This is a genomic window from Streptomyces sp. GESEQ-35 (assembly GCF_017948485.1).
Lineage (GTDB): Bacteria > Actinomycetota > Actinomycetes > Streptomycetales > Streptomycetaceae > Streptomyces.
This window is the reverse complement of the sequence record NZ_JAFFSX010000004.1, coordinates 341,923-397,165: the sequence shown is the minus strand read 5'-3', so window position 1 is coordinate 397,165 and position 55,243 is coordinate 341,923. Positions and strand designations below refer to the sequence as shown.

Genomic DNA, 55,243 nt, shown 5'->3' with positions numbered 1-55,243 from the left:
GTTCGTGGCGCACTCGCTCACCGCGCCGCTGGACGAGATGAACGCGGTGGCCCGGTCGATCGCGCAGGGCGACTACACGCGCCGGGTGCGCGACAACCGGCGTGACGAGCTGGGCGACCTGGCCGAGACGATCAATGTCATGGCCGACGAGCTGGAGGAGCAGGAACGCCAGCGCAAGGAGCTGGTGGCGAACGTCTCGCACGAGCTGCGCACACCCATCGCGGGCCTGCGCGCGGTCCTGGAGAACATCGTCGACGGCGTCACCAAGGCCGACCCCGAGACGATGCGAACGGCCCTGAAGCAGACGGAGCGGCTCGGCCGGCTGGTCGAGACCCTGCTCGACCTCTCCCGCCTCGACAACGGCGTCGTACCGCTGAAGAAGCGGCGCTTCGAGGTGTGGCCGTACCTGTCGGGCGTGCTGAAGGAAGCCAACATGGTCTCCTCGGCCCGCGCGGGCATCGCTTCCGGATCCGGCAGCCACACCCGTACGGACGTCCATCTGCACCTCGACGTGTCCCCGCCGGAGCTGACCGCGCACGCGGACCCCGAGCGGATCCACCAGGTCGTCGCCAACCTGATCGACAACGCGGTCAAGCACAGCCCGCCGCACGGCCGGGTGACCGTGAAGGCCCGGCGCGGGAACTACCCCGAGTCGCTGGAGCTGGAGGTTCTCGACGAGGGGCCCGGTATCCCCAGGTCGGAGTGGCACCGCGTGTTCGAGCGGTTCAACCGGGGAGCCGTCAACCGCCCGCACGGCCCCGGCAGCGACGGCGGCACGGGGCTGGGCCTGGCGATCGCCCGCTGGGCGGTGGATCTGCACGGCGGCAGGATCGGGGTGGCCGAATCCGAGCGCGGGTGCCGGATCCTGATCACCCTTCCGGGCGAGCCATCCATGCCAAGTTGACGTAAAGTTCGAAGCGGAGCGCCAAGATCCACGTCGGTCCGGCTGATGGACACGTGTGATCAGGCACAGGCCCGCGCTTTGATCGCGCCGGGTCTGGATCGAGCCATCCCTTCCACGCCGGAACCACGCTTGTTTCCCGCCATTTCCACCCCCGAAACACGCGGTTCAATGTGACTTACACGACGATGAGCAGGCCCGGACTGACCTTCCCGCCCACGGGGGCGTAGCCTTAATTCCCGCTGTCCATCACCTTGTGAAGCGGAAGAGGGCGGTTGCCGCCGTGTCGCCACAGTCCCCCAGTAACTCGAGCATCTCGACCGACGCAGACCAAGCGGGGAAGAACCCCGCGGCCGCGTTCGGGCCGAACGAGTGGCTCGTCGACGAGATCTATCAGCAGTACCTCCAGGACCCGAATTCTGTAGACCGCGCCTGGTGGGACTTCTTCGCCGACTACAAGCCCGGGGCCGCTGCCCCGTCGGCTCCGGCGGGTACCGCGGCCGCGGGGGCCGCGGGAACCACCACCACGGCTCAGCCGGCAGCCGCCGCGCCGGCCGCACAGGCTCCGGCCGCACCCGCCGCCCCGGCTGTCCCGGCTCCGGCGCCCGCGACCCCGAAGCCCGCCGCGGCGGCCCCCGCCCCGGCGAAGGCGCCCGCCAAGCCCGCGGCCGCCGCGCCGCAGGCCAAGGCCGAGCCCGCCGCCCAGGCCCCCGACGGCCCGGAGTTCGTGACGCTGCGCGGCCCGTCCGCCGCGGTCGCCAAGAACATGAACGCCTCGCTGGAGCTGCCCACGGCCACGTCCGTGCGCGCGGTCCCGGTGAAGCTGCTGTTCGACAACCGCATCGTCATCAACAACCACCTGAAGCGCGCCCGGGGCGGGAAGATCTCCTTCACCCACCTCATCGGCTACGCGATGGTGCAGGCCATCAAGGCCATGCCGTCGATGAACTACTCCTTCGCGGAGAAGGACGGCAAGCCGACCCTGGTCAAGCCGGCGCACATCAACTTCGGCCTCGCCATCGACCTGGTGAAGCCCAACGGCGACCGTCAGCTGGTCGTCGCGGGCATCAAGAAGGCCGAGACGCTGAACTTCTTCGAGTTCTGGCAGGCCTACGAGGACATCGTCCGCCGCGCCCGTGACGGCAAGCTGACGATGGACGACTTCTCCGGTGTCACGGTCTCCCTGACCAACCCCGGCGGCCTCGGCACCGTCCACTCCGTCCCGCGCCTGATGCCCGGCCAGTCGGTCATCATGGGCGTCGGCTCCATGGACTACCCGGCGGAGTTCCAGGGCACGTCCCAGGACACCCTGAACAAGCTCGGCATCTCGAAGGTCATGACGCTCACGTCGACCTACGACCACCGGGTCATCCAGGGCGCCGCCTCCGGCGAGTTCCTCCGCATCGTCGCGAACTTCCTCCTCGGCGAGGGCAGCTTCTACGACGAGATCTTCGAGTCGCTGCGTATCCCCTACGAGCCGGTCCGCTGGCTCAAGGACATCGACGCCAGCCACGACGACGACGTCACCAAGGCCGCCCGCGTCTTCGAGCTGATCCACTCCTACCGGGTCCGCGGCCACGTCATGGCCGACACCGACCCGCTGGAGTACCGCCAGCGCAAGCACCCCGACCTGGACATCACCGAGCACGGGCTCACCCTGTGGGACCTGGAGCGCGAGTTCGCGGTCGGCGGCTTCGCCGGCAAGTCCCTCATGAAGCTGCGCGACATCCTCGGCGTGCTGCGCGACTCGTACTGCCGCACCACCGGCATCGAGTTCATGCACATCCAGGACCCCAAGCAGCGCAAGTGGATCCAGGACCGCATCGAGCGCGCGCACACCAAGCCCGAGCGCGAGGAGCAGCTGCGCATCCTGCGCCGGCTGAACGCCGCCGAGGCCTTCGAGACCTTCCTCCAGACGAAGTACGTCGGCCAGAAGCGCTTCTCCCTCGAAGGCGGCGAGTCGGTCATCCCGCTGCTCGACGCGGTGCTGGACTCGGCCGCCGAGTCCCGCCTGGACGAGGTCGTCATCGGCATGGCCCACCGCGGCCGGCTGAACGTTCTCGCGAACATCGTCGGCAAGTCGTACGCCCAGATCTTCCGCGAGTTCGAGGGCAACCTCGACCCGAAGTCGATGCACGGCTCCGGCGACGTGAAGTACCACCTGGGCGCCGAGGGCACCTTCACCGGCCTGGACGGCGAGCAGATCAAGGTCTCGCTGGCCGCCAACCCGTCCCACCTGGAGACGGTCGACCCGATCATCGAGGGCATCGCCCGCGCCAAGCAGGACGTCATCAACAAGGGCGGCACGGACTTCACCGTCCTGCCGGTCGCCCTGCACGGCGACGCCGCCTTCGCGGGCCAGGGCGTGGTGGCCGAGACCCTGAACATGTCGCAGCTGCGGGGCTACCGCACCGGCGGCACGGTCCACATCGTCATCAACAACCAGGTCGGCTTCACGGCGGCTCCCGAGTCGTCGCGCTCCTCGATGTACGCCACGGACGTGGCCCGCATGATCGAGGCCCCGATCTTCCACGTGAACGGCGACGACCCCGAGGCCGTCGTCCGCGTCGCCCGTCTGGCCTTCGAGTTCCGCCAGGCGTTCAACAAGGACGTGGTGATCGACCTCATCTGCTACCGCCGCCGCGGTCACAACGAGTCGGACAACCCGGCCTTCACCCAGCCCCTGATGTACGACCTGATCGACAAGAAGCGCTCGGTGCGCAAGCTCTACACCGAGTCCCTCATCGGTCGCGGCGACATCACCCTGGAAGAGGCCGAGCAGGCCCTCCAGGACTACCAGGGCCAGCTGGAGAAGGTCTTCACGGAGGTCCGCGAGGCCGTCACCGCCCAGCCGAGCGCGGGCCCGGTCTCGGACCCGCAGGCGGAGTTCCCGGTCGCCGTGAACACCGCGATCTCCACGGAGGTCGTGAAGCGGATCGCCGAGTCCCAGGTCAACATCCCCGACTCCTTCCACGTACACCCGCGTCTGCTGCCGCAGTTGCAGCGCCGGGCGGCCATGGTCGAGGACGGCACCATCGACTGGGGCATGGGCGAGACCCTGGCGGTCGGCTCCCTCCTCCTGGAGGGCACCCCGGTCCGGCTGTCCGGCCAGGACTCCCAGCGGGGCACCTTCGGCCAGCGCCACGCGGTCCTCATCGGCCGCGACACGGGCGAGGAGTACACCCCGCTCCAGTACCTCGCCGACGAGCAGGCCCGCTACAACGTCTACAACTCCCTGCTGTCCGAGTACGCGGTCATGGGCTTCGAGTACGGCTACTCGCTGGCCCGCCCCGACGCGCTCGTGATGTGGGAGGCGCAGTTCGGCGACTTCGTCAACGGCGCGCAGACGGTGGTCGACGAGTACATCTCGGCGTCCGAGCAGAAGTGGGGCCAGACGAGCGGCGTCACGCTCCTGCTCCCCCACGGCTACGAGGGCCAGGGCCCGGACCACTCCTCGGCCCGCGTCGAGCGCTTCCTCCAGCTCTGCGCCCAGAACAACATGACGGTCGCCATGCCGACCCTCCCGTCGAACTACTTCCACCTCCTGCGGTGGCAGGTGCACAACCCGCACCACAAGCCGCTGGTGGTCTTCACCCCGAAGTCGATGCTGCGCTTGAAGGCCGCCGCGTCGAAGGCGGAGGAGTTCACGTCGGGTCAGTTCCGCCCGGTCATCGGCGACTCGACGGTCGACGCGGCCGCCGTCCGCAAGGTCGTCTTCGTGGCGGGCAAGCTGTACTACGACCTGGAGGCCGAGCGCACCAAGCGCGGCGCCACGGACATCGCGATCATCCGCGTCGAGCGCCTGTACCCCCTCCCGGGTGCGGAGCTCCAGGCGGAGATCGCCAAGTACCCGAACGCCGAGAAGTACCTGTGGGCCCAGGAGGAGCCGGCGAACCAGGGTGCCTGGCCGTTCATCGCCCTCAACCTGATCGACCACCTGGATCTGGCGGTCGGCGCCGACGTCCCGCACGGCGAGCGGCTGCGGCGCATCTCCCGCCCGCACGGCTCGTCCCCGGCAGTCGGCTCCGCCAAGCGGCACCAGGCCGAGCAGGAGCAGCTGGTGCGTGAGGTGTTCGACGCCTGAGCCTCACCTCGCAACAGGGCCCGGTACCGGACTGCTCCGGTACCGGGCCCTGCTCCGTCAGATGGGTTGCGGCTCGAAGTCCCAGTACGGCCGCTCCCGTTGGAGGATGTGCCGGGTGTGCAGGTGATCGGGGCCGAGCAGCATGGTGAGCCGTTCGACCGCCTCCCGGTGCAGTTCGTCCGCCTCCGCGCGCTGCCCCAGCTCCGCGAGGTCGAGGGCGAGACCGGCCCGGAGGCTGATCGTGAGGATGTGGCCGTCGCCCAGTGTGCGGGCGGCCCGGTCGGCGGCGTCCCGGCCCCGCGCGGCCGCCGCGTCGGTCTCCCCGACGGCGTCGAGCGCGGCGACCTCGTTCTTCGCGCAGCCGATGGCCCACGGGTGTTCCCTTCCGACCCGCTCCTCCATCTCCCGCGTGGTGCGCTGCGACAGCTCCAGCGCGCCGCGGATCTCGCCCATGTCCCGCATGACGGTGGCGACGTTGTCCCGGGCCCCGATGGCGTACGGATGGGTGTCGCCGAGCTGGTTGGCGTACTGCCCGGCGGTGAGCTCGGCGAGTTCCCTGGCCTGCGGGATCTGGTCCAGCTGACGCAGCAGCATCGCGAAGTCGCAGGACACCATCAGCGTGTCCGGGTGCAGCGGGCCGCGCCGGCGGATCAGCTTCTCGCGGACCCCGCGCATCATGATGTGCGCGAACTGTAGGTCGCCGACGCGGCGGGAGCACAGCGCGAGATTGTGCTCGGCCAGGATGGTCTGGCCATGGCTGCGGTCGAGGACCTGGCTGTGCACCCGGGAGTTGTGGCCCTGGATGGCCAGCGCCTCCCGGTACTGGCCGAGCAGCCGCAGCATCCAGGCGGTGCGCAGCGCCGAGTTGAGCGTGGCCGCGTTCTTGCCGTCGAGCAGGTCGACGCGGGCCTCGAAGATCTTGCGGTGCAGTGTGAGCGACTCGGTGTAGTGGCCCTGGAGGCCGAGGGCGACGGCGAGGTTGCTGCGGATGCTGAGAGTGCGCGGCACGTTCTCCCCGCCGAGCTGCGCGGCGGCGCTCGCCGCGGCCTCCTCGAAGAGCGTGCGTGCCTCGGTGTACCGGCCGAGGGCCATCAGGGTGCCGCCGAGCCCGTCCTTGGCGCGGATCATCTCGATGTGCCTGGCTTCCTCGGCGCCGTCCAGGCGCTGGAGGATCTCCCGGCCCACGTCCTCCGCCTCGCTGTAGCGGCCGAGCCTGCGCAGCATGTTGGCGAGCTGGTGGACGGCGACGAGCACCCGCCGGTCGTTGTCGCCGAAGGCCTCCCGCCAGTGCCTCACGACCTGGCGGCTCAGCCACCAGCCGTCCTGGTACTCGCCGCGCATCCGCAGGTACTCGATGCAGTTGAGGACCAGCTCGCGCACGTCGTCGTCGGCCGAGGTGAGGGCGCCGGACGGCTCCAGGTGCGGGATGAGTTCGGCGTAGCGCGCCCAGTTGCCCGCGGAGGAGGAGTCGCGCGGGTCGGCGGAGACCAGGACCTTGCGGGCGGCCGCCGAGTGGCGTTCGGCGTCGGCGGGGGCCTGCACGGAGCGGACGTAGCGGTGGAAGAGGCGGTGCATGCGGAGCGTGCCGACGGTCTGGGTGTCCAGGCGCGGGCTCTGCTCGTACTCGATGCGCATGGAGGTGATTTCGGACAGCTTGCGCAGGGCGGTGTTCCAGCTGCTGGGCTCGGCGACCAGCTCGGCCAGTTCGTGCGGCAGGTCGGCGTGCCGGGCGGTCTGGAGCAGCCGTACCGGCACCATGTCGTGCGAGAAGCAGACCAGCAGGTTGAGCAGCTGCCAGGCCGGTTCGGCGCCCTCGCGCAGGGTGTTGATGAGCTTGGCCCAGGCGACCTCGAAGCTCTCCGGGTACTCGCCGGAGGCCATCACGCCGAACCGGTCCGGCTTGCCGACCTGGATGTCGCGTATGTACTCGTCGACCGACGCGGTGGGGTTCAGATCCAGCCAGGCGGCCATCTGGTCGAGCAGCAGGGGCATGTCCTCGACGGCCTCGGCGAGGCGACCGGCCTGGTCCTCGGTGAGCCGGGAAGCACGGCGCCGGACGAACGCGACGCTCTCCCGCCGTTCGAAGGCCGGTACGGCGATGGTGTCGGCGTGGGCTCCCCACTCGCTTCGGTGAGTGGTCACCAGGACATGACCGCGCCCGTCGGGGACCAGGTCACGGACCTGATCCGGATCGCGGGCCCCGTCCAGGACGAGCAGCCAGGGTCGCTGGGTCCGGCCGAGTTCCTGCCGTACGGCCTTGATGGTCGCCGACAGGTCCCCGGCGTCCCGCAGGTCCAGTTCGGGGGCGAGGTCGGCGAACTGCTGGCGTGCGGTGACGCGTTGGGCGGCGTTGATCCACCAGACGATGTCGTACTCGCCGGCGAACCGGTGGACGTACTCCAGCGCCAGCTGCGACTTGCCGAAGCCGCCCGGGCCCAGCAGCGCCACGGCGGCGCCGTCGCGGCCGGCCGTGGAGAAGGCGCTGTAGACCTTCCCCAGAAGTTCGGTGCGTCCGATGAACCGGCGGTTGCGCCGGGGGGCCAGCCATACCTCCGGCGGGTCGTCCGGGAAGCGGGGGCCGCGCCGGAGGTCGATCAGGGTGCCGGGCGCCGGGATTCCCGCAACCTCCAGCACACGGCTGCGGGCCACCTCGGGCCTGAGGCCCCGCAGTTCGACGGGGGCCAGCGCGATGACGGCCTCGGGCAGTGGCCGGGCGGTGATGCTGACGGCGGCGATGCGCTCCCGGTAGGGCGGCAGCACGCGGCGCAGGACATGCGCCCAGGCGTCGAACCGGACCTGACCCATCCGCTCGTACCAGTCGTCGATCACCAGCAGAAGCCGTCCCGGCGGGCTCAGCAGGTCGATCAGCGACTCGTCGGCTGGCGGGCGGCGCAGCGGGTTCCAGCGCACCAGGGTGGTGGGCCGGCCGGCGGCCCTGACCTGGTGGTCGATCCACTTGGCCCAGGATTCACTCTGTCCCGCGAAGACGACAGTGACGTGTTCGAGTTCCGCCGTCATCTTGCAGTCCCCTCAACTGAACCTGGCCACGACTGTGCACAGGTTATTCAATTGTGCGTCAAAACGGTTCCACAGCAGCGTGGTTGAGCCATCCGGCCGTGTTTCGCCGTTACCCGTGAGCCGTCCGTGCCAGCCGGTCGGCGATATGCCGTATGAGCTGTTCCAGGTCCGCGCAGTACACGCTGGGGTGGCGGAAGCCGCTGCCGGCCGCGTACCGGTGCACATAGTTGCCGCCCCCGCACACCTTCCCCACCGGGCAGCTCAGACACGCCGCAGCCAGCGCCCGCTCGCCCACCTGCCGCGCCACCACGCCCGGATGGCGCAGCGCCCGGTCGAACGGGTGCCGGAACACGTCGAGCCCCGTCTCCGCGGCGCCCGCGTACGCCGACCTCAGCGAGTCGACCTGCTCGATCGAACCGTCCGTCTCCACCACGACGGCAGCCATCGGCGACAGCCCCACCGCCTCGGCCGCGCTCGGTGCGCCGAGCAGCAGCGCCGCGATCTCCTGGAACAGCCGTACCCGCGTGCGCAGCCGTCCCTCGTCCCACCAGGCGTCGAAGACGGTGGCCAGCCAGTCCCCGTACGGGGCGGGGCTCGGCCGGTGCCGACCGGGCCGCCGGTGGGCGAGGCCGGGCGGTGGATGCCGCCAATTGGCATGCGGGAGAAGGAAGTCGACGCCGGGCGGATGCAGGTCGAGCAGCGAACGGTAGACGTCGAGCGGGTCCGCTTGCAGGTCGATCGTGCAGAGGACGCCCGCGTACGACTCCGGGCGCGCCGCGAGCCGTCGCGCGGCCGCCCGGGCGGCGGGCCAGGCGGGGCGGCCGGCGTGGTCGACCCGGCGTGCGTTGTGGCCGGCCCGTCCGCCGTCGAGGCTCAGGCCGACCCTGATGCCGGCGTCGGAGAGGCGGTCCAGGGCGGCGGCGGTGAGACGGGTGCCGTTGGTCTGGACGGTGGCGGTGACCTGGCAGGGGACGGCATCGCGCACGGCGCGCGCATAGGCGAGGACGGGGGCCGGGCCGGTGAGGAGGGGTTCGCCGCCGTGGAGTTCGATGCGGATGCGGTCCAGGTGGTGTGCGCGTACGTGTTCGGCGATACGGATCGCGGTCTGGCGCATCGTGGCTTCGCCGGTACGGGCCGGGCGATCGCGCCAGCCGGCGTCCTGGCCGCTGTAGATGTAGCAGTAGGAGCAGTTGAGGTTGCAGCGGCTGTGCACCTTGAGCACGAACTGGCGGAAGGGGGTGGGTTCGTGGGTGGTGACGTCCAGGGTGGCGTGCGGCCACTGTGGGTGGGGCGTCATGGGGCGTCTTCGTAGTGGGCGACGACTGGGTGCTGCTCCCCTTCCCGGGTGCGGAGATCGGCGAGGATCGCGGCGAATACCGGGTGGTCGGTGCGGTCCGGGTGAGGGATTGGGGGGAGGGGTATGTGGGTGTCGTCCGGGCGGGCCGTCACTCGGGGGCCGTCTCGGGGTCCAGGCGGGTGGCCGCACGGGGGTCGAGGCGCCGGGCCTCTTCGTAGTCGGCGCGGGCGGCGGTGACCCTGCCGAGGTCCTCCCGGGTCCGGGCCCGGCCGATGAGCGCCTCGGCCGCCATGGCGTCGTCTCCCAGGTCGCGTGCGAGGCCGATGACGTGTGTGAAGCACTCGACCGCGCGGTGCAGGTGCGCCGGTGTGCCCGTGCGGTGGCCGAGATGCCGGAACACTTCTCCCCTCGTGTTCCAGCAGGACGCCAGTACCTCGGGGTCCTCGGAGTCCCGGATGGCCTCGCCCAGTATCCAGTCCGCCTCGTGGAGGTCGGCCAGCACGCCCTCGAATGCGAAGCGCTGGACGTGGGCCCGTCCGAGCGTCATGCGCTGCACCGGCAGGTAGGCCTCGTCCCGGCTCTCCTCCACCGCGGTGCGCAGGACCCGGATGGCGTGGTGGGTGTCCGCGACGGAGCCCTCGGTCTCGGCGCGCTTCAGCAGGGTCAGGCCGAAGTTGGTCAGGACCGACGCGCGGAGCGGATGGTCCTCTCCCAGCAGCAGCTCTGCGCCGGCCCATGCGTCGATGGCACGGTCCCGCTCGGCGGGGACGCGTGTCTCGCCGTACGCGCGCAGATGGAGTCGTGCGCTGCGCAGCATGCACTCCAGGCGCAGCAGCGCGTTGTCACCGGCGGCGGCGAGGGCCTGCTCCAATGCCTCACGCGTCGTGGGGTGTCCGTCCGCGTCGCGCCCCTGGTACTCGACCGCGTCCGCCAGAGCCAGCCAGGCCTTGCAACGCTCCTCGGCGGGGAGGGTGTCCTCGTCGGACACCGCCGCGCGGAACGCCTCGGCGGCGCGCGCGGCGGCGAGGGCGGCAAGCTCAGCACGGCGTACGGCCGGTCTCACGAAGCCGCTGCCCGCGTGCTGCCGCGCCAGATCGAGCCACAGGTGGCCCAGGGCGACGAGGGGCAGCGCGGGTCCGGACGGCCGGACGAGTCGGCTCCCTGCCTCGGCGGCCCGCTCCATGTGGGCGACGTACCACTTCTCGGGATCGACGGCGGCGCGGAACGGGCCGTCCGGACCGGCGGCGCGTACGCCGGACTCGGCGATCGAGCGGCGTACGCGCATCAGCATCTGCCCGACGGCCGGCAGCCCCGTGCCGGGCCGCTCGTCGAGCTCCTCCGCCCGCACCGCCTCCAGTTCCCGGTCGGCCACGTCCAGTGCCACAGCCAGCGCGTAGTCCTCGACGGGGTGGCGCGGGTGCGCCGCACCGCGCGCCCACTCCCGAAGACTCCCCGGCACTCCCTCGAACTCGATGCCCCGCGCGCTCACCTGACCCGCGATCTCCCCACAGATCAACCCGCGTAGCAACCGCCCCCGCGCACTTCCGCTCTCCGACTCCGCGATCGCCTCCCAGGCGTCCCGCAGGTCCTCCCCCACGCCCCGCACCCGCCACCTCGCCAGCAGCGCGTTCGCCAGCTCCTCCCCCGCCGCCGCCCGCTCCTCACCGCTCCCCGCGATCCCGGCAGCCAGCCTCAAGTACCCCACGGCGGCGTCGAGTTCCCGGGTGAGCCCCTCTCGCCCGTACCGCTCGATCGCCTCGCGTCCGTTGCCGAGCAGGTCGCCCGCGGTCAGCTCGGGCGGTGTCGTCGTCACCACCGGGATCCGCGTACCGAGGTCGCGCAGCACGTCCGCCGACACCTCTGCGAAGGCGCGCAGCCCGGCCGGCTCCTGCTCCTCGCCCAGCCCGACCGCGGGCGACGCGGCGGCAGTGGGGTCGACCGCTCCCCGCAGAAACGCCCGGGCCAGCGCGGGAAAGTTCCGCGCGCTGCGTCCGAACTTCCGCTCCACGTACGCGGAACAGTGCTTCAGCAGCAGTTCGACGTCCTCGACGGCCAGCCGCGTCCGCAGCTCGGTCGCCACCCCGGACAGGAAGTCGTACCGTACGGCCCGCGGCTCGTCCGCGTCCTGACGGCGCTTGAGCAGTCCGCTCAGCAACACCTCGGACAGCACGTCGGGACCGCTCCCGGCGAGCATCGCGTGCTGGACGAGCTGCATGACCGGCAGATACAGCGGTACGGCGGACAGGTACACGGCGAGCCGGCGGGCCTCCGGGGACGCGGTGCGCCAGAAGACGCCGACGCGTTCCGCACCGCTGATGTCCTCCGTGGCCCGCACCGGCGCGCCGGACGCGGGCTGGTCGGCGCGTACCCAGCCGGCGGCGGCGGCGAGGGCCTGTCCGGTGGCGCCGGAGACCAGCCGGGCCCAGCCCTCCACGGACGGCCGGCGCAGCGCGAGGACGGGCACGGGCAGCGCACCCTGCTGGGCACGCCCGCGCTCCGGGAGGAACTCCAGCGCGCCGGCGGGCCCTTCGCGCCGGTGCAACAGTCCACGCCGGGCGGGCAGATGGGTGCGCAGCCACATGCGCTGCGGCAGCGGCTGCACCACGGCGACCGGCGCCGTGGCCGCCCAGCCGTGCAGCAGCCGGTGCATACGACCGCTGCGCCACATCGGCCCGGCGCAGTCACTGAGGACGAGGGTCAGCCGGCGTCCGGTGGGGTCGCTGAGCTGTTCCGGCGCATGCAGCGGGCCGGGGTGCTCGGCAGCGGAGGCGTAGCCGGGCAGGCCGCCGGGCGCCTCGTGCAGGTACTGCACCTGTACCTCGCGGAAGGCTCCGGCGCGTTCGCAGACCTGGCGCAGTTCGTCGAGCGCCTGCTGCCACACGACAGTGGAGGTGGAGACGTCCATCAGGAGCAGCAGGCGTGCCTCGCGGCGCCGTTCGGTGCGCATGACGGGCAGGACGAGTCCGGACTCGGCGGCCCGTTCGGCGGTGGCCTGTTCGTCGAGGACGCGGGGGACGGGCCGTACGGGCGCACGGTACCGCTGGAGGGGGCGTAACCCTCGTTGCAGGGAGAGCGGTTCGGGCAGGACGGGTGCGGCGGGGACGTGGACGGGCGCCATGCGGCCGCCGGGGGTGTCACTGCCCTCGCCGGGCGCGAACAGGCGGGCGCCGTCGGGTTGTTCGGCCGGTGCGTCTTCCGCGGCGGGGACGGAGTGCGGCCGGGCCGGCCGGGAGCCGGGGGCGTCGGCCGGGCCGGACGTGGGGCCGCCGGCGGTGGAGTCGGGTGAGGCCGGTCGGTCGGGTGTCCCGGGCAGCCAGCGGGCCAGCCACAGCGCGTCCGCGAGCTCCTCGACGCCCGGCGGGATCCCGGCGTCGCGCAGCCGCGCGACCAGCGCCGCGAGCGCGCCGCTCGCGTCGCCTGTGGGGGTGCCGGGCGCGGACATCGGCTACCGGGGCCCGCGGTCCAGGGGCTGCATGAGCAGCTCGGAGATCTCCTCCCGGCGGGCCGCGTCGCGGGCGGCGTGCTGGGCGAGGAAGATCGCGTTGAGGAGCTGGTCGGTCGGGCGCAGGGCGCCGTCCGCCTCGGCGTCGGTGAACTGACCGACGATGTCGCGGTTGGCCTCGTACGCGTCCGCGCCGAAGTGCGCCTGGACGAGCGCGGCGAGCCGCTCGTCGCGCGGCGCCTTCAGGTCCAGCGGGATGCAGCGGCGCAGCAGCGGGGCCGGGAACTCCCGCTCGCGGTTGCTGGTCATGACGACGAACGGGAAGGCCAGACAGCGGATCCGGCCGCCCGTCACCTCCACCCGCCGGCCGTCGTCGGTGAGCACCCGGACCGTTGGCGTACGGTCGGCGATCCGCTCCAGCTCGGGGATGGGGAACTGCCCTTCCTCAAGGACGTTCAGCAGGTCGTTCGGCAGGTCGATGTCGCTCTTGTCCAGCTCGTCGATGAGCAGCACCCGGGGCCGGTCGGCGGCGAGCAGCGCGGTGCCGAGCGGGCCGAGTTTGAGGTAGCGGCCGATGTCCTCGGAGAGTGGCTCGCCCTCCTCGTTCGTACGTTCCAGCTGTGCGTCCTGGAGCCGGGCGATGGCGTCGTACGTGTAGAGGCCGTCCTTGAGTTCGCTGCGGCTGACGATCGGCCAGTCCAGGACCCGGCCCAGCGCGAGTTCGTGGGCGACGGAGTGGGCGAGCGTCGATTTGCCGACGCCCGGCTCGCCGGTGACGAGGAGGGGGCGCCTCAAGTACAGGGCCGCGTTGATGAGTTCGAGGGTGTCGGGGTCCTGGATGGGCAGCGGGACGGTGCGCGCGCCGAGCCTGCGGTGGGTCGAGGCGTCGAGGTCCGGGACGTCGTACCGTACGGCCCGGGCGTCGAAGGCCCGCCAGGGCGGCGGGGCCGGCAGCTGCCCGATCCTGTCCGGATCCGGACCCCCGGTGCCCCGGTAGATGAACCACTCGCTCATGCTGCGCTCCTCGTCGACGGTCGGTGGTCATCCACGTCCTGGCCGACGGGGGCGGTGAGCGCCCGCAACGGGCCCCTGGAAATGTACCCAGGCAGGGCATTCCACACCGTATTTTTCGGCCGACTGTCGTGGATGTTCCTCCGGATGTTCACAACGGCGCGTCCAGAGGTTCGGTCTCCTCGCCGGGCAACGGGCGCCGCGGGTCGTCGTACAGGATGGCCAGCGGCTCCGCCCAGCGGCCCTCGGCGCGCTGCTCGCTGATGTCCTGCCGCAAGTGCCGGAGCCGGTCCGGGAGTTCGGCGAGGCAGCCGAGACCGCCGAGCAGTTCCTCGGCCTTGGCGTGGAGGGTTTCGCAGGCCTCGGTGCAGGCCGGGCCGGTGTGTCCGTCGATGAGCCAGAGGGCGACGCCGTGGCCGGTCTCCAGGGCGAGTTTCATCGCCGTACGCCCGGAGCCCCGACCTGCCGGGCGGCACATGACGGGGATGCGGTCGCAGGCGGCCTTGCGGTAGCGCACCGCGGTCGGCACGACGCCCCGCTCCGGGGTGCGCCAGCCGAAGAAGCGCCGCTGGGCGGCCGTCGTCTGCCAGCGCTCCGACCAGAGGTTGTCCGGTTCTCCGCGGCGCGCGAGGGAGCGCAGGACGACCCGGCGGCGTACGCCGAGGTGTCCGGTGTCGTTCAGCGCGGCGATGTCGTCGAACCGCCAGCGGTGCACCTCGGTGTCGAAGTACTCGGCGGGCAGGGCGACTTCGAGCGGTACGGGCCGGTCCGCCCGGTCCTTCGCGCGCAGCAGCCGGCTCAGCGGTTCCCGCAGCGCCTGGACGAGCCCGCCGGGCAGATGCCCGTGGACCGACCTGTCCTCCTCGTACAGTTCGGGCGCGCCGGCGCCGTCGTCGCACCAGATCTGCCAGAAGAACCGGGCGGGCGCAGGGCCGATGACCGGGTCGAGGAGGACGGCCACCGTGGTGCCCTCGCCGGGGCCCGGGTAGCGGATCACGACACGTTCAGGACCGTCGGCGGGGGCGGGTCGCAGGGCCTCTGGGAGGCGGACGTCCTCGACGAGGGCGTGCCAGGCGCGGCGCCGGTCCTTGCGCAGTCGCTTCCGCGTCCATTCACCGAGCACGGCGCAATTGCCGCCCCGGGAGCTTATGTAGGCCTCGATGTGCTTGAGGTAGCGCAGGAAGGTGAGCGAGTCGCGCGGATACGGCCCTTCGTAGAGCAGCCCGTGGCCGTCGCGCCAGGTCAGCAGCTCGGGGGTCTCGCCCGGCCATTTGCTGCCGCTGAGGGCGTGGTTCGCCAGGACCTCCACGGTGAACGCGTCGGGCGGGGCGGGCAGCGCGGCGAGCAGGTCCAGCGCCTCGCGCCGGTCGGCGGGTGACCAGCGCTCGGCGTCGTCGGCGGGCGGGCGGTCCTGGAGCTCGATCCAGTTGTCCCCGCTCTCGGACTCCGGCTCGGTGCCGTGCCACCGGTCGTGAGCCGCCATCACCGTGCGGTACGTCTCCCCGAACCGGCGCAGCGCGCAGATCGCCACCGCCTTGCCGCCGTCCGTCTGCTTCCGGCGCGACTTGACCAGTCCGACGACGGCTCCGGTGTCCGGGTCGAGCAGCGGACCGCCCGAGACACCGCTCGGGAATTCGACGTCCGGCTTGATGATCAGCCCGTACTCGTCCTCTTTGCCGTTGATCTCGGCCTCGACCACGCGCGCGTGGAGGAGCGGCGGCTCCGGGTAGTAGCCGTAGATCTTGACGGCTCCGGAATGCCGTACGGCGCGGTCGGCGAGCCACACGCACTCGTGCTGGTGGTCGTCGGGGTCCCCGGTCAGCCGCACCAGGGCCAGGTCCTGCTCCGCCGGTACGTCCTTCAGCGCGGGGTTGACGAGCAGCCACTGCCCCAGTCGCGCCTCGGCGTCGATGCCCACGCCGCGCACCCGGAACGCCCTGCCGGGGTCGGCCCTGAGGTGCTGGCGCAGCACATGCGCGGCCGTCAGCACCCAGCCGGGCGCGACGAAGAACCCGCTGCCCCACAGCGGCCCGTCGGCTCCCCCGGCGGGCAGCAGATGGACCGTGGCGGCTCTCGCCAGCTCCTCGAGGCGCTCCCTGCGCTCACTCATCGCCGGACGGGGGCACGGCGGCGGCGGTGCCGGGCTGCCGGTCCAGCTGCCAGGTGAGCGTGACCTGCAAGGACGCCTTGGCCTCGCCCCGTGCGAGCACGGCGACGGCCAGGCCCTCCTTGGCCGTCAGCTCCACACCGAAAGTGATGGCCGCCTCGCTGGGCTTCGCCGCGCGGGCGGCGTCGAGGACCGTGCCGCCGACCGCGGTGATCAGTTCCCGGAGCTGGTCGACCCTGGCCAGGGCGGCCTCGGTGAAGCCGACGTCCTCCTGGTCGCCGTACTCGTCGTCGCTGCCGATCCGGGCGGTGACGATCGTCCCGCCCGGCAGTTCGATCTCCTGGATGTGACTCATGCCGCTCCCCCGTCGAGCTTGCGCCCGGTCCAACTGCCCCCAACCGGGCCCCACTTGAACTGCGACGATGCTAATGGCCCGGCCGGTTGCACGCGACCCCGCACAGCGTGCGAAACCGGACACGCGCGCGTACGGCCTACCCTGAGTGAGTAGGCCGTAGGGCTGGTCCCGTGCGCATCAGGAGCAAGAGTTGTACTTCACCGACCGAGGCATCGAAGAACTGGAGAAGCGGCGCGGCCAGGAGGAGGTCACCTTCGAGTGGCTCGCCGAGCAGCTGCGGACGTTCGTCGATCTGAACCCGGACTTCGAGGTGCCGGTGGAGCGACTGGCGACGTGGCTGGCGCGGCTGGACGACGAGGACGACGACGAGTAGGCGATTCCGGGGGCGCTCCGCCCGTGGCCGTCAGTCCCGCGGGCGGATCAGTTCGTACGTCAGCCCGAGCGCGCCGTGCGCGATCAGCAGCGCCCCCGCCGTGATCCAGCCGCCGCTGCGCTGCCGTACGCCCCAGGCCGCCAGCGGGAGGCCCACCGCCACGTGAGCGAGGGCGAGGGCGCGGGCCCTGGGGTCGCCGGACCAGGGCAGCCAGGGCCCCAGACGGCCGCGGTCGACCGCGACGAGTCCCGCACGGACCGCCTCACGCCGGCCGGGCCACTCGACGTGCCGGGTCTCCGGGTGGGCGCGGGCCGCCTCGCGCAGACGGCCGGCGGGTTCGCCGGGGACGAGGCCGGCGGGAAGGGCCACTCCCGCGCGCGTGAGGACGGCGAGCAGGCCACGCACGCGTGCACGTGCGTCGGCCTCGGAGTCCGGTTTCGTCAGCACCTCGAGGTCCTGTACGTCCAGCACCGGGTCGAGCCCCAGACGGGCGGCGAAGGTGCGCATCGCCTCGTCCTCACCGGCCGGGGTGCCATTGGCCAGCCAGTCATAGCCGACGGGCCGGCGGAAGCCGGACGCGAGCGTGTAGCCGCTGCGGTCGGCGTCCCACCACAGGGCGAGGACCGGCCAGGGGGCGCCGACGGCCAGCGCGGTGGCCCAGCCGGTGAGGACCCGGTCGACTGGTTCGAGGGGGCCGGCGCCCGGCCGCCACGGCGTGCCCTCGGGGACCAGAACGCTCCACTCCGCGCCGGCCGGCGAGAGCAGCATGGGCTCGCGCAGCAGCTGTGCGGCGGGGGCGACGGACTCGACCCCGGCCCGGCAGAGGAGCAGGGCGCCCGGGGCGGGGGCGGCACGGGAGGTTTCCGGCGACATGAACACACGCTAGGTCGATTTACACCGTTTGGTCATATTTGAGGGCGAGAACATCCCCAGAACGAGTGTCTTGACTTTCCGTGGGCGCGATATATCGTGAATTACACGAGACGCGATATGGCGCGTTGTCACATGGAGGTCTGCACCATGTCCGAGTGGTCCGTCGCAGAGCCCAGGAAGCTCACCTTCGACGAGCCGGTGAGCGAGCTCCATGTGCGCATCGTCAACGGAACGGTGAACGTCGTGGGGACGGACGAAGGTTCCGCCCGCCTGGAGGTCTCCGAGATCGAGGGACCGCCCCTGGTGGTCACCCAGGAGGGTGGCACGCTGACAGTGGCGTACGACGACCTGCCCTGGAAGGGCTTCCTCAAGTGGCTGGACCGCAGGGGCTGGCGCCGCAGTGCCGTGGTCTCCCTGGCCGTTCCGGCCTCCACGCGCGTGGAGGTGGGGGTGGTCGGCGCGGGCGCGGTCGTCTCCGGGATCGACGGCCCCTCGGTGGTGAAGGGCGTCATAGGCGACACGACTCTCGTCCGGCTCTCCGGCCCGGTCCGCGCGGACACGGTGTCCGGGAATCTGGAGGCCCAGTCCGTCACCGGCAACCTGCGGTTCAACTCGGTCTCCGGCGATCTCACCGTGGTCGAGGGCTCGGGCTCCTCGGTGCGGGCCGACTCGGTCAGCGGTTCCATGATCGTCGACCTCGACCCCGACGGTCCCACCGACGTACGGCTGACCAGCGTCTCCGGCGAGATCGCCATCCGGCTGCCGCAGCCGGCGGACGCGCAGGTCGAGGCGAACACCGCGAGCGGGACGATCTCCAACGCCTTCGAAGGGCTGCGGGTCCACGGCCAGTGGGGCGCCCACAAGATCACCGGCCGGCTCGGCCCGGGCAACGGCAAACTGCGGGCGACCACCGTCTCCGGCTCGATCGCCCTGCTGCGCCGCCCGCCCAAGGAGGACGAGGAGGAGCCCTGGGAGGCCACCGCGGGCTCACCGGCGGAACCGGCGGACGTCCACGTCCCGAAGGACGCCGCCCCGGCGAACCGTCCGCAGGACGACTCCGCGGACGGACCACAGGACGACGCCGTAGACGGACCACAGGACGACTCCGCAGACGAACCACAGGCTGACTCGGTGGACGGACCACAGAGCAACTCGGGGGACAATTCCGTTTCCGGTCCGGGCGAGGGCGCCACCAGCGCCCGGGCCGACGGCACGACCGACAAGAAGGTGCTCTGACATGCCTCCCGTCTTCGCCCACGGCCGCCTCCGCCTCTACCTGCTGAAGCTGCTGGACGAATCACCACGCCACGGCTACGAGGTGATCCGGCTCCTCGAAGACCGCTTCCAGGGCCTGTACGCCCCCTCGGCGGGCACCGTCTACCCGCGCCTGGCCAAGCTGGAGGCCGAGGGCCTGGTCACCCACACCACCGAGGGCGGCCGCAAGGTGTACGCCATCACGGACGCGGGCCGCGCCGAACTGGCCGACCGCAGCGGTGAACTGGCCGACCTGGAGCTGGAGATCCGGGAGTCCGTGGCGGAACTCGCCGCCGAGATCCAGGCCGATGTGCGCGGCGCGGCGGGTGACCTGCGGCGTGAGATGCGGGCGGCGGCGAGCGAGGCACGCCAGGGCAACGGCGGCCAGGCCGGTTCCGAACAGGACGGCCCGCTCGGCGACTTCGCGGACTACGCCGACAAGGAGGCGTGGCGCACCGCCAAGGAGGAGATGCGTCGCGTCAAGCAGGAGTGGAAGGAGCAGGCCAGGCGCGCCAAGGACGAGAGCCGCCGGGCCCGCGAGGAGGCCCAGCGGGCCCGTCGCCAGGCCAAGGAGGCTCAGGACCGGGCCCGGGCGCAGGCGCAGGAAGAGGTGCAGCGCATCGCCAGAAGGGTCCAGGAGCAGGTGCAGGATCACTTCACACGAGGCGACTGGCCGACGGGCGTGCGCGAGGGCCTGACGGAACTGGCCAAGGAGTTCGGCGAGTTCGGGAAGGACTACGGCAAGGAGTTCGGCAAGGACTTCGGTTTCGGCCGGGCCGGCACCGCCAAGTCCGCGCCCGCGGAACCGGAGTACTCAACCACTCCGGAGGACTTCCCGGCCGACTTCGAACCGTCATGGGCCCACGAGTCCTCCACCGGCGACCCGATCCGGGACCTGGACCGTCTGCTGGACCGCTTCCGTGACGACATCCGCGACGCGGCCCGCGACCACGGCGTCACCGGCGACCAACTCCGCGACGCCCGCCGCCACTTGTCGACGGCGGCGGCACACATCGGGGCACTGCTGCGGACACCGAAGGGGTGACCGCACCCTCGCGCGGGGCAGTGCGGCGACCTGTCGGCCGCACTGCCACCGACGCCCCTCAGCCGGCCTTGGCCTCACCGCCGCCGTACAGCACGCGCGTCAGGGCCTCGTACGTCACCCCGTGATCGGCGAGGACCTCGCCGGGCACGCCGGACCGGGCGGCCAGGGCGAGCAGGATGTGCTCGTCCCCGATATGCCGTTCACGGCGCCCGGCGGCAACCCGCAGGGACTCCGTGAGCGTGTCCTTGGCGCCGCGGGCGAAGGGGCGATGCCCGGATCGCGCCCTGCCCTTCCGGTCGCCGGACATCGCCCCGACACCGTGCACCTCCTCGACCCGGGCGACGATCTCCGAGAGGTCGATCCCCAGCCCCGCGAGCGCCTCGGCGTCGGCCTGGGACAGCCCGGCCCGTCGCCGCGCCTCGACCAGGGCGCTGCGCACCGACTCCTTGCCGTGCTCGCCGTTGCCGAGGAGCGAGGCCAGCGCAAAGGAGGCGCGACTGCCCTCGCGATCGAGAAGCGCGAGGAGCATGTGCTCGGCCTCGACGGACGACGCCCCCGCCCGCTCGGCCTGTCCGACCGCCTCCTGCACCACCTCGCGGGCGTCCTTGGTGAACCGCTCGAACATCAATGCCTCCCGTACTTCTTGTGCACGGCCTGCCTGCTCACACCGAGTTCCGCGGCGATCTCCTGCCACGACCAGCCCTGATTACGCGCATTGCGCACCTGCACCGCCTCCAGCTGCTCCAGCAGCCGGCGCAGCGCGGCGACGGCCCGTAGTCCGACCCGAGGATCGCGGTCACCCGCACGCTCGGCGAGATCCGTTGCTTCGGTCATGATGTCAACTTACGTTGACAATCCCGGCCTGTCAACCGCGGTTGACGCAAGAGTCGTGGAGAAACGCCGAACGGCGGGCCCCAAAAGGAGCCCGCCGCACGAACGAAACAAACGAAACCGTCAGGAGTGACTGAGCACGATCTTGCCGAACTGCTCCCCGGACTCAAGCCGTTCGAAGCCCTCGCGCGCCCGGTCCAGCGGAAGCACCTCGTCGATCACGGGGCGCACACCGGTCGCGGCACAGAAGGAGAGCAGGTCCTCCAGCTCGTCCTTGGTCCCCATCGTCGACCCCACGACCTTGAGCTCCAGGAAGAAGATCCTGGTCAGCTCGGCATGCGAGGGACGGTCACCACTCGTCGCGCCGGAGATGACGAGCGTGCCGCCCGGCTTCAGGGACTTCACCGAATGCGACCACGTGGCGGCCCCCACGGTCTCGATCACGGCATCGACCCGCTGCGGCAGCCGCGCCCCCGACTCCACAGCCTCCACGGCCCCCAGCTCCACGGCCCGCTTCCGCTTGGCCTCGTCCCGGCTGGTGGCGAACACCCGCAGCCCCGCAGCCTTCCCCAGCACGATCGCGGCCGTGGCGACACCACCACCGGCGCCCTGCACGAGCACGGAATCCCCCGGCCGCACGCCGGCATTGGTGAACAGCATCCGATACGCGGTCAGCCAGGCCGTGGGCAGACAGGCGGCCTCCTCGAAGGAGAGCTCCTTGGGCTTGGGCAGGACGTTCCACGTCGGTACGGCGACCTGCTCGGCGAAGGTGCCCTGGTACCGCTCGGTGAGGATGGAGCGCGGCTCCTTGGGGCCGACCCCGTACCCGGTCTGCCCGATGACGGAGTGCAGCACGACCTCGTTGCCGTCCTCGTCGACGCCCGCGGCGTCACATCCGAGGATCATCGGCAACCGGTCCTCCGGGAGACCCACACCCCGCAGGGACCACAGGTCGTGATGGTTGAGGGAGGCGGCTCTGACGTTGACGACACTCCATCCGGCACGAGCCTCGGGAGCCGGACGCTCCCCCAACTCCAGGCCGGAGAGCGGCTGGTCACGGTCGATTCGGGCAGCGTAGGCGGCGAACATGGGCTCGACGATAGGGGCCACACGGGGCGTACGGAACAACGGAGCCCTGTGACACTTGCCCTCTTGCACGAACCTGCCGGGAGGCACTCCACGAACCACCCGAACGGCCGCACGACCAGGCAAAGAAATGACCCCGCCCAACCGGACGGGGCCATTCACGCGCACATCAGCGCCGGGCAACGCCTTCGGCCCGGGCAGCCGCAGCCACCGCCGCGGTCACCGCGGGAGCAACCCGCTCGTCGAACGGCGACGGAATCACGTAGTCGGCGGCGAGGTCGTCCCCCACCACCGCCGCCAGCGCCTCGGCGGCGGCCAGCTTCATCCCCTCCGTGATCCGGGAGGCCCGCACCTGGAGCGCCCCCGCGAAGATCCCCGGGAACGCCAGCACGTTGTTGATCTGGTTCGGGAAGTCCGACCGCCCCGTCGCGACGACCGCCGCGTACTTGTGCGCCACATCGGGGTGCACCTCGGGGTTCGGGTTGGCCATGGCGAACACGAACGCCCCGTCGGCCATGGAAGCGACCGCGGCCTCCGGCACCGTACCGCCCGAGACCCCGATGAAGACGTCGGCGCCTTCCAGAGCCGTCTCCAGCGATCCGGTGATGCCCGCCTTGTTGGTGAATCCGGCCAGCTCCTGCTTGACCGGCGTCAGATCGTCCCGCTCGGCCGACACCACACCCTTGCGGTCCGCGACCGCCACATCCCCGATCCCCGCCTCGACGAGCATCTTGGCGATGGCGACACCGGCCGCCCCCGCGCCGGAGATGACGGCCCGCAGCTCACCGAGGCCCTTCCCGGTCAGCCGCGCGGCGTTCCGCAGGGCCGCGAGCGTCACGACCGCCGTACCGTGCTGGTCGTCGTGGAAGACCGGGATGTCCAGTCGCTCCTGGAGCTTCCGCTCGATCTCGAAGCACCGCGGTGCCGAGATGTCCTCCAGGTTCACACCGCCGAAGGACGGCGCGAGCCGCACCACGGTCTCGATGATCTCGTCGACGCCCGTGCAGTCCAGCGCGATCGGGACCGCGTCCACGCCGCCGAACTGCTTGAACAGGATCGCCTTCCCCTCCATCACGGGAAGGGAGGCCTCCGGGCCGATGTCACCGAGTCCGAGCACAGCCGTACCGTCGGTCACGACCGCGACCACGGACGACTTCCACGTGTAGTCGTGGACCAGCTCCGGCTGCTCGGCGATGGCGGTGCACACGCGGGCGACGCCGGGCGTGTACGCCAGGGACAGGTCGTCCTTGTCACGGACCGGCACGGTGGCCTGCACAGCCATCTTGCCGCCGCGGTGCAGCGCGAACGCCGGATCGAAGGAATCGAGGGGCTCCGCCCCGCCGTCCTGCTCCGTATTGCTGTCGCTGCGAGGATTGACGATCTCCGCTGCCACTTTGTCTTACCCCTTAGGTCTTCATGGTTTGAGGGTGGCCGCTTCTGGTTGAGGAGCGGGCGGGCACCGCGTAAGGCCCTTGTCGGTGATGCGTACGGGCACATACGCGACGGGCGCGCCGCACACGCGCCCTGAGCCCCGGATGAGGGGTGTAAAGAACCTTCTTACCGGACGGACCCTGCTGACGACGAGTCCATAACGCGAAGGTCACATGCCGGTGACATGACTCATAGCTCAATGTCGGGACAAGTCCTGGAGGACCGCTTGACACCGAAGATCTTCCGGCCGGAAGGAAGGATTCCCGTAGAAGGTCCGGCCACGATGTACCGACCTGAGGCGGTTCGGGTGTCACCCGTTATCCGATTTTGACATGAGGGGCGCCCTGAATGCCGTAGTCCGAATGGCAAGATGCCGTAATCACACGAGGTCGCGACACTCGAAGGCGAGTGCTCCCGTCGATCCGTGTGCCCTCGTCGACCAAAGACGCACGGTGACTGCCGAACCCATCGGCAGCCGCCCGCCCCCATCGGCAACTCCACCCATCCGCCGGAGGAACCCACCATGACCGCACGCTCCACCCGTCGTACGACCGCCACGCGCACCCGCCTGGCCGCGGTCGGCTCGATCGCGGTCGCAGGCGCACTGATTCTCACCGGCTGCGGCGACCAGACCGACAGCGGTGGCGGCAGCTCGGAGGAGACCAGCAAGGCCAACAGTGCCCCGCTGTTCTCCAAGCTCCCGAAGGAGATCCAGGACAAGGGCGTCATCCAGGTCGGCACGAACGCCGAGTACGCGCCCATGGAGTACCAGGAGGGCGGCAAGATCGTCGGTGTGGACCCCGACATCGCCGCCGCGCTGGGCAAGCAGCTCGGTGTGGAGTTCAAGTTCACCTCGGGCTCCTTCGACGGCCTGATCACCTCCCTGAACTCCGGCCGTTACGACGTCGCCATGTCCTCGATCACAGACACCAAGGCGCGCCAGGAGGGCCTGGACGACAAGGGCAAGAAGCTCGGCCCCGGCGTCGACTTCGTCGACTACTTCACGGCCGGCACCGCCGTCTACGTCCAGAAGGGCAACCCGAAGAAGATCAACTCGATCGAGGATCTCTGCGGTCAGACGGCCGCGGTGCAGCGCGGCACGACGTACGAGCAGGCCCTCAAGGACCAGTCCGCGAAGTGCACGGACGCCGGCGACCAGAAGATCACCATCGAGGCGTTCGAGAACGACACCGAGGCACAGACCCGCGTGAAGTCCGGCGGCGCGGTCGCGGGCGTCAATGACTACCCGGTGGCCGTCGACCTGGCCCGCAAGGCCGATGGCGGCAACGCCTTCGAGGTGGTCGGCGAGCAGGTCGACGCGGGTCCCTTCGGTATCGCCGTGAACAAGGACAACAAGGACCTCACCGCGGCTCTCGAAGAGGCAGTCAACGCGATCATCGAAGATGGCACGTACAAGACGATCCTCGAGAAGTGGGGCGCCGAGAGCGGCGCCATCGACAAGGCCGCAGTCAACGGCGGCAAGTGACCGTCCCGAGCATCACTGAAGGGCAGTCACTGTGACTGACAAGTTCGACAAGGTGCCGGCCGACGGGGATCCGTCGGCCGCCACCTCGGTCTCCAAGGACGGCGGGGCGCTCCCCCCCGAGGCGATCAAGGCCATTCCGGTACGGCACTACGGCCGCTGGGTCAGCGGTGCCGTGGTGCTGGCCCTGGTGGCCCTGCTGGTCAACGCCTTCGCCACCGCCGACAAGATCCAGTGGAACGCGGTCGGGGACTATGTCTTCGACTCCACCGTTCTCGCCGGCGCCGGCCGCACTCTGCTGATCAGCGTCCTCGCAATGATCATGGGTGTGGTCCTGGGCATCGTGCTGGCCGTGATGCGGCTCTCCAAGAACCCGGTCACGAGCTGGGTGGCCTGGGTCTACATCTGGTTCTTCCGCGGCACGCCGGTCTATGTCCAGCTCCTCCTCTGGTTCAATCTGGCGCTGATCTTCCCCGTACTGAATCTCGGTCCGATCTACAAGGACGAGATGGTGGACGTCATGACGCCGTTCATGGCCGCCCTGCTGGGCCTGGGCCTGAACGAGGCGGCGTACATGGCGGAGATCTGCCGCGCCGGTCTACTGGCCGTCGACGAGGGCCAGACCGAGGCCTCGCACGCGCTCGGCATGAGCCACGCGAAGACGCTGCGCCGCGTCGTGATCCCGCAGGCGATGCGGGTGATCGTGCCGCCCACCGGCAATGAGTTCATCAACATGCTGAAGACCTCGTCGCTGGTGTACGCGGTGACGTACAACGAACTGCTGCGCGCCACCTCGACGATCGGCTCCACGTCGTACGCCGTGATGGAGATGCTGTTCGTCGCGTGCATCTGGTACCTGGTCATGACCAGCGTCTTCAGCGTCTTCCAGTACTACCTGGAGCGACGCTACGCCCGCGGCTCGACCCGCAGCCTGCCTGCCACTCCCTGGCAGAAGATCAAGGCGAACATGCTCGGGCTGGGCAGTGAAAGGGGCACAGCATGACCGCCATGGTGAAGTCCGAGGGCGTCCACAAGTCCTTCGGCCTGGTCGAGGTCCTCAAGGGCATCAACCTGGAAGTGCAGTCCGGCGAGGTCTTCTGCCTCATCGGCCCCTCCGGCTCCGGCAAGTCGACCTTCCTCCGCTGTATCAACCACCTGGAGAAGATCAACGCCGGGCGGCTGTACGTCGACGGTGAGCTGGTCGGCTACCGCCAGAAGGGCGACAAGCTGTACGAGCTGAAGGACAGCGAGGTCGCGCTGAAGCGGCGGGACATCGGCATGGTGTTCCAGCGGTTCAACCTGTTCCCGCACATGACGGCGCTGGAGAACGTCATGGAGGCCCCGATCCAGGTCAAGGGCGTCAGCAAGGCCGAGGCGCGGGAGCGCGCGGGCGAGCTGCTGGAGCGTGTCGGCCTGGCCGACAAGGCCAAGGGCTACCCCTCGCAGCTCTCCGGCGGCCAGCAGCAGCGCGTGGCCATCGCCCGGGCCCTCGCGATGGACCCGAAGCTGATGCTGTTCGACGAGCCGACCTCGGCCCTCGACCCGGAGCTGGTCGGCGACGTCCTCGACGTCATGCGCGACCTGGCCGAGTCCGGCATGACGATGGTCGTCGTCACCCACGAGATGGGCTTCGCCCGCGAGGTCGGCGACAGCCTGGTCTTCATGGACGGCGGCGTGGTCGTCGAGTCCGGCAACCCGCGCGAGGTCCTGACGAACCCGCAGCACGAGCGGACGCAGGCGTTCCTGTCGAAGGTGCTGTAAGCACGGCGGAACCCGGCAGTACATGAAGAGCGCCGGTACGGCGGGGTTGATCCCCTCGCCGTACCGGCGCTTTCGCGTCCTGGTGACGTCCGGTCAGTGCAGGTAGGTCGTCCACCCCTGGCCGGGCACGTACACCTGGTGACCGCGCTTCTCGATCTTGTCATCGGAGTGGCAGGTCGCCTTGCTTGTGCTGGTCCCCGAGATGGTCGCCCCGTACTTGTTCGTCCGGTAGAACGTCCCCGGGTTGATGCAGCCCAGGTACGCACGGGCCTGGCGACCACAAGGGTTGCTGGTGACCTTCACCGTGTAGGACTTGCCGCTCGTCGAGCCTGTGGCACTGACGACACAGCTTGGATCGGCGTGCGCGCCGGCCACGAATACCGGGATTCCGCTGAAAGCCAGCACCGACGCGGCGCCGACGAGAATGGATTTGCTTCGCTTCAAAGGTTCCCCCTATTCATTCGGAATCGCCGGTCACCTCGGGCTGATGTATCCGTTGTAAGCCATGGAAATGAAACCCGGCTCACCTCTGGGCCCCTCCTGCACGAAGCCCTGGAACATGACGTAGTTTTGCGGTCCTTCTTTGAAGTCGTAGTTGCACACCTTCGCGGCGTTGAAGGCGCCGTCGGTGTCCGCGCACTGTCCGACGCGGCCCGAACCGTCCATCGCCTTCCACTTCACGACGGCTCGCATGCCGTCGCTGCGGAGGTCGTTGACAATGAACTTGTCACCGTCGGCGTCGAAACAGATGTCATAGACGGAACCCTGGTCAACCGCACACGTCTTGTGGCCGGCCGCTTGCGCAGGGGCCCCCGTCATCAATGTCCCAGCCCCCACGATGGTCAGCGTGGCGACTGCGGACAGAGGTCGAAACTTCATTTCAACCTTTCCCCTCTCCAAGCCCGTTGAATGGCTTGGAGCTCCCATCCGATCATGCGAGATTCACCAATGCAAGGCCCTTCTTTGCATGAAGGTTCTTGACTGACCATCAGTGACAGGAAAACCAGACGAAGCCACACGAATTTTCCCGCACCGCTTCAATACGGTCCTTGCGAGGCCTACTTCAACGCCAGCAGCAGCGTGTCCGACGGCGAGCACCACACCGCCCGCGCCTCCCCGAACCCCTTCTCGCGCAGCACGCGCGTGTGCCATGCCGTGGGCGGCATGTCGCCGTCGGCGTGCTCGCCGTAGATCTCGAAGCGGCGGGCGGTGGGCTCGGCGAGGACCGGGTCGTTGGCGGCGAGCTGCCACCACTCGGCCCAGTCGAGGGCGCCGTCCCGCTTGGCCTGATCCATGCGGGCATGGCGCAGGGCGCGCTCGGCCTCGTTGATCCGGGGCGTCGTGTCGTCGATCATGTGGTCGGCGTTCATGAAGACACCGCCGTCGCGGACGAGACCCGCGACCTGACCGTAGAGGGCCGCGAGGGGTTCGCTGTGCAGCCAGTGCAGGGCAGTGGCGGTCAGGACGGCGTCGTACGACTGATGCGGCAGCCTCGCCGGCCAGTCGGGGTCCTTGAGGTCGGCGGTGACGAGGGAGACCCGGTCGTCGCCCGCGAAGGTGCCCTGGGCGATGGCGAGGAGGGCCGGGTCGAGGTCGACGCCGGTGCTGGTGGCGTCCGGGAGCCGGGCGAGGAGCCGGGCCGTGATGGTTCCCGTGCCGCATGCGAGGTCGAGGACGCGCGGGGCGGGTCCGACGAGGGCCTCGACCATGTCGAGCATGATGCTGAAGCGCTCCTCACGGTCCGGCATGTACCACTCCTGCTGCCGGTCCCAGCTCTCCTGCCAGGCCTGCCAGTCGGTCCCGGTGCTGGTAGTCATCGGAGCCCCCTCTTCAGTCGCATACGTAATACCCTGGAAGCACGACCGGCTGTTACCCCGACCGCACCACGACCATAGAACGCCCTCGTAAGGACTACAAGTGGAACTGGCCTATTACTCGGACTACGCCGTACGTCTCGTCAACAGCGAGGAGCCGGCCCGGGGCAAGGACTCGCTGACCTCGGTCGAGGCCGTCCGCGACCTGTTCGGCGGCAACCAGTCGGCGGGCCGTCGGGCCGCCGACGCGGACGTGACGCGGTTCCGTTCGGTCCGGGGGCGACTGCGCTCGGTCTTCGAGGCGGCGGACAAGGGCGACGAGACCCTCGCGGTGGACCTGCTCAACTCCCTGCTGCTGGAGTTCCCGGTGAGCCCGCAGATCTCCGGCCACGACTTCCGGGACGACGACGGCCGCCCGCTGTGGCACATGCACCTCGCCGACCACCCGTCGAACGCGACCGCGGGCTACGCGGCCATCGCCGCGATGGGCCTGGCCTTCCACCTCACCGAGTACGGCGTGGACCGCCTGGGCCTGTGCGAGGCGGCACCGTGCCGCAACGCCTACCTCGACACCTCGACCAACCGCTCCCGGCGCTACTGCTCGGACCGCTGCGCCACCCGCGCCAACGTGGCCGCCTACCGCGCCCGCAAACGCCTGGAGGCCGACCGGTCGGAGAGGACGGGCCTCGCGGCCGACAGCGCCCAGCGCACCAGCGCGAACGGCGAGCGCTGACCGGGCTTGAGCGGCCGATACCGAAAACGGACCCTGCCCAGCACGAGCTCCTCCGGAACGACCCCGTAGTCGGTACTGTCTCCGCCGGCGTACGCGTTGTCCCCGAGCACCCACCAGCCGCCCTCGCGCCGCTCCGCGGCCCGTTTGACGACGAGCAGGTCCTGCTGGAACGGATGCCGCAGAACGACGACGTCACCCGGCCTCATCCTGGCTCCCCACTGCACCACGAGCCGATCCCCGTGATACAGCGTGGGCACCATCGACGGCCCGGTCACCTCGGCCACCCCAAAGGGCAGGGGCGACCTCCCGCGCTCGGTCTCCTGCGACAGCTCCGGCATCCCCGGCACCTCCCCGGTCCGATCCTCCACCAGTCTCAGTCTGACCCCGGACTTTTGTCCTAAGCCCATGGGGGCACTCGCGAAAACCTCTCTTGCAGGGAGTAATGTCCCACCTGAGAAGACGATCACGAGGAAGGAATGCTCCATGCTTTCCCGCCTGTTTGCCCCCAAGGTGAAGGTCAGCGCGCACTGCGACCTGCCCTGCGGTGTGTACGACCCGGCCCAGGCCCGCATCGAGGCGGAGTCGGTGAAGGCCGTGCAGGAAAAGATGGCCGCCAACGACGACGCGCACTTCCAGGCCCGCGCCACCGTCATCAAGGAGCAGCGCGCCGAGCTCGCCAAGCACCACGTCTCGGTGCTCTGGAGCGACTACTTCAAGCCCCCGCACTTCGAGAAGTACCCGGAGCTGCACCAGCTGGTCAACGACGCCCTCAAGGCCCTCTCGGCCGCCAAGGGCTCCACCGACCCGGCCACCGGCCAGAAGGCCCTCGACTACATCGCCCAGATCGACAAGATCTTCTGGGAGACCAAGAAGGCCTGACGCACAGTCAGTCACCCCCGACCGGCGATCGGTGCACCATCGCAGGTCAACGGGGATCGAAAAGGGGTCCGGTCGGTTCGCCGACCGGGCCCCTTTCGGTGAACGGGCACGATACGTGAACAGCAGACGCATGCCGTCCGGCGACCCGGACGGCAACAAGTCCCCCACGGCCGGAGAAGGATCGCTCCCCCGCCGGCCGAGGCCGTCACCGCGCGGTGTCGTCGGTGTAGTCCTCGCCCGCCTCCAGCAGGTTCGCCGCCGCGCCCACGACCCGGGGGTCCGGGTGGCCGACGACCTCGTCGTCCTTGTCGGAGTAGTCGAAGCGGGCCAGCACGCTGCGCATGGCCTCGACGCGGGCGCGCTTCTTGTCGTTGGACTTCACGACGGTCCAGGGCGCCTGTTCGGTGTCCGTCTCGCGGAACATGGCGACCTTGGCGGCGGTGTAGTCGTCCCAGCGGTCCAGGGAGGCCAGGTCCATCGGGCTGAGTTTCCACTGCCGTACGGGGTCGACCTGGCGGATGGTGAAGCGGGTGATCTGTTCGCTCTGCGAGACCGAGAACCAGAACTTGATCAGGTCGACGCCGTCATCCACGAGCATCCGCTCGAACAGCGGAGCCTGGCGCATGAACCGCCGGTACTCGTCGTCCGAGCAGAAGCCCATCACGCGCTCCACCCCGGCCCGGTTGTACCAGGAGCGGTCGAACAGGACTATCTCGCCGGCGGTCGGCAGATGCTCGACGTAGCGCTGGAAGTACCACTGCCCGCGCTCGCGCTCCGTGGGCTTCTCCAGCGCCACGACCCGGGCGCCACGCGGATTGAGGTGCTCTGTGAAGCGCTTGATCGTGCCGCCCTTGCCGGCCGCGTCCCGGCCCTCGAAGACGACGACCAGCCGGCGGCCGGTCTGCTTGATCCAGCCCTGGAGCTTCAGCAGTTCGATCTGCTGGAGCCGCTTGTGCCACTCGTACTCCTTGCGCTCCATGCGCTCGGGGTACGGGTAGTTCTCCCGCCAGGTCTCGACCGGGGTTCCGTCCGGCTTGATCAGAACGGGTTCGTCATGGTCGCTGTAGTCGACCGTCAGTCCTGACAGCAGTGGCGTGGTCATCCTGTCGCCCTCCCCGGCTTCGGTGAATCGGTGCCTCAGTGGAACTGCGGCACGATCAGATAGATGCCGTACGCGACGACCGCCGCGCAGGCGAGGAAACAGAGCACGGCCTGAGCGAGGCCGAGCGCATGGGTATCTCCGTCAGTCTCCCTCTCCCCCTCGACGCGGGCGAGCCCCAGTACGCCGAGTGCGAAGACGACCACGACGGCGACGGTGACGCCGAGGCTCACCGCGGCGACCTGACCGAGGGCGCTCCAGTCCAGATCCATCGAATCCAACTCCTCCGATTCAGGCGGCCGTGCCGACGTTCGCCGGTTCGGCGCCGCGGATCGAGACCTCGTGGTGATCGTTTACGTTGCTCGCATGCACCGGGTTGCGGCGCGAAGCGACGAAGATGCCGGCGGCGACCGCGGCGGCGACCAGTGCGACCACCACCGTGCCGAAGGTCCCGCCGTGCGTGACCAGGCTCGCGGAGAGGCCGCCGACGAACGCGGCGGCGGGCAGGGTGATCAGCCAGGCGACGACCATGCGGCCCGCGACTCCCCAGCGCACCTCCGCAAGCCGCCTGCCCAGGCCCGCGCCGAGGATGCTGCCGGAGGCGACCTGGGTGGTGGACAGGGCGAAGCCGAGGTGGGCCGAGGTGAGGATGACGGTGGTCGACGCCGTCTCGGCGGCGAAGCCCTGCGGCGACTGGATCTCGGTCAGGCCCTTGCCCATGGTGCGGATGATCCGCCAGCCGCCGAGGTAGGTGCCGAGGCCGATCGCGAGACCGGCGGAGGCGATGACCCACAGCGGCGGGCCGGCGTCGTGGCCGAGGGCGCCGGCGGAGATGAGGGTCAGCGTGATGACGCCCATGGTCTTCTGCGCGTCGTTCGTGCCGTGCGCGAGGGAGACGAGTGAGGCGGAGGCGATCTGCCCGATCCGGAAGCCCTTGGTCACGGACTTCTCGCGGGCCCGCGCCGTGAGCCGGTAGGCGAGGTACGTCGCGATCAGCGCGGCGACACCGGCGACGACCGGCGAGGCCACCGCCGGGATCAGCACCTTTTCGACCACCTTGTCGAAGTGCACGCCGTTCTCACCCGCGCCGACCCACACCGCGCCGATCAGCCCGCCGAACAGGGCGTGTGAGGAACTGGAGGGCAGCCCGGCGAGCCAGGTCAGCAGGTTCCAGAGGATCGCGCCGACCAGCCCGGCGAAGATCATGCCAGGTGTGACGAGAGTGTCGTCCACGATGCCGCCTGAGATCGTCTTGGCCACCTCGGTGGAGAGGAAGGCGCCGACGATGTTCAGCACACCGCTCACCAGCACCGCCGTACGTGGCGAGAGCGCGCCCGTCGCGATGGACGTGGCCATCGCGTTGGCGGTGTCGTGGAACCCGTTGGTGAAGTCGAAGGCCAACGCCGTGACGATGACGACCGCCACGAGGAACGTGATGTGATCCATTGTTCGAGGGAAGCAAGCGCTTCCCAATAGCTGGCGAACTGAAGGCAAAAGCTCCGTCTGGTTCCCGTTCAACATCCGCAAATTCCCGTGCCGGACGGCCGGACAAAGGGGCGGTGCGTGCGCAACCCCCCCGGCCTACGATCACCCCATGACCCTCCGCTGGACATACGCCTTCGTCGACCGCCCCGCCGGGCTCCTCGACCACGCCGCCGGATTCTGGTCCGCCGTCACGGACACGCGGTTGAGCGATCCGCGGGGCGAGCTCGGGGAGTTCGCGACGCTGCTGCCCGACGGGGCGGACGCCTGCGTGAAGGTCCAGGGGGTCGGGTCGGGCGAGGGCGGGGCGCATCTCGACTTCGCTGTCGACGACGTACCGGGTTTTGTGAAGTCGGCACTCGCGGTCGGTGCGGCTGTCGACGCCGCGCACGACGGCTGGGCCGTGCTCCGCTCCCCCGCCGGGCAGCTGTTCTGCGCCGTGCCCTGGCAAGGGGAGTCGGTGCGGCCACCCGTGACGCGCGGCGCCCGCCTCGACCAGGTGTGCCTCGACATCGCGCCGTCCGCGTACGACGCCGAAGTCACGTTCTGGAGCGCCCTGTTGGCCGACTGGGAGTCACGGCCCGGCTCGCTCCCCGAGTTCCACGTGGTCAAGCCGCCCCCGGGCCTGCCGATCCGCGTGCTCCTGCAACGCCTCGGCGAGGAACGCCCCACCTCGGCCCACCTGGACCTGGCCTGCGCGGACATCCCGGCCACCCGCGCCGAGCATGAGCGCCTGGGCGCGTACTTCGTCACGGCGGGCCGCCACTGGACGGTGATGCGGGACCCGGCGGGCGGTCCGTACTGCCTGACCGGCCGTGATCCGGAGACGGGCGGACTGCCGCGCTGAGCGCTCCGCTGGTGGTGCCGCGATGGGCCGTCGGTCGTCTGCGGGTCCGTCGTGGCTGGTCGCGCAGTTCCCCGCGCCCCTTCGGGGCGCTGCCGAACCGCAGCCGACTTCGCCAGAGCCGGTTAGCGGATCGTCGCGTACGCACACACGAAGTCCTCCCCCGGCCGCGCGCCGCCGTCACCCCCACACCTCCACATCCACCACCGCACCCACCGGCACGGGCCCGTACACATGCGGGAACTCCTCGCCTCCGGGGTCCGGTGCCTCGTACTTCAGGGGTACGTCGAGCAGTTCGGGGTCGATGACCAGGACCACCAGTTCGTCGGGGCCGTCGTAGGAGCCGTACAGGAAGTCGGCGATGCGCGGGAGTTGGGCCCGGGTGGAGCAGTGGATGAAGCCCTCTTCCCGGAGGGGGCGGCCGCGAGTGGACATCTCGTACGTTCCCTGCGCGCGGGCGGCGTCCCAGAGGGTGCGTTCGGTGATGTGGAGGATATGAGGCATGGAGTGAGGCTATGACCTGAGCCGTGCCGCCCGCGTCTGCAAATAGCGTTGCTCGGGCAGGCTCAGGGTCTGCGCGGCGGCGGACTCGTAGGCGGCGCGGGCGGCTTCGGGTTTGCCGGCCCGCTCCAGCAGATGGCCGCGGACGGCGTCCTGCCGATGTCCCGCCGCCCCTTCCAGCACGTCCAGTTCCGCGAGACCGGCATACGGTCCGTCGACCATGGCCACCGCGACCACACGGTTGAGCCGCTCGACGGGACCGGGCACCAGCCGTACCAGCACGTCGTACAGGCCGAGGATCTCCTGCCAGCCGGTCGCCTCGGCCGAGGGCGCCTCGTCGTGTACGGCGGCGATGGCGGCGCGCACCTGGTACGGGCCCGCGCGTCCCGTCGACAGCGCCCGGGTGACCAGCGCGACGCCCTCCTCGACGGCCGCCTTGTCCCAGCGGGCGCGGTCCTGTTCGTCGAGCGGCACGAGTTCGCCGTGCGGGCCGGTGCGCGCCTCGCGGCGGGCGTCGGTGAGCAGCATCAGGGCGAGCAGGCCGGAGACCTCGCCGACGTCGGGGAGCAGCCGGTGGACCTCGCGGGTGAGCCGGATCGCCTCACCGGCGAGGTCGCGGCGCTGGAGGGAGCCGCCTGACGTCGCCGTATAGCCCTCGTTGAAGATCAGATACAGGATCTGGAGCACGGCCGGCAGCCGTTCCTCCCAGTTGTCCGGCCGCCCGAAGCGCATGCCCCGCACCTTCTGCTTGGCCCGGCTGATCCGCTGCGCCATGGTCGCCTCGGGCACCAGGTGGGCGCGCGCGATCTCCGCCGTGGTCAGACCGCCGACCGCGCGCAGAGTGAGGGCGATCTGCGCGGGCGGGGTCAGATCCGGGTGGCAGCACAGGAAGAGGAGGGAGAGCGTGTCGTCCTCACGCGGCGCACGGTCCTCGCCGGACATGTCCCGCGAAGCGAGCGCCACCGCCCGCTCCTCCCGCGCCCGCCGCGCCTCCTCGCTGCGCAGCGCGTCGGTCAGCTTCCGCGAGGCCACCCTGATCAGCCACCCGCGCGGGTTGTCGGGCACGCCGGCCGAGGGCCACTGCCCGGCCGCCGCGAGCAGCGCCTCCTGTACGGCGTCCTCGGCGGCGTCGAAATGGCCGTACCGCCTGACCAGCGCGCCGAGGACCTGCGGCGCGCACCGGCGCAGCAGGTCCTCGACGGTCTCGCTCACGGTCAGATGTCTCCGGCGCCGTCCATGATCTGCCGGATCACCACCGGGTACTCGGGTGCCCCGGCGGGCTGGGGGCAGCGGGCGACGCGCGCGGCGATCTCCGTGACCCGCTCCAGGCTCGCGCAGTCCAGGACCCAGTAGCCGGCCAGCAGCTCCTTGGTCTCGCCGTACGGGCCGTCGGTGATCACGGGCTTGCCGTCCGCGTCCAGGCTGACGTGCCGGGTCTTCGCGGGCTCGGCCAGGCCCTGGGCGTCGACCATTTCGCCGGATTCGGCGAGGTCGTCGTTGATCGAGGTCATGAAGGCGTACATCGCCTGGAGGTCCTTCTCGTTCCAGGCCGGGGACTGCGCGGAGCCGTTGCCGCGCATCGCCTCGTAGTCCACCTGTGATCCCTGCACCATCACCAGGTACTTCATCAGTCCGCTCCTTCGGTTCCGACCGCCCTCGGTGGGCGGCTCTCACAGGGGACGTCGGAGCCGGGCCGGGCTTCTCGACACTGGCTTCAGGATTTCTTGGCGGCGGTCTCGTTCGGTGTGGTCTTCGCGGGCTCCTCGGCGGGCTCGGTGCCCGTCTCGACGGATGCCGCGCAATCGGGGTTGTGACACGGTCCCGGCACCCACTTCGGAACCCATGCGCCCAGCGTCTTGTGGCGCTTGACGACTGTTTCGACGGACTGTCCACAGGCGGGACAGGCGTGCTTTTCGCTGTCCATGCCCCAAGCCTAGAGCGGCAGGGGCCTCAGCGCTCCCTGTTGTACGTCCGCACGAGCGCGCCATTCTTGAACGTGCGCACATCGTCGAGCGTGAACTCCGTGACCGCGAGGCCGGACCCGAACATCGGCATGCCCGTGCCGTAGACGATCGGGTACGACTTGATGACGAGTTCGTCGATCTCGTCGAGCAGTTCACCCGCGAGCTGCGATCCGCCGCACAGATAGATGCCGAACTCGCCGTCCTCCGCCTTCAGTTCGCGGACCTTGCCGACCAGGTCGTCGGCGATGATCTCCACGTGCGGGTCCGGTGAGTGCTTCAGGGTGTGCGAGGCGACGTATTCGCGCAGGTGGGCGTACGGGCTGGTGATGCCGTCCTTCAGCGCCACCTCGTAGCTGGCCCGGCCCTGGATGATCGTGTCGAACCGCTTGTTCTCCAGGTCGTCGAGGCCCAGGGCGCGGCGACCGGGGGTGGACATGGTCTCCGGGTACTCGCTCTTGAGGAAGTCGAGGAACTCCTCGTCGACGAAGCGGTACATGGCGGTCGCGTCACCGGCCGGGTCGCCGATGAAGCCGTCGAGCGAGCAGGCGATGAAGTACGTGAGCTTTCGCAAGCCGGTCTCTTTCCGTAGGCTGCCGTATGAACCACTTCAGTTGTAGTACTTCACTTGTAGTGGTTGCAAGCGATTTTCCGGTACGGACTCAAGTGGGAGAGGGGATTCCGCATTGGCCAGGAATCCGGAGCGCAGGGCCTCGCTGGTCGACGCCGGGGTCGAGGTGCTCGCGCGGGAAGGTGCGCGGGGGCTGACGTTCCGTGCGGTGGACGTCGAGGCCGGGGTGCCGGTGGGCACCGCCTCCAACTACTTCACCGGGCGCGACGATCTGCTGCGCCAGATCGACGAACGGCTGCACATCCGGCTGGCGCCGGACCCCGAGGTGCTGAGCGAGCTGATGACCAGGCCCAGGGACCGCTCCCTGGTCACGGCCTTCATGCACGACCTGATGGCCCGCGCGACGCGCGACCGCACGGGGTATCTCGCCCTCCTGGAGATGCGCCTCGAAGCCACCCGGCGCCCCGAACTGCTCGCCTCGTTCACCAAGTCGGTGCGCTCGGACCTCGACTACGGCATGGAGTTCCACCGCGAGGCAGGACTGCCCGGCGGCGACGAGACCGTCACCGTGCTGTACCTCGCGATGCTCGGCCTGATCCTGGAGCACCTGACCCTGCCGGACGTGCTGCACGACGTACTGCCGGGCGTCACAGCGCCGAACGGCCTGGTGGAGCGGATAGTGGCGACGGTGGTACCGGAGGCCTGATCAGCGGGCCTCCGGCTGAGCAGCGCCCCAAAGGGGCGCGGGGAACTGCGCGACCAGCCACGACGGCCCCGCAGACGACCCACGACCATTCGCGGCCCTTCCTCAGCGGAGCGCCTCGCGCCACATCGGCCACATGGTCGGCCCGTCCGGGAGGGTGAGGGCGCGGCCGGTGAACTCGAAGCCCAGCCGCTCGTACAGCATCCGGCTGCGGGCGCTGCTGGCCTCCAGGTAGGCGGGCAGGCCCGCGCGGTCGCAGCGGTCGAGGGCCGCGGCGATGAGGGCGGTGCCGAGGCCCCTGCCCTGCTGACCGGGGGCCACACCGATCATCCACAGGTACGCGTGGGCCCGGTCCGAGGGGTGGATGCCGGCCGTCAGACGGGCGATCAGCTCGACGCGTTCGTTGTCCGGGTCGACGGCCTCACGCACCTGGGCGGGTGCCGGGTCGTCGGCGTGGCCGTCGGCCGGGTCCGCCGCGGGCACGGACAGCCAGAGCGCGCAGGCGGTGCCGTCCTCGGTGACGTCGATCCGCCCCTCGGCGAACACGGCGTCGGTGAAGGCCGCCATCAGCCTGGAGTGGGTCGTACGGCGGTACTCGACGCCGGGAAAGACCCAGCCGCTCACCGGGTCGTCCTGAAAGGCCTCGTCCAGGAGCCGGATCACCGGCTCCCGGTCGTCCTCGCCCGCCGTCCGGATCGCCACGCCCATGTGTCGCCCCTTCGTCATCAACCGGCCCTGATCGTACGGCCGTTGAAGCCCGTCCGGTGGCTGGGCCGGTGACTTGGGCGACAGGAGGCGGGCCCCGCGCACCGTGGGGCTGTGCGGGACCCGCCGTGCCGGAGCCACCGGTGACCGTGCGGGGTCAGGAGCCGCACGGGGCCGGTGGCTCCGGGGTCTTTCCGGTCGACGGTCGCTGTGACTGTGACGTCGACGTCACGAACACCGTCGCCGCGCCCTCAGCTGCTGCGCCGTGTCACGAACTCCGCCAGCGCGAGCAGGCCGCCCGCCGCCTCCGGGTCCGGTACAGCGCGGGAGAGTTGCCGCATGGCGTGGGCCATTCGGTCGGCTGCCTGGTCCTGCGCCCAGTCGCGGCCGCCCGCCTGTTCCACGGCCAGCGCCGTGCGCTCCAGGTCTGCCTCCTGGTACGGCGCTCCGTAGAGCTCGGCGAGCTCCGCGGCGGCCGGGGTGCCGGAGACCAGCGCGGCGACGACCGGCAGCGACTTCTTGCGGACGGCCAGATCCGCTCCGGCCGGCTTGCCGGTACGGCACGGGTCGCCCCATATGCCGATCACGTCGTCGATGAACTGGAAGGCGAGCCCGGCCTCCCGGCCGAACGAGTCCAGCGCCTCGACGTCCTCCTCCGCGGCCCCCGCGTACAGCGCGCCCAGCGCACACGCGCACCCGAGGAGCGCGCCCGTCTTCGCCTCGGCCATGTCGAGCACCTCGTCGAGACCGACCTCGTCGGGGCCGCGCCGCTCCAGCGCCACGTCCGCCTGCTGACCGGCGCACAGTTCGATGACGCAGTCCGCGAGCCGGACCCCGGCCGCCGCGGACGCCGGATGCGGGTCCTCGGCGAGCAGCCGCAGCGCCAGCGCCTGGAGGGCGTCCCCGGCGAGGATCGCGTCGGCGTCGCCGAACACGGTCCAGGCGGTGGGCCGGTGCCGACGGGTGCTGTCGCGGTCCATCACGTCGTCGTGCAGCAACGTGAAGTTGTGGACCAGCTCCACCGCCGCGGCCGCACGCACGGCCGCCGCCCGGGCTTCGGGTCCGCCGAGCGCGGCGGCCGCGGTCAGAACGAGCGCGGGACGGATCGCCTTGCCCTCGTTGCCCGCCGCCGGCGTACCGTCCGCGTGCTCCCACCCGAAGTGGTAGCGCGCGATACGGCGCATGGAGCCGGGCAGCGACTCGACGGCGGCGCGCAGCGCCGGGTCGACCGAGGTCCGGGCGCGCTCCAGGATCCCCGACGCCTCGTGCCCGTCGAGCCGGTCCGGCCCGCCCTGCGTCCCCTTCGCGATGGGCCCTGGCCTTTCCGGTGCTTCGGTGAACCGCCTTGTTCCGGCGGTGCGTTGCTTCGTCTCCGTCATGAACTCACCCATGGGATCGCCTCGGAGAGTCTGCGGACGGTGGCCCTTCCGCCGCCGCTGGGCGCGTACCCCCAGGGTGTACCCGCCCTCGCGGGCGGGGACACCGCGTCCGGACGGGGACGGTCACCAGCGGCCGATCTCGACGTTCTCCAGGACGCCGAGCGCGTCCGGCACGAGGACCGCCGCCGAGTAGTAGGCCGTCACCAGGTAGTTGATGACCGCCTGTTCGTTGATGCCCATGAAGCGCACGGACAGGCTGGGCTCGATCTCGTCCGGGATCCCGGTCGCGTGCAGACCGATGACGCCCTGGTCGGACTCGCCGGTACGCATCGCGATGATCGAGGTCGTACGGGCCTCGGTGACCGGGATCTTGTTGCACGGGAAGACCGGCACACCGCGCCAGGTGGGGATGCGGTTACCGCCCATGTCGATGGTCTCGGGGACGAGTCCGCGCTTGTTGAGCTCGCGGCCGAACGCAGCGATCGCGCGCGGGTGGGCGAGGAACAGCTTGGTGCCGCGACGCCTGCTGAGGAGCTCGTCCATGTCGTCCGGGCTCGGCACGCCGTCGTGCGGCTGGATCCGCTGTTCGTACTCGCAGTTGTTGAGCAGTCCGAACTCGCGGTTGTTGATGAGCTCGTGCTCCTGGCGCTCCTTGAGCGCCTCGACCGTCAGCCGCAGCTGGTGCTCGGTCTGGTTCATGGGCTTGTTGTAGAGGTCGGCCACGCGCGAGTGGATGCGCAGGACGGTCTGGGCGACGCTCAGTTCGTACTCACGGGGCGTGGCCTCGTAGTCGACGAAGGTGTGCGGGATGTCCGGTTCGCCGGAGTGGCCGGCCGAGAGGTCGATCTGCTGCTCGCCGTACTTGTTGGTGCGCTGTTCGGGGATCGCGCGCAGCTCGTCGAAGTGGGCGCTCAGGGAGTCGGCGCGCTCCGCGACCTGCTCGACGTCCTGGCGGGACAGCACGAGCACCGTGCAGGCGGTGAGCGCGCGGGCGGTGTACTCCCAGATGGCGTCCGGGTCCAGCAGCGCCTGGTCGCCGAAGTGGGCGCCGTCGGCGAGGACTCCGAGGACGGCGTCGTCGCCGTACGGGCCGGTGCCGATCTTCTCCACCTTGCCGTGCGCCAGCAGATACACCGCGTCGGTCGGGCTGCCGAACTCGGTGATCACCTGGCCGGGGGCGAACTCCTGTTGCCGGCACCGCTGGGCCAGCTCGGAGAGCACCTCCTCGTCCTCGTACGACCGCAGCGCCGGCAGTTCGCGCAGCTCCGCGGGGATGACCTCGACCCGGTCGCCGGTCTTCACGAACGTCACGCGGGCGTCGCCCACGGCGTAGGTCAGGCGGCGGTTCACCCGGTACGTGCCGCCCTCGACGTTCACCCAGGGCAGCATGCGCAGCAGCCAGCGGGAGCTGATCTCCTGCATCTGTGGTGCGGACTTGGTGGTGGTGGCCAGGTTCCGCGCGGCCGCCGTGCCGAGACTCTGCTGCGGCCTGTCCTGCTCGGTGCGGATCTCTTCGCCTACCGACATATGTGAATTGCCCTCCCGGTCATGCACCGGCGCCGATCTGCGCCGGGCATCGATCTGCACCGCAAAGCCTTCCATCACGGAGCGTGTCGGTGCTATTACACGAAAGAGCGGGAATGGATCACGGCCCGCTGGGCACAACCACTGATCCTGTCCACCCATCACCAGACGGCCGCGCCCGGCGGCCGTCGCGCAGCGGGAAGGAGACGGTCATGGCCCCACCCATGTCCGCGGACAACTTCTTGAAGAGATTGCGTGCGGAAGGCGTCAAGATCGTCGGGGTCGGCGACTGGCGGCATCACAACCGCAACCACAAGGGTCCCTGGGGACCCGTCCACGGCGTCATGATCCACCACACGGTGACCAAGGGCAGCGCGCACACGGTCGATCTGTGCCGGAACGGCTACGAGGGTCTGCCGGGTCCGCTGTGCCAGGGTGTGATCACCAAGGACGGCACCGTCCACCTCGTCGGCTACGGCCGCGCCAACCACGCGGGCCTCGGCGACGACGACGTCCTGCGGGCGGTGATCGCCGAGAAGGCGCTCCCGCCGGACAACGAGGCGAACACCGACGGCAACCGCCACTTCTACGGCTTCGAGTGCGAGAACCTCGGCGACGGCAAGGATCCCTGGCCCGAGGCCCAGCTGGAGGCGATCGAACGGGCCGCCGCCGCGATCTGCCGCCACCACGGCTGGACGGAGCGCTCGGTGATCGGTCACCTGGAGTGGCAGCCGGGGAAGGTGGACCCTCGGGGGTTCACCATGACGGCGATGCGCCGGCGCATCGCGGACCGGCTGAAGTAGCGACGACAATGTCAGGGTGCCCGGCCCCGACACGCCCGCCCTCACCGACCTGCACCCCCGTCTCCCCTCCCCCGTGCAGGAGGTGCAGGACGACCGCTTCACCCGCCACGACATCCGCCTGCTCCTGAAGCGCGACGACCTGATCCACCCGGAGCTGGTCGGCAACAAGTGGCGCAAGCTCGCGCCGAACCTCACCGCGGCGGCCGGCCGCGCCGTCGTCACCTTCGGCGGCGCCTACTCCAACCACCTGCGCGCCACGGCCGCCGCGGGCCGCCTCCTCGGGCTGTCCACGGTCGGCGTGGTCCGCGGCCAGGAGCTCGCCGGCCGTCCGCTCAACCCGTCCCTCGCCCGGTGCGCCGACGACGGCATGCGACTGCACTTCGTCGACAGATCGACGTACCGCAGCAAGACCGAACCCGAAACCCTGGCGGCCGTCCTGCGCGCGTCGGGCGCCGAGGACGCGTACGTCGTCCCCGAGGGCGGCAGCAACTTCCTTGCCGTACGCGGCTGTCAGGCGCTCGGCGAGGAGCTGCGCGGCCATGCCGATGTCGCCGCCGTCGCCTGCGGCACGGGCGGCACACTCGCCGGTCTGGCCGCCGGGCTCGCCCCCGACCAGCGCGCTCTAGGCATTCCGGTCCTCAAAGGGGGTTTCCTGACCGCCGACATAGAGGCCCTCCAGGCCCAGGCCTTCGGCGGTCCCCGTGGCATCTGGACCCTGGACGACCGCTTCCACTTCGGCGGCTACGCCCGCACCACCCCCGCCCTGGACGCGTTCGCCGAGGACTTCGAGGACCGCCACGGCCTGCCCGTCGAGCGTCTCTATGTCGCCAAGTTGCTGTACGCCCTTGTCGCCCTCGCGGAAGAGGGCGCCTTCCCGCGGGGGACGACACTGGCGGCCGTCGTCACCGGACGGCCCTTCGGCTGACCACGCGCGCGTGCGTGCCGGGAAGCCCGCTACGTCGTCTCCCTGAAGGCCGCCGCCTCCTCCAGGTCCAGCCTGCGCAGCAGCGTCCGCAGCATCTCGTCGTCGATGTAGCGGAGATCGCGCAGCCTGACGAACACCGCGCGTTCCGCGCCGATCATCTCCCGGGACAGTCGGCGGTAGGTGTCGTCGGCGGTTTCGCCGGTGATGGGGTTGACGGCGCCGAGGCGTTCCCAGACGGCGTTGCGGCGGCGCTCCAGGACGCTGCGGAGGCGGTCGGCGAGGGGCTCGGGGAGGGCGTTGCGCTCGTCGGTGAGGAGTTCGTCCAAGCGGCGCTCGGCGGCCCGGGAGGCCTGCGCCTGGGCGTTCGCCTCGGCCAGCGTCTCGGCCTGTTCGTCCCGTCCGGGCAGCTTCAGCTTGCGGATCAGCGGGGGCAGTGTGACGCCCTGGAAGACCAGCGTCCCGATCACCGTCGTGAAGGTCAGGAACAGGATGAGGTTGCGCTCGGGGAACGGCTCGCCGCCATGCACGGTCAGCGGGATCGAGAACGCGATGGCCAGTGAGACCACGCCCCGCATCCCGGCCCAGCCGATGACGAACACCCCCTTCCAGGTCGGGTTCTCCTCCCGCTTCCTGATCCGGGGGGACAGCAGGCGGGGCAGGAAGGCCGCCGGATACACCCACACGAACCGGGAGGCCACGACCACGAGGAAGACGGCGATCGCGTACCAGAGGGCGATGGCCCCCTCGTATTTCCCGAGATCCTTGAGGACCACCGGCAGCTGTAGTCCGATCAGGGCGAAGACCGCCGACTCAAGGACGAAGGCCACCATCTTCCAGACCGCGTCCTCCTGGAGGCGGGTCGCGAAGTCGACCTCCCAGGCCCGGTGTCCGAGGAAGAGCGCGACGACCACGACGGCGAGGACTCCGGAGGCGTGCACCTGCTCGGCGGCCGCGTACGCGACGAACGGGATCATCAGGGAGAGCGTGTTCTGTAGCAGCGCCTCCCTGACGTGCGTGCGCAACCAGTGGATCGGCACCATCAGCACCAGCCCGATACCGACGCCGCCGACCGCCGCGACCACGAACTCGGCGATCCCGCCGGCCCAGGTGGCGCCTTCTCCGACCGCGGCCGCGAGGGCCACACGGTAGGCGGTGATCGCGGTGGCGTCGTTCACCAGGGACTCGCCCTGGAGGATCGTGGTGATGCGGGACGGCAGCCCCACCCGGCGCGCGACCGCCGTGGCCGCCACCGCGTCCGGCGGCGCCACCACCGCGCCCAGCACCAGCGCCGCGGTCAACGGCAGGTCGGGCACGATCACATAGGCCGCCCAGCCGACGACGAAGGTCGCGAAGAGCACGTACCCGACCGACAGCAGCGCGACCGGCCGCAGTTGCGCGCGCAGATCGAGATACGAGCTGTCGGTGGCCGCCGAGTGCAGCAGCGGGGGCAGGACGAGCGGCAGGACGATGTGGGGGTCCAGTGTGTACTCGGGCACTCCTGGGACGTACGAGACCGCCAGACCGGCCGCGACCAGCAGCAGCGGAGCCGGCACCGGGGTCCGCCGGGCGGCCGCCGAGACAACGGCGCTGCCCGCCACCAGCAGCAGCAGTGGCATCACGTCCATCGGTTCCCGCCCTCGTTTTTCGCGCGATCATCCGCACGCCCGTCGTACTGTGGCAATCATGAAACAGTGCACGCACGCCGACGAGCTGCCGCACCCGGAACCCAAGCCACTGACCGACACCTGTCCGGAGTGCCTCGCGGAGGGCTGGCACCCCGTGCAGCTGCGGTTGTGTCTCCACTGCGGTCACGTCGGCTGCTGCGACTCCTCACAGGGGAGGCACGCGACGGAGCACCACAAGGACTCGGGACATCCCATCATGCGGACCCACGAGCCCGGTGAGAACTGGCGCTGGTGCTTCGTCGACCATGTTCTTGTGTGACGCTGTATTCGACGTATTCGAGCGCTGATTCGGACGGTTCGACCGTGTGACGTCTGGGTACGTCAACCCGGCGCGCGCTCTTCCCAATTGGGCCCGCAGACCCCCTAGCCACGGAGCGTATCCGTAGGTTTACTATGAGTGACAGCAAGGGGTTGGGGTCCCGGGGACAGGAAACTTGAGAGCGCGGTAGCGTCACCGCTGAACCACACATCGCGTTACCCCGGGGGGCGACCCTCGGCCCCGAAATGCTTGTACCACCTTGGAGGTGAGGGTGTCCCAGATCGCAGGCGAGCCCGCGACCCAGGACTTCGTGGAAGTCCGGCTACCGGCTGCGGGTGCCTACCTGTCGGTGCTGCGTACGGCCACGGCCGGCCTCGCGGCCCGTTTGGACTTCACCCTCGACGAGATCGAGGACCTGCGCATCGCGGTGGACGAGGCCTGCGCGATCCTGCTCCAGCAGGCCGTGCCCGGCTCGGTGCTCAGCTGTGTCTTCCGCCTTGTCGACGACTCGCTCGAGGTCACCGTCTCGGCCCCGACCACGGACGGTCACGCCCCCGCGCGGGACACCTTCGCCTGGACTGTCCTGTCCGCTCTGGCGGGCAAGGTCTCCTCCGCGGTGGACGACGACAAAACCGTTTCGATCAGCCTCTACAAACAGCGCGGCGCGGGACCCGGGCCGGCGTGAAGGACGGGGACGGGCCGGTGCGGGACGAAGAGCGCGGCACAAGGGAGCTGCCGGCCGAGGGCACAAGCGGTCCGAGCAACGCCCGGCGCATGGCTGACGGCATCGACGGCATCCCCGAGCAGGCCCGGCAACACCCGGAGGACGACGCCGGCGACACGGCGGCGGCCGGCTTCCTGGACGACGGGCAGCGGGCTCGGGAAGGTGCCGTGCAGAGCGCGCCTCTGGAAGGGCCGATCGGGGTCTCCCCGGTCCGGGCAGGGGCGGCGGCTCGGGGAAGGGCGACGGGCGGGACGATGAGCGAGCACGAGCGAGACGATCAGCCGGGGGTGCCGAGCGTGCAGGCCACGCAGCACGACCCTCAGGACCGCAGCGGGGCGCGCGCGATGTTCATCGAGCTGCGCAAGCTGAAGGACGGCAGCGCGGAGTACGCGGAGCTGCGCAACAGGCTGGTCCGTATGCACCTGCCGCTCGTCGAGCACCTCGCGCGCCGCTTCCGCAACCGCGGCGAGCCGCTGGACGACCTGACGCAGGTCGCCACCATCGGCCTGATCAAGTCGGTCGACCGCTTCGACCCGGAGCGCGGCGTCGAGTTCTCGACGTACGCGACTCCGACGGTCGTCGGCGAGATCAAGCGGCACTTCCGCGACAAGGGCTGGGCGGTGCGCGTCCCGCGCAGGCTCCAGGAGCTGCGCCTCGCGCTCACCACGGCGACGGCGGAACTCTCCCAGCGGCACGGCCGCTCCCCCACGGTCCACGAGCTGGCCGAGAAGCTGGGCATCTCGGAGGAAGAGGTCCTGGAGGGCCTGGAGTCGGCCAACGCGTACTCCACGCTGTCCCTGGACGTCCCCGACACCGATGACGAGTCCCCGGCGGTCGCGGACACGCTGGGCGCGTACGACGAGGCCCTGGAGGGTGTCGAGTACCGCGAGTCGCTCAAGCCGCTGCTCGAGGACCTGCCGCCACGCGAGAAGCGGATCCTGCTGCTGCGCTTCTTCGGCAACATGACCCAGTCGCAGATCGCGCAGGAGGTCGGCATCTCGCAGATGCATGTCTCACGGCTGCTGGCGCGGACACTGGCACAGCTGCGGGAGAAGCTCCTCGTGGAGGAATGACGACCGCCGCGGACTGTGACGGCCGTGGAGTGACGGCTACTTCTGAGGCACGTTCCCGGGCCCCTGGATGCCGAGGGCCCGGGTCGTCTCGGCGTTCACCAGCAGCACCAGCGCCGTGACCGCCACGAGAGCGAGCGCGATGCCGCCGGGGATGGCCAGGCTGTCGGCCTGGAGCAGGTTGTAGGCCACCGGCAGCGCCATGATCTGCGTGATGACGGCGGGGCCACGGCTCCAGCTGCGGCGGGCGAGCAGTCCGCGGGCGGCCAGCAACGGCAGCAGCGCGAGCACGATCAGCGTGACACCGCCGGTGACGGCCTGCTGCCGGTCGTCCGGGTCGCCCGTGATCCCCAGGGCCAGCATCCAGACACCGCCGACGACGAGGGCGAGCCCCTCCAGACCGGCCAGCGCGGCCGCGTAGGTCAGGCGCCGGGGGCGGGGTTCTGCGGCTTCCGGGGCGGGGGTCTGCTCACTGCTCACCTGTGCAGGGTAGCCGTCGTGGTGTCCGCCCCCGTGTCCAGGATCTCTTACCCGACCCCTACCTCGGACTGGGCCCAGTACCACCCAGTAGGTACGCTGCAACGCATGCGTGCACTTCTCGTGGTCAATCCGGCGGCAACCACCACAAGCGCACGTACGCGCGATGTCCTGATCCATGCGCTCGCCAGCGAGATGAAGCTGGAGGCGGTCACCACCGAGTACCGCGGGCACGGACGCGACCTGGGCCGGCAGGCCGCGGAGAGCAGCGACATCGATCTCGTAGTGGCCCTCGGCGGCGACGGCACGGTCAACGAGGTCGTCAACGGCCTCCTGCACGCCGGCCCCGACCCGGACCGCCTCCCCCGCCTCGCCGTCGTCCCCGGCGGTTCCACCAACGTCTTCGCCCGCGCCCTCGGCCTGCCGAACGACGCCGTGGAGGCCACCGGCGCCGTACTGGACGCGCTGCGCGACAAAAGCGAACGCGTGGTCGGCCTGGGACTCGCGTCGGGCACGCCGGGCACCGAGGACGAGGCCGTCCCGGCCCGTTGGTTCACCTTCAACGCGGGGCTCGGCTTCGACGGCGGTGTCGTCGGCCGGGTCGAACAGCAGCGGGAGATGGGCAAGAAGTCGACACATGCCCTCTACGTCCGCCAGGTCGCCCGCCAGCTCTTCGGCGAACCCAACCGGCGGCACGGCGCGATCACCCTGGAGCGGGCCGGCGAGGAACCGGTGACCGGTCTGGTGGTGTCCATAGTCTCGAACACCGCGCCGTGGACCTATCTGGGCAATCGCCCGATGTACGCGTCGCCTAAGGCCTCGTTCGATACCGGGCTCGACGTATTCGGTCTGACCCGGCTGTCCATGCCTGCGGTCGCCCGGTATGGGACCCAGTTGCTCAATTCGTCCCCCGAGCACGGACCCCATGGCAAGCACGCTGTGGGCCTGCACGACCTGGACCGGTTCACCTTGCATTCGAAGGCCCCGCTACCCCTCCAGATGGACGGCGACCACCTCGGACTGCGTACGAGCGTGACGTTCACAGGCGTACGCCGTGCACTGCGTGTGATTGTGTGAGCAGAAAGGGCTGAAGTCCTTTCACTCGAACGTTTAGGCCAGCATCCACCCCATGGAAGTACGGCTGTGACCTAGTCGACACCGAGGAATCAAAAAAAACTTTCCGGAAGGGGTTGTATCCGCCGCTGAGGTTTGCGAGTCTCTACGTGGCGGTCGGGACAGCCCGCAGAACCGGCGTCCACTGATCACCGGAACCCCTCTTCAATCCACAGGACCACGCCAGGGAAACCTGACGGTCGGCCCTTCACTTGTTGAGGGATTCGTGAAAGCGTTCACATTCACAAGCAACCCGCACGTAATACCAAGGAGAGGTAGCAGCCATGGACTGGCGTCACAACGCCGTTTGCCGCGAGGAAGACCCCGAGCTCTTCTTCCCCATCGGCAACACCGGTCCTGCGCTGCTGCAGATCGAGGAAGCCAAGGCCGTCTGCCGCCGCTGCCCCGTCATGGAGCAGTGCCTGCAGTGGGCGCTCGAGTCCGGCCAGGACTCCGGCGTCTGGGGTGGTCTCAGCGAGGACGAGCGTCGCGCCATGAAGCGCCGTGCCGCCCGCAACCGGGCCCGTCAGGCCTCCGCCTGACAACACCTGCCCCGCAAACAGCCTGAGCTTGGCGGCGCGTACAGCGAGTACGCATCTCCCGCCCCCGAGCCGCAGCGCGCAGTACCCCCGATGCGCATAACGCACGAGCACTAGCCTCGGACCACTCGATGGTCCGGGGCTCTTCGCTGTGCGCCTGTGCTATTTGTTCGCGCGCACCGGGATGTCGAGGATCACCTGAGTGCCGCGCTCCGGTGCCGGCACCATGTCGAACGAACCGCCCAACTCGCCTTCCACCAGCGTCCGTACGATCTGGAGGCCCAGGTTGCCCGCGGTGTGCGGGTCGAATCCCTCGGGCAGGCCGACCCCGTCGTCCTGGACCGTGACCAGCAGACGGGCCTCCTTCGTCGTGCCGCCACGGACGGCCGAGACCTCGACCGTGCCCGTGTCGCCTTCACGGAAGCCGTGTTCAAGGGCGTTCTGGAGGACTTCGGTCAGAACCATCGACAGGGGTGTGGCGACCTCGGCGTCCAGGATGCCGAAGCGTCCGGTGCGCCGGCCGGCGACCTTGCCCGGCGAGATCTCGGCGACCATCGCGAGGACCCGGTCCGCGATCTCGTCGAACTCCACGCGCTCGTCCAGGTTCTGGGAGAGCGTCTCGTGCACGATCGCGATCGAGCCGACGCGTCGTACCGCCTCTTCGAGAGCCTCGCGCCCGCGGTCGGATTCGATACGGCGGGCCTGGAGGCGGAGCAGAGCCGCCACGGTCTGGAGGTTGTTCTTCACCCGGTGGTGGATCTCCCGGATGGTGGCGTCCTTGGTGATCAACTCGCGTTCGCGGCGGCGCAGTTCGGTGACGTCGCGGAGCAGGACCAGGGAACCGATGCGGGTGCCCTTGGGCTTGAGCGGGATCGTGCGGAACTGGATCGCCCCGTCCCGGGCCTCGACCTCGAACTCGCGCGGCGCCCAGCCGCTGGCCACCTTGGCGAGCGCCTCGTCCACCGGCCCGCGGGACGGGGCGAGTTCGGCGGTGATCCTGCCCAGGTGGCAGCCGACGAGATCGGCGGCGAGGCCCATACGGTGGTAGGCGGACAGTGCGTTCGGGGAGGCGTACTGGACGATGCCGTCCGCGTCGAGCCGGATCAGACCGTCGCCCACGCGCGGGGCGGCGTCCATGTCCATCTGCTGGTTCGGGAACGGGAACGAGCCCGCCGCGATCATCTGGGCGAGGTCCGACGCGCTCTGAAGGTACGTCAGTTCCAGACGGCTCGGGGTGCGGACGGTGAGGAGGTTGGTGTTGCGCGCGATGACACCGAGGACGCGCCCTTCGCGTCGTACCGGAATGGACTCGACGCGGACCGGGACCTCCTCTCGCCACTCGGGGTCGCCCTCGCGCACGATCCGGCCCTCGTCGTGGGCGGCGTCCAGCATGGGGCGGCGCCCGCGCGGCACGAGGTGGCCGACCATGTCGTCCTGGTAGGAGGTGGGGCCGGTGTTGGGGCGCATCTGGGCGACGGAGACATAGCGCGTGCCGTCGCGGGTGGGGACCCACAGGACGAGGTCGGCGAAGGAGAGGTCGGAGAGCAGCTGCCACTCCGAGACCAGCAGATGCAGCCACTCGAGATCGGAGTCGTCGAGGGCGGTGTGCTGGCGGACCAGTTCGTTCATGGAGGGCACGTGTGCGAGCGTACCTGGCGGTTTGTACGGCTCTGAAATGTGCGACCCCCCTGAGACACCCGCGGGCCGCGGCGCCTGGGAGGGACCCTCAACCCTCCCGGCACCGCAGCCCGGAGCAGCATCGGCCGCGGGGTGTGCGGTCCCGGTCGGCCGAAGGATGAGGAGCCGGGGCAGTCAGGGCAGAGAGCTCCGGATCCTCGGTCCGTCTTCCTGTGCGGGGAAGACGGAGGCTCTGTGATGCGCACGCTGTTTCTCTACGCATTGTGGACTAGACCACTATCCATGTCCATGCGTTGGGAGCTGTTTTGTTGTTGAAGCCTGTGCGTTGTTGGCGCTTCGCAGCCTAACCCTCCCGGGCTAGGTACGGGGCCAGATGGCCATGGCAATTTCCGCGACCGCTTCCAGTTCTTCGCGGCTCGCGCCGTCGCGCGCCTGTTGGGACATGCCCTGGATCATCGCCCCCGTATGCCGGGCGAGCGCGGCGGCGTCGGTACCGGCCGGCAGTTCGCCTGCGGCGATGTCCGCTCTTATGCGGCGCTCGAAGGCGGCGATGTTGGCATTGCGCCGCTCACGCAGGGACGCCTCGACCTCGGGGCTGGTGCAGTTGGTGGCCGCATGGACGACGAGGCAGCCGTGCGGCCGGCCAGGGGCCGTGTACTCGGCGGCGGCCTCCCGCAGCATGCGCGCGACGGCGGCCCGGGCACTGGGCTCCTCGGCGAGGGCGCGGTCGCCGAAGGAGCCGTACCGCGCGCCGTACTCGCTGACGACCTCCGCGAAGAGCGCCTGCTTGTCGCCGAACGCCGCGTACAGGCTCGGGGCGCCGATGCCCATCGCGTGGGTGAGGTCGGAGACGGACGTCGCCTCGTAACCGTGCTCCCAGAAGGCCATGATCGCCTTCTCCAACGCGGTTTCCCGGTCGAAGGAGCGGGGGCGGCCACGCAGCCTGCCCTTCGCCCTCTCCTGCTCGCCGGTCTCCTCGGTTCTCGCCATGGGTTCATTTTATAGCGAGTGCTAGAGAAATGTCGGTGCCGCGTTGTACGGTATTTCTGTAGCGACCACTAGATAAATGACAAGGGGGCGCCGACATGGGCGTGCTTGCCGGCAGGACGGCACTGGTGACGGGTGCGAGCAGGGGCATCGGGCGAGGCATCGCCGAGCGCCTGGGGCGCGACGGGGCGCGAGTCGCGGTGCACTACGGCAGGAGCGAGGCGGCCGCGAAGGAGACGGTCGCCGCGATCGAGGCGGCGGGCGGCTCGGCGTTCGCGATCGGCGTCGAGCTGGGGCTGCCGGGGGACGCCGAGGCGCTGTGGAACGAGTTCGACCGGCATGCGGACGGGCTGGACATCCTGGTGAACAACGCCGGGATCGGTGCGTCCCGGCCGATCGGGGAGATCGACGAGGAGGAGTACGACCGGGTCTTCGCGGTGAATGTGAAGGCACCGTTCTTCATCGCCAAGCACGGCCTGGCGCGGCTGCGCGACGGTGGACGGGTCATCAACATCTCGTCGGGACTGTCCCGGACCGCGGCGATGCCGAACAACATGGCGTACGCCATGACGAAGGGCGCCCTCGACGTCTTCTCCCGCGATCTGTCGAAGGTGCTGGGCTCGCGGACCATCACGGTGAACTCGGTCGCGCCGGGGATCATCGCCACCGACAACACGTATGAGCTGCTGCACGCCAGCGAGGAGGCGTGGGACGAGGCAGCGGCGATATCCGCACTCGGGCGGGTGGGCGAGACGGCCGACGTGGCGGAGGTGGTGGCGTTTCTGGCGTCCGGGGGAGGACGGTGGGTGACCGGGAGCTGGGTGGATGCGACGGGGGGTTCGCTGACCTGAGGGACGACCGCCGTTGCTCCGGGTCGTAGCGGTTGTTGCCGATGTGTCGCTGAGGGGTCGCTTCGCGTTTCGACGTGGGTGTGTGGGTGTCCGCGTGCGCGAGGGAGTGTGGTGGTGTGGGTGCCCTGTTCACCTGGGACGCAAGGCCCGTCTCTGTTAGATTGGTCTAAACCACACGGTCCCTACGGGTCCCCCAGAGCCCCTCTCCCCAGATCGGCAGGCCCAGCGTGGAAGTTGTCATCGTTCCGGACGCCAAGTCGGGTGGCGAGCTGATCGCCGAGGCCATGGCACAGCTCCTGCGGCGCAAGCCCGACGCCCTGCTCGGCGTGGCCACCGGGTCGACGCCGCTGCCCATCTACGAGGCGCTGGCCGCCAAGGTGAAGTCCGGTGCCGTGGACGCCTCGCAGGCGCGGATCGCCCAGCTCGACGAGTATGTGGGGCTGCCGGCCGAGCATCCGGAGTCGTACCGTTCGGTGCTGCGGCGCGAGGTGCTGGAGCCGCTGGGGCTCGGGATGGACGCGTTCATGGGGCCGGACGGTACGGCCGAGGACGTGCTGGGGGCGTGCGACGCGTATGACGCCGCGTTGGGCGCCGCCGGTGGGGTGGACCTTCAGTTGCTCGGGATCGGGACCGACGGGCACATCGGGTTCAACGAGCCGTGCTCTTCGCTGGCCTCGCGGACGCGGATCAAGACGCTGACCGAGCAGACCCGGGTGGACAACGCGCGGTTCTTCGACGGGGACATCGATTCTGTGCCGCACCACGTCATCACGCAGGGGATCGGGACGATCCTTGAGGCTCGGCATCTTGTGCTGCTCGCCACGGGTGAGGGGAAGGCCGATGCGGTGGCGGCGACCGTTGAGGGGCCGGTTGCTGCGGTGTGTCCGGCCTCTGCGCTTCAGTTGCATCCGCATGCGACGGTTGTTGTCGATGAGGGGGCTGCGTCCAAGTTGAAGCTTGCGGATTACTTTCGGCACACGTTTTCCAACAAGCCGGAGTGGCAGGGGATCTAGGCGTCTGCCGGGTTCGGTTCTTCGTCGGCTGCGGGTTCGTTGTGGCTGGTCGCGCCCACGCGGCGGAGCCGCAAATGGATACAGCCCCGCGCCCCTAACAGCGTTGAAGGCGCCGTCCCCTTGCGAGGGAACGGCGCCTTCAGCGTCGTAGCGGCTACCCGAGCCGGACCCCGGCTATGACTTCCGCAGCTGCCCGTCCACACACCCGTGCCGCCCCGTGCGTTGCGATGTGCAGGGCGCCCCGCGGAGTCGCCTGAGGTACGCCCATCTCGACCACGATCGTGTCGGGGCTTTCGCGCAGCAGCGTGTCCAGGGCCCCTGCCATCCATGCGTGGCGGTGTTCGTCGCGGACGACGGCCACGATGCGGCGGCCGTTGGCTGCGGCGAGGGCCTTGTGGGCTGCGTCCTCTTCTGTGAAGGCGGAGGTCTCCGTGCCGGGGAGGAGGCGGGTCAGTTCGGCGGCCACGCCCCAGGGGGTTTCGTCGCCGACGGCTATGTTCGCCTCCGGGGTGAAGGCGGCGACGTAGGGGGCCTCGTCCAGGGGGGCGTACGTCTCCGTGTGTGTCACCCGGAGTGCGCGGCGGGCCGCGGTCATGCCGACGTCCGTTCGTGCTTCGCCGGCGCCCGCCGAGGTCTCGGTGGTCCAGTGGGCCAGCGCCCGTACGCGTTCGGCCGCGTCGGCCAGGCGTTCCTCGGGGAGTTCACCGGCGCGGACCGCCGTGATCAGGGCGTCGCGCAGGCGTCGTACCGTCTCGTCGTCGGCGAGGCCGCCGCCCACGCAGATCGCGTCGGCGCCGGCGGCGATGGCGAGGACGCTGCCGCGTTCGATGCCGTAGGTGGCGGCGATGGCCTGCATCTCCATGCCGTCGGTGACGATCAGGCCGTCGTAGCCGAGTCGGCCGCGGAGGAGGTCGGTCAGGACCCGGCGGGACAGGGTTGCCGGGCGGTCCGGGTCGAGGGCCGGGACCAGGATGTGGGCGCTCATCACCGCACGGGTGCCGGCGGCGATCGCGGCGCGGAACGGGGAGAGTTCGCGTGCCGACAGCACCGAGGCGTCGGCGTCGATGCGCGGGACCGCGTGGTGGGAGTCGACCGCCGTGTCGCCGTGGCCCGGGAAGTGCTTGGTGCAGGCGGCTACTCCGGCCGACTGGAGGCCGGTGACGTAGGCGGCGGTGTGGCGGGCGACCAGGTCCGTGTCGGCGCCGAAGGAGCGGACGCCGATGACCGGGTTGTCGGGGTTGGAGTTGATGTCCGCGGACGGGGCCCAGTTGAGGTTCACGCCGCACTCCGCGAGACGGCGGCCGAGTTCGTACGCCACCTCCTGGGTGAGCGAGACGTCGTCGACCGCGCCCAGCGCATGGTTGCCGGGGAACGAGGAACCGGTCCTCACCTCCAGGCGGGTGACATCACCCCCCTCCTCGTCGATCGCGACCAGCACGTCATCGCGTTCGGCGCGCAACTGGGCGGTCAGTGCGGCGAGTTGCTCGGGCGAGGCGATGTTGCGGCCGAACAGGCCGACGGAGGCCAGGCCTTCGCCGAGGCGGCGGAGGAGCCAGTCGGGGGCGGTGGTGCCCGGGAAGCCGGGCTGGAGGACGGTGAGGGCATCGCGCGTCAAGGTGTCTGTGCCGCTGGCGAGTGTCGTCATCGGGTGGCGTTATCCCTTCACGGCGCCCGCGGTCAGACCCGCGGCCATCTTGCGCTGGACGAGTAGGAAGAGGACGACGATCGGCACGGCCATCATCGTGGCGCCGGCCATCATCGGGGCGAACTCGGTGCCGTGCTTGGTGCTGAAGTTGCTGAGCCACACGGTCGCGGTCTGGTTGTTCTGGCTGAGCAGCATCAGGGCGTAGAGGTACTCGTTCCAGGCCTGGATGAAGCCGTAGACCGAGGTGGCGACCATGCCCGGAGCGAGCAGCGGGAACACGACCCTGACGAAGGCGCCGGTGCGGGTGCAGCCGTCGACCATGGCCGCCTCCTCCAGCTCCTTCGGGATGTTGACGATGAAGCCGCGCAGCGTCCACACCGTGAAGGGCAGGATGAAGGTCAGGTACGTGATGATCAGGCCCGTCAACCTGTCGTACTGACCGAGGTCGTTGAGCAGCAGGAAGACGGGGATGATCATGGCGACCAGCGGGACCATCTGGACCGCCAGGATGCCGACGATCACGATCTTGCGGCCGCGGAAGGCGAACCGGGAGATGGCGAGCGCGGCCAGCAGGCCGACGACCATGCCGATCACGACCACGGCCAGCGACACGATCAGGCTGCGGCCGACCGGGCCCCAGAAGTCCGCGATGTCCAGCGCCCGGCCGAAGTTGGAGAAGGTCAGGGCGGTCGGCCACAGGCTCGGGTCCGGGTCGATGGCGTCCTTCTCCGGCTTGAACGCCGTGTTCAGCATCCAGTAGACGGGGAAGCCCGCGGTGACGAAGACGCACAGGCCGAGGAGGTTCCAGCCGGCCTTCGACTTCCGGCGCGCCTGAGGTACCAGCGTGCTCATTCGACCTCTCCGATCTTCAGCATCTGGCGCATGTAGACGGCGACGACACCGAGCAGCAGCACCACGGTGAGCAGGGCTATCGCCGAGCCCTGCGCGTAGTCGTTGACCACGAAGG

At 70.2% G+C, this 55,243-nt stretch carries 54 protein-coding genes (2 of these 54 running past the window's edge); 21 read left to right on the top strand and 33 right to left on the bottom strand.

Translation table 11 applies throughout. The features are described from left to right. Together KCH87_RS11175 and KCH87_RS11170 are read left to right on the top strand one after the other, a co-directional pair. Positions 1-904: the 3' portion of a cell wall metabolism sensor histidine kinase WalK gene (locus KCH87_RS11175; RefSeq protein WP_210585816.1), read on the top strand. It extends 203 nt beyond the left edge of the window; 904 of the gene's 1,107 nt are visible here — the last part of the coding sequence; its start codon lies beyond the left edge, outside the window; it ends in the stop codon at positions 902-904. Between the two features lie 280 nt (positions 905-1,184). Continuing rightward, entirely contained in the window at positions 1,185-4,985 is a 3,801-nt protein-coding gene (locus tag KCH87_RS11170) for a multifunctional oxoglutarate decarboxylase/oxoglutarate dehydrogenase thiamine pyrophosphate-binding subunit/dihydrolipoyllysine-residue succinyltransferase subunit (protein WP_210585815.1), read from the top strand. 57 nt (positions 4,986-5,042) lie between these two features. Here the strand turns inward: KCH87_RS11170 and fxsT are convergent, their stop codons facing one another. From fxsT to KCH87_RS11140, 6 genes are all read right to left on the bottom strand, one after another. Continuing rightward, positions 5,043-8,003, bottom strand: a complete 2,961-nt coding sequence (fxsT, locus tag KCH87_RS11165; RefSeq protein WP_210585814.1) for an FxSxx-COOH system tetratricopeptide repeat protein — start codon at positions 8,001-8,003, stop codon at positions 5,043-5,045. A 109-nt stretch (positions 8,004-8,112) separates the two neighbouring features. After that, positions 8,113-9,300 carry an FxsB family cyclophane-forming radical SAM/SPASM peptide maturase gene (locus KCH87_RS11160; RefSeq protein WP_210585813.1) on the bottom strand — a complete coding sequence of 396 codons (1,188 nt, stop codon included), beginning with the start codon at positions 9,298-9,300 and terminating at the stop codon, positions 8,113-8,115. A gap of 148 nt (positions 9,301-9,448) precedes the next feature. Beyond that, positions 9,449-12,742 carry an SAV_2336 N-terminal domain-related protein gene (locus KCH87_RS11155; RefSeq protein WP_210585812.1) on the bottom strand — a complete coding sequence of 1,098 codons (3,294 nt, stop codon included), beginning with the start codon at positions 12,740-12,742 and terminating at the stop codon, positions 9,449-9,451. A 3-nt stretch (positions 12,743-12,745) separates the two neighbouring features. After that, positions 12,746-13,756, bottom strand: coding sequence for a MoxR family ATPase (locus KCH87_RS11150; RefSeq protein WP_210585811.1), 1,011 nt, complete (start codon positions 13,754-13,756; stop codon positions 12,746-12,748). A 148-nt stretch (positions 13,757-13,904) separates the two neighbouring features. After that, the gene (locus KCH87_RS11145; RefSeq protein WP_210585810.1) at positions 13,905-15,863 is read right to left on the bottom strand and encodes a trypsin-like peptidase domain-containing protein; all 1,959 of its coding nucleotides are present in this window, start codon (positions 15,861-15,863) and stop codon (positions 13,905-13,907) included. Beyond that, entirely contained in the window at positions 15,856-16,215 is a 360-nt protein-coding gene (locus KCH87_RS11140) for a CU044_2847 family protein (RefSeq protein WP_210585809.1), read from the bottom strand. Before KCH87_RS11140 ends, KCH87_RS11145 begins: the two co-directional genes overlap by 8 nt. A gap of 190 nt (positions 16,216-16,405) precedes the next feature. On the opposite strand from KCH87_RS11140, the gene KCH87_RS11135 reads away from it, so the two are divergent. After that, a complete protein-coding gene (locus KCH87_RS11135; protein WP_067236968.1) occupies positions 16,406-16,588 on the top strand; it encodes a DUF6104 family protein in 183 nt (60 codons plus the stop codon). A 30-nt stretch (positions 16,589-16,618) separates the two neighbouring features. Here KCH87_RS11135 and KCH87_RS11130 read toward each other — a convergent pair whose 3' ends face one another. Then, complete coding sequence (locus KCH87_RS11130) at positions 16,619-17,461, bottom strand: hypothetical protein (RefSeq protein WP_210585808.1); 843 nt, start codon at positions 17,459-17,461, stop codon at positions 16,619-16,621. Between the two features lie 147 nt (positions 17,462-17,608). Here KCH87_RS11130 and KCH87_RS11125 point away from each other — a divergent pair, with 147 nt between their 5' ends. Both KCH87_RS11125 and KCH87_RS11120 read left to right on the top strand, forming a co-directional pair. Further along, positions 17,609-18,697, top strand: a complete 1,089-nt coding sequence (locus tag KCH87_RS11125) for a DUF4097 family beta strand repeat-containing protein (RefSeq protein WP_210585807.1) — start codon at positions 17,609-17,611, stop codon at positions 18,695-18,697. 1 nt (position 18,698) lies between these two features. Beyond that, complete coding sequence (locus tag KCH87_RS11120) at positions 18,699-19,760, top strand: PadR family transcriptional regulator (protein ID WP_210585806.1); 1,062 nt, start codon at positions 18,699-18,701, stop codon at positions 19,758-19,760. A gap of 58 nt (positions 19,761-19,818) precedes the next feature. Here KCH87_RS11120 and KCH87_RS11115 read toward each other — a convergent pair whose 3' ends face one another. From KCH87_RS11115 to KCH87_RS50050, 4 genes are all read right to left on the bottom strand, one after another. Next, on the bottom strand, positions 19,819-20,385 hold the full coding sequence (locus KCH87_RS11115; protein ID WP_210585805.1) for a Clp protease N-terminal domain-containing protein: 567 nt from the start codon (positions 20,383-20,385) through the stop codon (positions 19,819-19,821). Then, the gene (locus KCH87_RS11110) at positions 20,385-20,594 is read right to left on the bottom strand and encodes an HTH domain-containing protein (protein ID WP_004925761.1); all 210 of its coding nucleotides are present in this window, start codon (positions 20,592-20,594) and stop codon (positions 20,385-20,387) included. Before KCH87_RS11110 ends, KCH87_RS11115 begins: the two co-directional genes overlap by 1 nt. A 120-nt stretch (positions 20,595-20,714) precedes the next feature. Then, on the bottom strand, positions 20,715-21,680 hold the full coding sequence (locus KCH87_RS11105; RefSeq protein ID WP_210585804.1) for a zinc-binding dehydrogenase: 966 nt from the start codon (positions 21,678-21,680) through the stop codon (positions 20,715-20,717). Positions 21,681-21,846: 166 nt separating this feature from the next. Next, positions 21,847-23,070: an NADP-dependent malic enzyme gene (locus KCH87_RS50050; protein ID WP_210585803.1), complete on the bottom strand. Its 1,224-nt coding sequence runs from the start codon at positions 23,068-23,070 to the stop codon at positions 21,847-21,849. Between the two features lie 561 nt (positions 23,071-23,631). Between KCH87_RS50050 and KCH87_RS11095 the strand changes: the two genes are divergently transcribed. The 3 genes from KCH87_RS11095 to KCH87_RS11085 are packed head-to-tail and all read left to right on the top strand — an operon-like array spanning position 23,632 to position 26,352. Continuing rightward, a complete protein-coding gene (locus KCH87_RS11095) occupies positions 23,632-24,594 on the top strand; it encodes an ABC transporter substrate-binding protein (RefSeq protein ID WP_210585802.1) in 963 nt (320 codons plus the stop codon). Between the two features lie 31 nt (positions 24,595-24,625). Further along, positions 24,626-25,594, top strand: a complete 969-nt coding sequence (locus KCH87_RS11090; RefSeq protein WP_210585801.1) for an amino acid ABC transporter permease — start codon at positions 24,626-24,628, stop codon at positions 25,592-25,594. Further along, positions 25,591-26,352, top strand: coding sequence for an amino acid ABC transporter ATP-binding protein (locus tag KCH87_RS11085; RefSeq protein ID WP_282612930.1), 762 nt, complete (start codon positions 25,591-25,593; stop codon positions 26,350-26,352). The genes KCH87_RS11090 and KCH87_RS11085 overlap by 4 nt, the downstream gene beginning before the upstream one ends. Before the next feature lie 93 nt (positions 26,353-26,445). On the opposite strand, the gene KCH87_RS11080 is transcribed toward KCH87_RS11085, so the two are convergent. The 3 genes from KCH87_RS11080 to KCH87_RS11070 form a co-directional block, all read right to left on the bottom strand. After that, a complete protein-coding gene (locus KCH87_RS11080; RefSeq protein WP_210585800.1) occupies positions 26,446-26,796 on the bottom strand; it encodes a hypothetical protein in 351 nt (116 codons plus the stop codon). Between the two features lie 30 nt (positions 26,797-26,826). Then, on the bottom strand, positions 26,827-27,231 hold the full coding sequence (locus KCH87_RS11075; protein WP_247196018.1) for a hypothetical protein: 405 nt from the start codon (positions 27,229-27,231) through the stop codon (positions 26,827-26,829). 179 nt (positions 27,232-27,410) lie between these two features. Then, complete coding sequence (locus KCH87_RS11070) at positions 27,411-28,169, bottom strand: trans-aconitate 2-methyltransferase (protein WP_210585799.1); 759 nt, start codon at positions 28,167-28,169, stop codon at positions 27,411-27,413. Between the two features lie 100 nt (positions 28,170-28,269). Between KCH87_RS11070 and KCH87_RS11065 the strand changes: the two genes are divergently transcribed. Next, positions 28,270-28,899, top strand: coding sequence for an ABATE domain-containing protein (locus KCH87_RS11065; RefSeq protein ID WP_210585798.1), 630 nt, complete (start codon positions 28,270-28,272; stop codon positions 28,897-28,899). Here the strand turns inward: KCH87_RS11065 and sodX are convergent. Beyond that, positions 28,803-29,237: a nickel-type superoxide dismutase maturation protease gene (gene sodX / locus KCH87_RS11060; RefSeq protein ID WP_210585896.1), complete on the bottom strand. Its 435-nt coding sequence runs from the start codon at positions 29,235-29,237 to the stop codon at positions 28,803-28,805. The genes KCH87_RS11065 and sodX overlap by 97 nt on opposite strands. A 145-nt stretch (positions 29,238-29,382) precedes the next feature. On the opposite strand from sodX, the gene sodN reads away from it, so the two are divergent. Further along, entirely contained in the window at positions 29,383-29,778 is a 396-nt protein-coding gene (sodN, locus tag KCH87_RS11055) for a superoxide dismutase, Ni (RefSeq protein WP_055531247.1), read from the top strand. A 205-nt stretch (positions 29,779-29,983) separates the two neighbouring features. Here sodN and ppk2 read toward each other — a convergent pair whose 3' ends face one another. From ppk2 to KCH87_RS11040, 3 genes are read right to left on the bottom strand one after another with little or no spacing between them, the layout of a single operon-like run. Beyond that, a complete protein-coding gene (gene ppk2, locus KCH87_RS11050; RefSeq protein WP_210585797.1) occupies positions 29,984-30,880 on the bottom strand; it encodes a polyphosphate kinase 2 in 897 nt (298 codons plus the stop codon). A gap of 35 nt (positions 30,881-30,915) precedes the next feature. After that, positions 30,916-31,149, bottom strand: a complete 234-nt coding sequence (locus tag KCH87_RS11045; RefSeq protein ID WP_210585796.1) for a hypothetical protein — start codon at positions 31,147-31,149, stop codon at positions 30,916-30,918. A gap of 19 nt (positions 31,150-31,168) precedes the next feature. Next, positions 31,169-32,323, bottom strand: a complete 1,155-nt coding sequence (locus KCH87_RS11040) for an inorganic phosphate transporter (RefSeq protein ID WP_210585795.1) — start codon at positions 32,321-32,323, stop codon at positions 31,169-31,171. A gap of 148 nt (positions 32,324-32,471) precedes the next feature. Between KCH87_RS11040 and KCH87_RS11035 the strand changes: the two genes are divergently transcribed. Continuing rightward, complete coding sequence (locus tag KCH87_RS11035; protein WP_210585794.1) at positions 32,472-33,206, top strand: VOC family protein; 735 nt, start codon at positions 32,472-32,474, stop codon at positions 33,204-33,206. A 177-nt stretch (positions 33,207-33,383) separates the two neighbouring features. Here KCH87_RS11035 and KCH87_RS11030 read toward each other — a convergent pair whose 3' ends face one another. The 5 genes from KCH87_RS11030 to KCH87_RS11010 all read right to left on the bottom strand — a co-directional run bounded on the left by KCH87_RS11030 (position 33,384) and on the right by KCH87_RS11010 (position 36,239). Next, positions 33,384-33,707 carry a DUF952 domain-containing protein gene (locus KCH87_RS11030; protein ID WP_210585793.1) on the bottom strand — a complete coding sequence of 108 codons (324 nt, stop codon included), beginning with the start codon at positions 33,705-33,707 and terminating at the stop codon, positions 33,384-33,386. Between the two features lie 9 nt (positions 33,708-33,716). Further along, the gene (locus KCH87_RS11025; protein WP_308298806.1) at positions 33,717-34,916 is read right to left on the bottom strand and encodes a sigma-70 family RNA polymerase sigma factor; all 1,200 of its coding nucleotides are present in this window, start codon (positions 34,914-34,916) and stop codon (positions 33,717-33,719) included. A 2-nt stretch (positions 34,917-34,918) separates the two neighbouring features. Continuing rightward, positions 34,919-35,332 carry a YciI family protein gene (locus KCH87_RS11020; protein WP_210585792.1) on the bottom strand — a complete coding sequence of 138 codons (414 nt, stop codon included), beginning with the start codon at positions 35,330-35,332 and terminating at the stop codon, positions 34,919-34,921. A gap of 86 nt (positions 35,333-35,418) precedes the next feature. After that, a complete protein-coding gene (locus tag KCH87_RS11015; protein WP_210585791.1) occupies positions 35,419-35,628 on the bottom strand; it encodes a hypothetical protein in 210 nt (69 codons plus the stop codon). A 26-nt stretch (positions 35,629-35,654) separates the two neighbouring features. Continuing rightward, entirely contained in the window at positions 35,655-36,239 is a 585-nt protein-coding gene (locus KCH87_RS11010) for a dihydrofolate reductase family protein (RefSeq protein ID WP_210585790.1), read from the bottom strand. A 112-nt stretch (positions 36,240-36,351) separates the two neighbouring features. Between KCH87_RS11010 and KCH87_RS11005 the strand changes: the two genes are divergently transcribed. After that, positions 36,352-36,942, top strand: coding sequence for a TetR/AcrR family transcriptional regulator (locus KCH87_RS11005; RefSeq protein WP_210585789.1), 591 nt, complete (start codon positions 36,352-36,354; stop codon positions 36,940-36,942). A 102-nt stretch (positions 36,943-37,044) separates the two neighbouring features. Here KCH87_RS11005 and KCH87_RS11000 read toward each other — a convergent pair whose 3' ends face one another. The 3 genes from KCH87_RS11000 to KCH87_RS10990 form a co-directional block, all read right to left on the bottom strand. Beyond that, positions 37,045-37,647, bottom strand: coding sequence for a GNAT family N-acetyltransferase (locus KCH87_RS11000; protein ID WP_210585788.1), 603 nt, complete (start codon positions 37,645-37,647; stop codon positions 37,045-37,047). 248 nt (positions 37,648-37,895) lie between these two features. Further along, the gene (locus tag KCH87_RS10995) at positions 37,896-39,023 is read right to left on the bottom strand and encodes a family 2 encapsulin nanocompartment cargo protein polyprenyl transferase (RefSeq protein ID WP_247196017.1); all 1,128 of its coding nucleotides are present in this window, start codon (positions 39,021-39,023) and stop codon (positions 37,896-37,898) included. A gap of 123 nt (positions 39,024-39,146) precedes the next feature. After that, the gene (locus KCH87_RS10990) at positions 39,147-40,550 is read right to left on the bottom strand and encodes a family 2B encapsulin nanocompartment shell protein (protein ID WP_210585786.1); all 1,404 of its coding nucleotides are present in this window, start codon (positions 40,548-40,550) and stop codon (positions 39,147-39,149) included. 209 nt (positions 40,551-40,759) lie between these two features. On the opposite strand from KCH87_RS10990, the gene KCH87_RS10985 reads away from it, so the two are divergent. After that, on the top strand, positions 40,760-41,350 hold the full coding sequence (locus tag KCH87_RS10985; RefSeq protein ID WP_210585785.1) for an N-acetylmuramoyl-L-alanine amidase: 591 nt from the start codon (positions 40,760-40,762) through the stop codon (positions 41,348-41,350). A 16-nt stretch (positions 41,351-41,366) separates the two neighbouring features. After that, positions 41,367-42,275 carry a 1-aminocyclopropane-1-carboxylate deaminase/D-cysteine desulfhydrase gene (locus tag KCH87_RS10980; protein WP_210585784.1) on the top strand — a complete coding sequence of 303 codons (909 nt, stop codon included), beginning with the start codon at positions 41,367-41,369 and terminating at the stop codon, positions 42,273-42,275. A gap of 29 nt (positions 42,276-42,304) precedes the next feature. Here KCH87_RS10980 and KCH87_RS10975 read toward each other — a convergent pair whose 3' ends face one another. Next, positions 42,305-43,900 (bottom strand): Na+/H+ antiporter, encoded by a 1,596-nt coding sequence (locus KCH87_RS10975; RefSeq protein ID WP_210585783.1) that lies wholly within the window; start codon positions 43,898-43,900, stop codon positions 42,305-42,307. Positions 43,901-43,958: 58 nt separating this feature from the next. Between KCH87_RS10975 and KCH87_RS10970 the strand changes: the two genes are divergently transcribed. From KCH87_RS10970 to KCH87_RS10960, 3 genes are all read left to right on the top strand, one after another. After that, positions 43,959-44,219, top strand: coding sequence for a UBP-type zinc finger domain-containing protein (locus KCH87_RS10970; protein ID WP_210585782.1), 261 nt, complete (start codon positions 43,959-43,961; stop codon positions 44,217-44,219). A 271-nt stretch (positions 44,220-44,490) separates the two neighbouring features. After that, complete coding sequence (locus KCH87_RS10965; protein WP_030784224.1) at positions 44,491-44,904, top strand: anti-sigma regulatory factor; 414 nt, start codon at positions 44,491-44,493, stop codon at positions 44,902-44,904. Further along, positions 44,901-46,016, top strand: coding sequence for an RNA polymerase sigma factor SigF (locus KCH87_RS10960; protein WP_210585781.1), 1,116 nt, complete (start codon positions 44,901-44,903; stop codon positions 46,014-46,016). The genes KCH87_RS10965 and KCH87_RS10960 overlap by 4 nt, the downstream gene beginning before the upstream one ends. 36 nt (positions 46,017-46,052) lie before the next feature. Here KCH87_RS10960 and KCH87_RS10955 read toward each other — a convergent pair whose 3' ends face one another. Then, positions 46,053-46,493: a hypothetical protein gene (locus KCH87_RS10955; RefSeq protein WP_210585780.1), complete on the bottom strand. Its 441-nt coding sequence runs from the start codon at positions 46,491-46,493 to the stop codon at positions 46,053-46,055. Between the two features lie 105 nt (positions 46,494-46,598). On the opposite strand from KCH87_RS10955, the gene KCH87_RS10950 reads away from it, so the two are divergent. Then, positions 46,599-47,567, top strand: a complete 969-nt coding sequence (locus KCH87_RS10950) for a diacylglycerol kinase family protein (RefSeq protein ID WP_210585779.1) — start codon at positions 46,599-46,601, stop codon at positions 47,565-47,567. A 320-nt stretch (positions 47,568-47,887) separates the two neighbouring features. After that, entirely contained in the window at positions 47,888-48,145 is a 258-nt protein-coding gene (locus KCH87_RS10945; RefSeq protein WP_016639615.1) for a WhiB family transcriptional regulator, read from the top strand. A gap of 159 nt (positions 48,146-48,304) precedes the next feature. Here the strand turns inward: KCH87_RS10945 and KCH87_RS10940 are convergent, their stop codons facing one another. Both KCH87_RS10940 and KCH87_RS10935 read right to left on the bottom strand, forming a co-directional pair. After that, the gene (locus KCH87_RS10940) at positions 48,305-49,780 is read right to left on the bottom strand and encodes a sensor histidine kinase (protein ID WP_210585778.1); all 1,476 of its coding nucleotides are present in this window, start codon (positions 49,778-49,780) and stop codon (positions 48,305-48,307) included. 357 nt (positions 49,781-50,137) lie between these two features. Further along, the gene (locus KCH87_RS10935) at positions 50,138-50,770 is read right to left on the bottom strand and encodes a TetR/AcrR family transcriptional regulator (protein WP_210585777.1); all 633 of its coding nucleotides are present in this window, start codon (positions 50,768-50,770) and stop codon (positions 50,138-50,140) included. 95 nt (positions 50,771-50,865) lie between these two features. Here KCH87_RS10935 and KCH87_RS10930 point away from each other — a divergent pair, with 95 nt between their 5' ends. Then, on the top strand, positions 50,866-51,618 hold the full coding sequence (locus KCH87_RS10930) for an SDR family oxidoreductase (protein ID WP_210585776.1): 753 nt from the start codon (positions 50,866-50,868) through the stop codon (positions 51,616-51,618). Between the two features lie 227 nt (positions 51,619-51,845). After that, positions 51,846-52,631 carry a glucosamine-6-phosphate deaminase gene (nagB, locus tag KCH87_RS10925; protein WP_210585775.1) on the top strand — a complete coding sequence of 262 codons (786 nt, stop codon included), beginning with the start codon at positions 51,846-51,848 and terminating at the stop codon, positions 52,629-52,631. A gap of 154 nt (positions 52,632-52,785) precedes the next feature. Here the strand turns inward: nagB and KCH87_RS10920 are convergent, their stop codons facing one another. The 3 genes in view from KCH87_RS10920 to KCH87_RS10910 are tightly spaced (at most 9 nt apart) and all read right to left on the bottom strand, a layout consistent with a single transcriptional unit that may run on beyond the window. Next, positions 52,786-54,276, bottom strand: a complete 1,491-nt coding sequence (locus KCH87_RS10920) for a glycoside hydrolase family 3 protein (protein WP_210585774.1) — start codon at positions 54,274-54,276, stop codon at positions 52,786-52,788. 9 nt (positions 54,277-54,285) lie between these two features. Continuing rightward, positions 54,286-55,128: a carbohydrate ABC transporter permease gene (locus tag KCH87_RS10915; RefSeq protein ID WP_210585773.1), complete on the bottom strand. Its 843-nt coding sequence runs from the start codon at positions 55,126-55,128 to the stop codon at positions 54,286-54,288. Beyond that, on the bottom strand, positions 55,125-55,243 hold the final stretch of the coding sequence (locus tag KCH87_RS10910) for a carbohydrate ABC transporter permease (RefSeq protein WP_210585772.1). 871 nt of this gene lie beyond the right edge of the window; the window shows 119 of its 990 coding nt (coding positions 872-990); its start codon lies beyond the right edge, outside the window — the gene reads right to left on this strand; the stop codon is at positions 55,125-55,127. Before KCH87_RS10910 ends, KCH87_RS10915 begins: the two co-directional genes overlap by 4 nt.

What these genes read in the sequence shown, in the direction of transcription:
- KCH87_RS11035 (WP_210585794.1), top strand. Translation starts at nt 32,472, where the DNA reads ATGACCCTCCGCTGGACATACGCCTTCGTCGACCGCCCCGCCGGGCTC.
- KCH87_RS10990 (WP_210585786.1), bottom strand. Translation starts at nt 40,550, where the DNA reads ATGTCGGTAGGCGAAGAGATCCGCACCGAGCAGGACAGGCCGCAGCAG.
- KCH87_RS11105 (WP_210585804.1), bottom strand. Translation starts at nt 21,680, where the DNA reads ATGTTCGCCGCCTACGCTGCCCGAATCGACCGTGACCAGCCGCTCTCC.
- KCH87_RS11155 (WP_210585812.1), bottom strand. Translation starts at nt 12,742, where the DNA reads ATGTCCGCGCCCGGCACCCCCACAGGCGACGCGAGCGGCGCGCTCGCG.
- ppk2 (WP_210585797.1), bottom strand. Translation starts at nt 30,880, where the DNA reads ATGACCACGCCACTGCTGTCAGGACTGACGGTCGACTACAGCGACCAT.
- sodX (WP_210585896.1), bottom strand. Translation starts at nt 29,237, where the DNA reads ATGCCGGAGCTGTCGCAGGAGACCGAGCGCGGGAGGTCGCCCCTGCCC.
- sodN (WP_055531247.1), top strand. Translation starts at nt 29,383, where the DNA reads ATGCTTTCCCGCCTGTTTGCCCCCAAGGTGAAGGTCAGCGCGCACTGC.
- KCH87_RS10930 (WP_210585776.1), top strand. Translation starts at nt 50,866, where the DNA reads ATGGGCGTGCTTGCCGGCAGGACGGCACTGGTGACGGGTGCGAGCAGG.
- KCH87_RS11150 (WP_210585811.1), bottom strand. Translation starts at nt 13,756, where the DNA reads ATGAGCGAGTGGTTCATCTACCGGGGCACCGGGGGTCCGGATCCGGAC.
- KCH87_RS11160 (WP_210585813.1), bottom strand. Translation starts at nt 9,300, where the DNA reads ATGACGCCCCACCCACAGTGGCCGCACGCCACCCTGGACGTCACCACC.
- KCH87_RS11075 (WP_247196018.1), bottom strand. Translation starts at nt 27,231, where the DNA reads ATGAAGTTTCGACCTCTGTCCGCAGTCGCCACGCTGACCATCGTGGGG.
- KCH87_RS11085 (WP_282612930.1), top strand. Translation starts at nt 25,591, where the DNA reads ATGACCGCCATGGTGAAGTCCGAGGGCGTCCACAAGTCCTTCGGCCTG.
- KCH87_RS11120 (WP_210585806.1), top strand. Translation starts at nt 18,699, where the DNA reads ATGCCTCCCGTCTTCGCCCACGGCCGCCTCCGCCTCTACCTGCTGAAG.
- KCH87_RS11030 (WP_210585793.1), bottom strand. Translation starts at nt 33,707, where the DNA reads ATGCCTCATATCCTCCACATCACCGAACGCACCCTCTGGGACGCCGCC.
- KCH87_RS10975 (WP_210585783.1), bottom strand. Translation starts at nt 43,900, where the DNA reads ATGGACGTGATGCCACTGCTGCTGCTGGTGGCGGGCAGCGCCGTTGTC.
- KCH87_RS11040 (WP_210585795.1), bottom strand. Translation starts at nt 32,323, where the DNA reads ATGGATCACATCACGTTCCTCGTGGCGGTCGTCATCGTCACGGCGTTG.
- KCH87_RS11115 (WP_210585805.1), bottom strand. Translation starts at nt 20,385, where the DNA reads ATGTTCGAGCGGTTCACCAAGGACGCCCGCGAGGTGGTGCAGGAGGCG.
- KCH87_RS10935 (WP_210585777.1), bottom strand. Translation starts at nt 50,770, where the DNA reads ATGGCGAGAACCGAGGAGACCGGCGAGCAGGAGAGGGCGAAGGGCAGG.
- KCH87_RS11145 (WP_210585810.1), bottom strand. Translation starts at nt 15,863, where the DNA reads ATGAGTGAGCGCAGGGAGCGCCTCGAGGAGCTGGCGAGAGCCGCCACG.
- KCH87_RS10920 (WP_210585774.1), bottom strand. Translation starts at nt 54,276, where the DNA reads ATGACGACACTCGCCAGCGGCACAGACACCTTGACGCGCGATGCCCTC.
- KCH87_RS11130 (WP_210585808.1), bottom strand. Translation starts at nt 17,461, where the DNA reads ATGTCGCCGGAAACCTCCCGTGCCGCCCCCGCCCCGGGCGCCCTGCTC.
- KCH87_RS10995 (WP_247196017.1), bottom strand. Translation starts at nt 39,023, where the DNA reads ATGACGGAGACGAAGCAACGCACCGCCGGAACAAGGCGGTTCACCGAA.
- KCH87_RS11015 (WP_210585791.1), bottom strand. Translation starts at nt 35,628, where the DNA reads ATGGACAGCGAAAAGCACGCCTGTCCCGCCTGTGGACAGTCCGTCGAA.
- KCH87_RS11045 (WP_210585796.1), bottom strand. Translation starts at nt 31,149, where the DNA reads ATGGATCTGGACTGGAGCGCCCTCGGTCAGGTCGCCGCGGTGAGCCTC.
- fxsT (WP_210585814.1), bottom strand. Translation starts at nt 8,003, where the DNA reads ATGACGGCGGAACTCGAACACGTCACTGTCGTCTTCGCGGGACAGAGT.
- KCH87_RS10915 (WP_210585773.1), bottom strand. Translation starts at nt 55,128, where the DNA reads ATGAGCACGCTGGTACCTCAGGCGCGCCGGAAGTCGAAGGCCGGCTGG.
- KCH87_RS10970 (WP_210585782.1), top strand. Translation starts at nt 43,959, where the DNA reads ATGAAACAGTGCACGCACGCCGACGAGCTGCCGCACCCGGAACCCAAG.
- KCH87_RS11125 (WP_210585807.1), top strand. Translation starts at nt 17,609, where the DNA reads ATGTCCGAGTGGTCCGTCGCAGAGCCCAGGAAGCTCACCTTCGACGAG.
- KCH87_RS11140 (WP_210585809.1), bottom strand. Translation starts at nt 16,215, where the DNA reads ATGAGTCACATCCAGGAGATCGAACTGCCGGGCGGGACGATCGTCACC.
- KCH87_RS11070 (WP_210585799.1), bottom strand. Translation starts at nt 28,169, where the DNA reads ATGACTACCAGCACCGGGACCGACTGGCAGGCCTGGCAGGAGAGCTGG.
- KCH87_RS10945 (WP_016639615.1), top strand. Translation starts at nt 47,888, where the DNA reads ATGGACTGGCGTCACAACGCCGTTTGCCGCGAGGAAGACCCCGAGCTC.
- KCH87_RS11110 (WP_004925761.1), bottom strand. Translation starts at nt 20,594, where the DNA reads ATGACCGAAGCAACGGATCTCGCCGAGCGTGCGGGTGACCGCGATCCT.
- KCH87_RS10985 (WP_210585785.1), top strand. Translation starts at nt 40,760, where the DNA reads ATGGCCCCACCCATGTCCGCGGACAACTTCTTGAAGAGATTGCGTGCG.
- KCH87_RS11020 (WP_210585792.1), bottom strand. Translation starts at nt 35,332, where the DNA reads ATGAAGTACCTGGTGATGGTGCAGGGATCACAGGTGGACTACGAGGCG.
- KCH87_RS11095 (WP_210585802.1), top strand. Translation starts at nt 23,632, where the DNA reads ATGACCGCACGCTCCACCCGTCGTACGACCGCCACGCGCACCCGCCTG.
- KCH87_RS11000 (WP_210585788.1), bottom strand. Translation starts at nt 37,647, where the DNA reads ATGGGCGTGGCGATCCGGACGGCGGGCGAGGACGACCGGGAGCCGGTG.
- KCH87_RS10950 (WP_210585779.1), top strand. Translation starts at nt 46,599, where the DNA reads ATGCGTGCACTTCTCGTGGTCAATCCGGCGGCAACCACCACAAGCGCA.